The following is a 57,671-nucleotide window of genomic DNA, read 5'->3' as shown; positions in this document are numbered from 1 at the left end:
ATAAAACTGCCCACCTAATTCCAATTCATCTTCCACTTCCTCAGCAAACGAAATAGCATGCTCCAACATATGAAAGACTTCTTTAGGCAACGGATGATTCTTTTTCTCATTGAAGCCATACCACTTTTTCAACAGTAATTCAGCTTGAGGATTTTTCAGCAGGATAGAGTAATCTTGATTAAACGTTACCACTGCGTCTGTCATTGAGGTGAGAATGCTCGAAAGCTGTTCTTTCTCTTGCTTAATCAATTCGATATTATACTTCAATTGACGTCCCATCTGATTAAAAGCCGTAGCCAACTGACCAATTTCATCTTTTTGCGCAACCGGTAAATGCGTATCAAAATTGCCTTTAGACAATTCAAACGCCGCTTGCTTCATTTTACGTAATGGCAACGTGATTCGCGTAGATAGGAAAAATGCAAAAAATGTAGTCAAAAGAAAGGCAATAAATGCAGACAAGAATACGATATTCGTTGTACTTTTTGTTGTACGGTGCACAGCATCTAGACTTTGATACATCAGTACACTCGCTTCCTCACCACTTTCTTGTTTAAATGGATAGGATAAAATTAAAAATTGCTCCATGACATCTTTTTCTGTCAATGAAGGCAATATCATTTCTTTCATTTTTTGCTTACCTGATTCAGGTGACTCGAATAAAACGCTTTCAGAAAGAAGCTTTTCTTCAATTTCATCTTTACTTGAGGATGTATGGAATGAATATAAAATATCACCTTGTCGATCAACTACAATTGCGTTCGTCTCCAAGTCGAGGATATCTTCTATAATCTGGTGAATGGAATCATTCGTTTGTCCATTGCGATCGTTCACAATCTTGCTGATGGTGGCAGCTTCCCTCTGCAAGGACTCTTCTGCTTGTTTCGTATGGAAGTTATCCAGAAACTCAAGCAAGAACAGTGTGACAATAAACAGGACAAACGAAACGAGAAGCAATATGGTTGCCCATAGCTTCCCGACAATTGAATTCCATATTCGCATCACTCGTTCGGAACCTCGAACTTATAACCGACACCCCAAACAGTGACAATCATTTTTGCTGCCCGCTCTGAAACCCGGCTCAATTTTTCACGGAGCCTTTTGACGTGTGTATCCACTGTACGTAAATCTCCAAAGAATTCGTAATGCCATACTTCCTTCAGCAATTGTTCACGATCAAATACTTTGTCTGGTGATTTCGCTAGGAAATATAATAATTCATATTCTTTCGGCGTTAAATTTACTTCTTTCCCTTCAGCTGTCACACGATGCGCGTCATGGTCAATCGTTAGTTGTGGGTAAACCACTAAATCTTTAGACGTCGTGTTAGATGAAACGTTCGGGAATGCTACCGAACGTCGGAGCATAGCCTTGACGCGTAAAACTACTTCTCTTGGACTGAATGGCTTGACGATGTAATCATCTGCACCACTTTCAAACCCGCTTACACGATCTGCTTCTTCACCTTTTGCTGTCAATAAAATAACAGGTGTCATAATTTTATTTTCACGCAGTTCAGCTAATACTTCCATGCCATCTTTTTCAGGCATCATCACGTCAAGCAATATACAGTCATATTGTCCAGCAAACACTTTTTCTAGCGCATCTGCTCCATCGACCGCTTCTTCAATTTCATAACCTTCTCTAGATAAATACATATTCAATAGGCGACGAATGCGATCCTCATCATCCACCACTAAGAGCTTCACTGTTTCTTCCACAATTCATTACCCCTTTCGACAACCTTCTATCTCCATTGTACAATTACTAACCTATAAAAAGAAATAAAAAGACTGCATGACAATTATTGTCATACAGTCTGATTTTATGCATAGGAGTGTAAACCTGCAATAATTAAGTTTACGGCAATCAGGTTGAACATGATGATAACAAATCCGATGACAGCAAGCCATGCAGACTTTTTACCTTCCCAACCTTTTGATAAACGCAAGTGAAGGAATGCAGCGTAGAACAACCATGTAATGAGTGCCCACACTTCTTTCGGATCCCAACCCCAGAATCGTGACCAAGCTTCATGCGCCCAAATCATAGCGAAAATTAAAGCACCGAGCGTGAACACTGGGAAACCAATCAATACAGCACGATAGCCGATTTCATCCATCAGTTGAGAATTCGCCTTCCGCGCTAGCGGTTGGAAGACCGCAGCGAGTGGTTTGCGTGCAATTAAGCGTAATAGTACGTAAAGCACTGAACCTATGGCAATAGACCAAACTAGAGAAGACATTTTTTGAGCATTGATGATCGGAGGTAACTCCACCCAAGGTGTCATTTTATCCGGTGTCATGGCTTCATACTCATTCATTCCGAATAGCGGAGGAACGTGATATGTGATTTCAGCTGGCACTTGATCTTTATTGATGTATGTGAAATCAGCTTGATAATCCATTACCTTAAATGTTGTAGATGCCACAACAAATCCAAGTACTAAAACTAGCGTATACATAACTGCTTCAATCCAAAAACGCGATTTGGATTTCTTTGTCATGTCGATATTTTTCACCAAATACACAAGACCTGCTATCGCACTGATTGCAAGGATAGATTCACCAATAACCGTCGTGATTACGTGGATGAACAACCATTTACTCTGCAAAGCAGGGATTAGCGGAGTTACGTCCGTCGGGAACATAGTTGCATACGAGATAATAATAATCGCAATAGGTAATGCAAACAATCCGAGTGACGGTGTTCGGTATATTAGATACAACATGATGAATGCACCAACAAGCATCATACCGAACGCAGTCGTAAATTCAAACATATTACTTAATGGAGCGTGACCTGATGCAGCCCATCTAGTAAAGAAATAGCCTAGGTGAGTAAGGAAACCGATGATTGTAATGACAATACCGATTGTTCCCCACTTACTATTATGATAAGCCTTTTCAGATTTCGATTTTTTAATTGCCCCACCAAAGAACATTGTTGCCACTAAATACGCAACAAACGAAACTAATAATAAATTACTACTAATGGTAACTAAGTCCATATTTCCTCGTCCCCTTCCTGTTCTGGCTTGTCCAACTCAGGATCCTGACGATCTATATAAGCAGGCAAGTCTGCAGTTTCTCGTAATGTATCTAGCTCTTTACGTAAAGAGAACCAGTTTTTATTCGTATGTGCAGCAATCAATAGATGTCCTTCTGTATCTTCTTGAATCCATACTCTGCGGTGTTGCCAGTACATACCTTGAATAACACCAATCATAAATACTAAACCACCGAATAAGAGGATATATAATGTCTTATCTTTACGGATTGTTAAACCAGAAATATTTCGTGTCTCGGCAGCTGCGAACTTAATCGCGTAATCGTTCTCTTCTACTTCAAGTGTTTGACGAATAGCTACGAAACTCTTTTCACCTTCTGGCTTATCAGGTGTGTTCATTTGGAAAATGAACGCTGGGTTATTTGGAACAGGTGACTTCGAGAACGGTTCCCCATCTTTAATTCCATCATAGTCGGGATAAAAACCAAGCATATTTACGCTTGAGCCGTTTCCAAGATCATATTCCTTCTCGGGGTCACTTAAATCTACAGTGAATTCCCCTAGTGAATCTTCAGTAGATTTATTTACCAAATTAAATGTCATGCTTTTAAGCTCATCCAGTTTATAATCCATCTGGAATACATTATATCCATCAAATTTCAATGGCTTGTTAACATTGATAGAGTAATCCTCTACTTTTTCCAAACTTTCACTACCAGGTAATGCTCCCTCTTCTTGTTTATACAAAGCAACGTCGGTTGTATACGATTTAGCAATGGCGCCATTTTTCTCCAACGCCTTACCAAATACTTCTTCCGCTTCTTCTTTTGTATAATTCTCAAGAGTGAATTTTTTATTCTCAAGTACATAACCTGGTGCTCCAACGATATTACGTGTTTCTCCTTCTCGGAGCCACATCGCCTCGTCCACATAAAAACCAGGTATTCCTCTAAGCAGAACGCCTGAAATGAAAATAATTAATCCAACGTGATTGACATATGGGCCCCAGCGTGAAAATCGATACTTTTCAGCTAGAATGGCGCCGTCTTCTGTTTTCACATTGTAGCGCATAGCTTTTAGTTTCTCAGCTGCTTTTGCAAGTGACTCTTCGGTATTTTGGACATCACCTTCTCCGAAAATCCGCTGACGCTTCATAAAGGATGGGTGACGACGTGTACGTTGCTTTTTAAGTGATTTATAAAGCGGAATAACACGGTCGATACTTGCGATAATAATAGAAGTTGCGAGCATACCGACTAATACTTTAAACCACCAGCTATTATACATATCATAAAAACCAAGTTGGTAATACAGTTTTCCTACCGTACCATACAGACGCTCATAGTATTCCAAATAGCCTTCAGGCGTAGTGGCAGGTACATAGAACTTCTGCGGAAAGATGGTTCCAATTGCTGACGCGATTAATACCGCCGCAATAATACTAACGCCAATCTTGACACTGGAGAAGAAGTTCCAAATTTTATCGACAATGGAACTCTTATAGGTTTGAGATCTTCTAGAAGATCCTTCGTAGCGCATATCTACAATATCACTTTTCTTTGCTTTTTCAGATAAGGGACGACCACACTTCTCACAAAGCTCTGTACCATAAGGATTTTCATGCCCGCATTGGCATTTGATTTTGCTCATTGAGTAACAATCTCCTTACTTTGGTTGAATGCTTTCTAAATACCCGTAAATTTGTTGCTCTGTCATTCCCTGTTTAATGACTTTCGTAATCTTTCCTTCTGGATTGATGAGGAAAGTTGTAGGTAATGGTTTGATATTATACAAATCCATAACGGTTTTGTTCTTATCCCATAACATCGGGAATGAAAGGTCCATGTCATCTCTAAAAAGTTCTATTTTCACTTTTGGTTCTCCTACGTTGACAGTAAGGATATGTACACCTTTCGCTTCAAAGTCTTTATAGAGATCCTCCATGTGAGGCATTTCCTTTTTACAAGGTGGACACCATGTTCCCCAGAAATTCAGGAATACGCCTTGTCCTTTGTAATCCGATAACCGATGTTCATTTCCTTCTAAATCTACAAGCTCGAAATCAGGAGCTGTATCACCTTCCGCCAAGACTTTCACTTTATCTTTTGAAGTAATTGCGTAGATCAAAATTGCAGCTAAAATTAATAGAAGGGCTGCTCTGCTAATTAGCCTGATAGTCTTTTTGTTTTTCTTTTTGGCCAATCATGTAACCTCCTGTCTAATTTGCGTTCCAATTGCTATTATAGCAAAACGTAAAATCAGTTGGGACTGCACTAGTGATAGGTTTGTGAACATTCCACGCTTTCTTAGCCGATCTTACCTGTTTCTGCCAAGACGCGTAATTGTTTCAATTCGTGTCTAGTTAACTCACGTGCTTCTCCGGCATTTAATCCACGAGTAGTCAAGTTCGCAAACTCTTCACGCTTCAATTTTTGCACAGGGCAATTAATTGCGTCGAACATTCTTCGTACTTGACGGTTACGCCCTTCATGGATTGTGATCTCGACAATCGCTGAATTGGTTTTCTTATCCGAACTTGTCATTTTCACACGAGCAGGAGCAGTACTACCGTCATCTAATTCGATTCCTGTCTCCAGCTTTTTAAGATCATCGCGGGAAGGAATTCCTTTTACTTTTGCTACATATTTCTTTTTGATTTCAAACTTCGGATGAGTCATTAAGTAAGAGAAGTCCCCGTCGTTCGTCATCAACAATACGCCCGATGTATCATAATCCAATCTGCCAACCGGGAAAATACGCTGGCTGACTTCTGGCACTAAATCCATAACGGTTTTGCGACCCTTTTCGTCATCTACTGTTGAGATATAACCACGTGGTTTATAAAGCAGATAATAGACAGGAGTTTCTTTTGTTAATTGAACTCCTTCTACCTCAATTGTGTCCATTCTAGTAACTTTAGTGCCTAATTCTGTCACGACTTTACCATTTACTTTAACCAAGCCATCCAATATAAGTTTTTCTGACTTTCTTCTTGACGCTACGCCGGCTTGTGCCAATACCTTTTGTAATCTTTCCATGGGTTCCTCCTTGATGTTACATACTGAAAAAATTATGTCATACTTTCAGCTAAATGAAAAGAAGACTGACCTATGTAGGTCAATCTTCGAAATAGTATGTTTTCTATTCATTTTTCGGACTCGATCTCGACTGCTACTGTCTTAATTGGTTCTGTACCTAAATAAATAGACCAATAGCCTTTTTTCTGTAGTTCATCTGCTTGTGGAATCTGTAACACATTGGACAACATTTTCTTCTCTTCTTTCGTTACAAGCAACTTTACAGATTGATCTAGCTTTGCGACCATATGTGGAAATACTTGATACTTCCCTTTTTTCACTGCAGTATACGATTGATATTCAGAGAACACCCGCTCTGATAACTGTTTATGAACTTGCCAATCATCTCCGTTATTTAATGTAACGACAATGACGGACTTTCCATCCTTTTCGAAATAAGTAGCCAATGTACGTCCTGCTGCTTTTGTGAAGCCTGTTTTACCTGCGACAGCAGTTGGTTCAGATATCACTAGTCGATGTTTGTTTTGCCAACTATTTTTTCCATGTTCAGTTTCAAAAGGATAGTTTTTTGTAGAAGCTATTTTACGAAACTCTGGATTCTTCATGGCAAAATATAACATTCTCGCTGTATCATACGCAGAAGATAGGTGATGCTCGCCGTGCAAACCGGATGGATTCATAAAATGCGTTTGCTCCAAGCCATGACTTTGCGCTACTTCATTCATCAAGTAGACGAACCCTTCAAGTGAGCCACCCGCATGTTCCGCGAGCGCCTGGGCTGCATCATTACCTGAACGAAGCATTAAGCCATACAGTAAATCTTTCGTCTTCATTACTTGACCTGTTTCTAGATAAATGGATGACCCTTCTGCCGTCGCGGCTTGTGAGGAAATGACTGTTTCCTCTTCACTTGGATTTAACTCCAAAAACGTATAAGCCGTCCACATTTTAGTCAAACTTGCTATTGGTAGCGGTTCATGCTCATTTGACCCCATCAGCAATCTTCCGTTATTCCCGTCTATCACTGCATATGACGCGCCTGCCGCTTGACTACTTGCAGGATTCATCACTAATCCGACTACCAGTAGAACGATGAACGAAATCTTTCTCAAGCATCATGTCCTCCTTCTTCTGTATTGGAAAACGCTTCTTGGAATTTTGTCATGAATAAATCTGTCTCTTCGGATGTTTCTTGTTCTTCATCAATTGACAGTGGTGGCATATCTTCGAGTGAAGCCAGTCCAAAACGATCTAAGAAGAAAGCTGTCGTGCCATATAAAATCGGCCTACCAGGACCATCCATGCGCCCTACTTCCTCTACAAAGCCTTTAGCGGCTAACGAAGACAAGGCACGCTCAGACTTCACTCCACGCAAATCATCGATCTCTACGCGCGTCACAGGCTGCTTGTAGGCGATGATCGCCAACACTTCAAGTGCAGCTTGTGTAAATGTTGATGGCTTCGGATCTTCCAGCATTCTCTTAATATCGTTTGCCCATTCGCTCTTTGTCACTAAGCGGTAACTTCCACCATAACTTTTTAGCGTAATACCCCGTGTATCATCCTCGTCATATGCAGCTTGCAACGAAATCAGCACTTGTTCTGCTTTTTGCTCATCGCATTCCAATAATGTGGCTAACTGCGCAAGGGTTAATCCTTCTTCACCTGCTACGAATAAAAAGCTTTCCGTCATACCGATGAAACCTGTTTCAAAATCCATACCCCTCACCCCTTCACATCAACGAGATTCGTAATTCTTCAAAGTTATTGCTTTGTCGTACTTTAACTTCTTGTAATTTCATCAGTTCGAGCAACGATAAAAATGTCAAAACGAGTTCAGTCACTGTCGCCGTTTCAAAAAGAGCTTGAAAATCACATTCTCCGCCACATAGTTCAAGTTTACTCATAATCGAAGACATCTTATCCCCGACAGATTGCTCTGACTTTGTTATACTCGCTGTAAGAGGCAGTTTCAGCTTTTTTCTGTGTAACATTTTTTGAAACGCACCGATTAAATCAAAGACATTCAGTTGCTCTTCCGTTTCCGCTACAAGTGGGACACCGTAGACCGTTAAGTCTTCAGGCTCTTTTGTGAAGTGTTCATCACGATTCGCTGCGGATTCACGTAGCGAATGTGCCGCTTCCTTAAATTTCCGATACTCCATCAAACGGGCAATCAATTCTTCACGCGGATCCTCCTCATAACCGAATTCTTCGATGAACGCTTCTTCTTCATTGACTGGCAACAGCATTTTACTTTTCACTTCTAGAAGTGTCGCTGCCAGCACGAGGTATTCGCTTAATTCATCCAACCGAAGAACACGCATGGCGTGCAAATGTTCTATGTACTGCTGTGTCAGCTCCGCCATGGGAATGTCGTAAATATCAATTTCGAGCCGATTGATCAAATGTAGTAATAGATCAAGTGGACCTTCGAAAACTTCGAGTTTTACACTATAACTCATTTTACCAACCTACCTAACTAGAAAGGAATGATTTAGATGCACCCTTACTATCATCCTCTTTTTCTACAGTTTATTGTGTATTTCAATGACAATCAAGATTATTTCGAATGCCATGAAGTGCTAGAAGAATATTGGAAGGAACAAGAGAACTTTTCAAAAGACCATCCACTAACAGGCTATATTCTCATGGCTACAGGATTATACCACTGGCGCAGAGGCAATACAGCAGGCGCTTCCCGCACTTTGAACAAAGCCATCACACGTTTTAGACAAATGCCTGTACAATTTGGCGACTATCTGGAAGAAGTGGCCATTGATGATATCATTAGCAAGCTAGAGCACTGTTTGGAGAGTATTAAATCTAATGATGAATTCTGTGCATTCCAACTCCCCATCTCACCACGCTTGCAAGTTGCCGCGGATCAAACTAAGCCCTCGATTGCATTATTGCCAAAAAATAGCGCGTCAGTTATTCATAAGCATATGCAGCGGGACAGGTCGGATATTCTTTTACAACGTGAAGAAAAGAAGAAGGGCAGTCATTAAAGATCTGCGCCTTCTTCTTTTCGTAAGCAACTTTGTATAAAGGGTTTGGTAAAATCAGTGCCTTCACAGCTGTATCCCGGATAAATCTCCTGCAATTCCTTCATCATCTTGTACGCTATTCCTTCTCCACGAAACGATGGATTAACCGAAATATGCTGGACAGTATACGTCTTAGCCTCATCATTTATTTCTACACCTATTAAACCAATGTAATCCTCTGCTTCTTTATAAAGAAATAACTGCCACTGTTCTTCGCAAATATACTGCTGAACAGTTTCTTGTAATTTACATAACATTTTCTCACTAGGGATATATGATAAAAAACCCATAGCAATTTTCTCTTGTGCTTTCTTAAAGCGAATAAGATTCAATAGTAACCCCTTCTTTTCAGAAATCCTCTGTATAGTTTACACCAATACACCGTTTTCTTCAACTTACGCATTATTTATAGCTCGGATCGATCACCGGAACAACTAAATACCAATAGATGACACCCCAAACAATCGCCATTACAACAATGGAAAGGAAGAGAATGATGTTTTTCTTTTTCATCAGAAATTCTCCTTCTCATTTGATTGTAACGGAAGATCCAATTTAATAATGTCTTCGTAGGTTTCGCGTCTTACTACTAACTGATGCTGGCCATTTTCAGCAAACACAACAGCGGGTCGTGGTAAACGATTATAGTTGCTGGCCATGGAGTACGTGTAGGCTCCTGTACAAAAGACAGCTAGTAGATCGCCTGTTTCCACTTTCGGTAAAGCGGCTTGTTCTATTAATTTATCGCCTGACTCACAGCATTTACCTGCTACAGTCCATTGCTGATCATGTGGTTCGTTCATTCGATTGGCGATCGCACTAGAATAATGTGCATCATATAAAGCAGGACGTATATTATCAGACATTCCGCCATCTACTGCTACGTATGTACGGACACCCGGCACAACTTTTGTGCTGCCTGTGGAATAAATGGTCGTTCCTGCATCTCCAACAAGCGAGCGGCCGGGTTCTATCCAGATTTCAGGAATGGGATACTGACATTCCTCCGCCATCTTCTTCACTACATCTGCCATTTCTTCTACATATACGGCTGGTTCTAGCGGCGTATCTTCTTCTGTATAACGAATACCAAATCCACCGCCTAGATTTAAGACCGGACAGATAAACTGGTAGTTCTTCCGCCATTCCACCATTCTTTCCATCAGCACTTCTGCTGCAAACTTGAATGCATCGGTTTCAAAAATCTGCGACCCAATATGGCAATGCATACCGAGAAAATGAATATATTCATGATCATACAGCGAACGGAATGCTTCATCAGTTTGACCATTTTTCAAGTCAAAGCCAAATTTCGAATCTTCCTGTCCCGTCGTAATATAGTCATGTGTATGTGCTTCAACACCTGGTGTTACGCGAATCAGAACATTCATTATTTGCTTGCGCTCTTCCGCAACCTTTTTAATCATGTCGATTTCCAAGAAGTTATCGACTACGATACAGCCAATTCCCTCTTCAAATGCATACAAGATTTCTTCTCTACTTTTATTATTTCCGTGGAAATGAATACGTTCACGGGGAAAACCTGCCGCTACAGCTGTATACAATTCTCCACCAGAAACTACGTCAAGAGACAATCCTTCTTGTTCTGCCAACTGATAGATCGCAATGGATGAGAAAGCTTTACTCGCATAAGCAACCTGAGCGTTAATATTTTTGCGTTCAAACGTTTCTTTAAATGCTCGCGCACGCTTTTTGAATAACTCCGTGTCGTACACCATGACCGGCGTTCCATATTGTGAAGCTAATTCTGAAACGTCTACTCCACCGATTGTCAGATGACCACTTTCATTCACTGCCTGTGTTCCATAAAGATGCATGTCCCATACCCCTCCCGAATTCTCTCAGATAACTTTATCACAAGAAGACGGAAAGTAGCAACGAACGATAGAAGGTCTACTTATCTTTACGACATTCTGTCACGGTTTGGTGATTTTGTGATAAACGGCCGTGGGTCATCGATTGTCATAGGGAAGCGAATCAATACACGTAGCAAAGCTTTCGGGAAGAAAGGTGTGAACGGCCACAAATATGGCACATTCATCGGCTTCAATGAACATAAGTAATAATAAATGACAGCAAGCGCTATGAAGAAGCCTGGTGCGCCTAACAAGGCAACAGAGACCAATAAGAAAATCCGGAATACCTTAGTCGTAATACTTAATTCGAATGAAGGTATCGCAAATGTCAAGATGGCACTTACTGCCACATATAGCACAACTTCCGAAGAGAATAAGCCTACGTCAATCGCCACTTGTCCAATCACAATAGCAGCAACGAGCCCCATGGCGGTCGAAAGTGGCGTTGGAGTATGGATTGCGGCCATACGTAATACCTCAATACCTACATCCGCAATCATCAACTGAACAAATAGGGGCACTTCTCCCCATTCATTCGGACCGATGTACTTGATCGCTTCTGGAACGAATTGTTTTTCTACTGACATCAAATACCAGAATGGCAGGATCACTAAACTTAAAAACGTCCCAGCGAAGCGTACCATCCGGATGAATGTACCGATTAAAGGCGCTTGCCTGTATTCTTCGGCGTGTTGTAAGTGATGCACTAGCGTTACAGGAACTAAAATGACAGATGGAGACGTATCTACAATAATCGCGATATGTCCCTCAAGTAAATGCGCTGCACAAATATCAGCGCGTTCCGTATACCGAACGAACGGCATCGGATGAAACCCTTGTTTAAAAAGGAATTCCTCAAGAGATTTATCGGTCATCGTCAAGCCATCTGTTTCTAAAGCATCCAGTCGTTCCCTTACGAAATTTAAATGTCCCTCATTTGCGGCGCCCTTCAAAAAGGTGATCGCAATATCCGTCTTACCTTTTACTGACGTTTCATGCATTTCAAAACGTAGATCCGTTGTACGTAAACGTCTTCGGATTAACGCTGTATTTGTCAAAATGTTTTCTGTAAACCCGTCCCTTGAGCCACGTATGACTTTTTCAGTATCCGGTTCTTCGGGACTTCTGCCTGGATAGGATCGCACATCAAGTGCAAATGTGAAACCATCTTTCATGACGAATACAGCTAACCCACTTAAGATCACTTTCGCGAGTTGATCTTCATCCTTCACAACTTCCAGGGAATGATACGGAAAATAATCGACCATGGCGCGATCAATATTCTCAACAGATTCACTTGTAAATAATTCATTACGGTCCTGCATTTCGGTCATTAAGGTAGTTAAGACCTCACCATCCACTAACCCGTTCATATACAGAAGAAGTATTTCTTTATCCCATAGGTGGATCAACCGTTTAGTCGCATCGAATGTTTCATCTTCGCCAAACTGATTGATGAACCACCTTTCCCCTTCTCTTATGGACGTAAATAGTGTATCGGTCAAATTATGGTCTCCTCGCCTTTTCGAGCGCATCTTCGGCATCTGCGCCCATCCATGTTTTCATTTGTGTCAGAATCTTTTTCTCCAACCGTGATACTTGCACCTGTGATATGCCGATTCGTTTCGCAATATCACTTTGTGTGTAATCCAAATAATAGCGCATATAAATGATCGTCTGATCCCGCTTGTTCAAACGGGTAATGACATCTCGTAACGGAATATGATCGAATACCCTCTCTGACCTATCGTCGCGAAGCTGGTCCATCAGCGTCAAACTGTCACCTTCACTCTCATATAATTGTTCATGTAAGGAAGCCGGATCTCTAAGCGCATCAGAGGCCAGAATAATATCTTCCTGCTTCACTTCCAATATTTCTGCCATTTCTGAAATAGAAGGTGAACGTCCATGCTTCTTGAAAAAGTCATCGGTTGCGTGACGAATTTTATAACTCAATTCCCGAATCGTACGTCCGACTTTCACCATTCCATCGTCACGTAGATAGCGTTGGATTTCTCCCACGATCATCGGCACTGCATACGTTGAAAACTTTACCTCGTATGTTAGATCGAACTTATCTATAGATTTCATCAATCCAATACAGCCAATTTGAAATAAATCCTCTAAATCCGCACCACGCGAAGCGAAGCGTTGAACGATAGACCATACGAGTCTTGTATTGCCTTCTACCATCATTCGTCTAGCTTCTTTGTCACCCGCTTGTGATTCTTTGATGAGTTCTCGCATTTTTTCTTGTGACAATAGAGCGTGTTGCTTCTCAACAGATGCTTCCATACGTCACCTCATTCTACTTACTTCTGTGACCGGAGAAAAATTTTTCTCAAATGTCACGATTGTCCCATTTCCAAGGGTAGAATCTACACGGATACCGTCAGAGAAACTTTCCATGATAGTAAAGCCCATACCGGAGCGTTCCATTTGTGGTTTGGTCGTGAACATCGGCTCCATTGCTTGCTCTATGTCGAAGATCCCCATTCCTTCATCTGAAACCGTCATTTTTACCGAACGGTCATCTATCGTGGCGTGGATCTTCACCATACTTTTACCATCGCATTCGTAGCCGTGGATGATGGCATTGGTGACAGCTTCCGAAACAATTGTTTTAAATTCCGAAAGTTCTTCCAGTGTCGGATCTAGCGGTGCGATAAAACATGTCAGTGCCATTCTGGCAAGTGCTTCATTTTGTTCTATCGCCAGAAACGACAAGGTCAATTCATTTTTCATGTACAACCCCTCCGATTTCGTCGATTGCTTCTTCGACTGTACAAATTCTGACGACATCTCCGAGACCTGAAAATTGGAATAGCTTTTCCATTGTTGGAGATGGATTCAATATGAGTGTTTCTCCATTAACAGGGACTAGATCACGCATTCTTCCGAGTATAAGTCCAATCCCTGCGCTGTCCATGAATCCTAGATTGTAGAGATCCCAGATGATTGCGCGTGTTTTTCCTGTGAATATAGCAGTAGATACTTCTTCTCTAATTTGGTTGGCTTCATGGTTGTCAAGTTCTCCTGCTAGCGTGATCAGGACTATGCCGTTTTCCAGTTGTGTAATAGTTGCCATGTGTAGCTACGCCTCCTTCATGAAGGCATTGTCGCACATTTAGAACCGGTATCCTTTAGTTTTGACAAAACTAGTCAGCCATCCCCAAAACTTCTTACGTAGTGACAGAAATAAATAGAAATAGGAAAGCAACTTTGATCTGCTTTCTGGTCGAACGATTTCCTGCGAGAGTCACCGTTGTGTATTAAATGATGTCACTTCTTCACTCTTCACGAGCTACAACAGAGTCTGTACAGTTGGAAGCACTTTTACACATGAACGACAAAAAAACCATGTACTCTGAAGGAGTCCAATTTCTGGAGTACTTCAGGTACATGGTTTTTATGGATTATAATAAGTGAATGAGTGATGGTGCTTGAATTTTTTCTTTCGAAATATGCATATGAGATTGCAGCAGTTTGATTGAATCATCTACTTGTTCGGTGTTTGTATGCAGTATCGCGAGCGCTTCTCCTTTTTCTACAAAGTCACCTATTTTCTTGCGTAGCACAATTCCGACTGCGAGATCGATGACGTCTTCTTTTGTTGCACGGCCTGCGCCGAGAAGCATCGCAGCTACGCCTATTTCATCAGCGTCGATCATGGATACATAGCCGCTTTCGGTTGCAGGCACTTCTATTTGATACTGTGCTTGTGGCAATAGATTTGTATCCTCTATGACCTTTTCGTTGCCACCTTGCGCTTTGATTAACTGTCCAAATAAGCGTAGCGCATCGCCGTTCTCCATGACATTTTGTAATTGTTTGCGTGCGTCTTCTTGCGTTGTGGCTTGTTTCGCTGCGAGCAACATCTTGCTTCCAAGTACTAAACATAGCTCAGTTAAATCAGCTGGTCCTCTTCCTTGTAACGTGTCAATCGCTTCTTTTACTTCTAGCGCATTGCCAATTGCAAGTCCAAGCGGCTGACTCATGTCTGAAATAACGGCACTTGTGTTTCTCCCCACTTCATTTCCAATAGCTGTCATGGCATCCGCCAATTGCTTGGAATCTTCCAATGTCTTCATGAAAGCTCCTGCACCCGTCTTGACGTCCAATACGATGGCATCTGCACCCGCTGCCAGCTTCTTACTCATGATAGAACTTGCGATCAACGGAATGCTGTTAACGGTCGCTGTAACGTCTCGGAGCGCATAAAGCTTTTTATCAGCTGGGGTCAAATTCCCGCTTTGACCAATGACAGCGATCTTCAAGTCATTAACTTGCTGAATGAATTGATCCGTGGAGATTTCCACGTGGAAGCCATCAATCGCTTCAAGTTTATCTAGCGTACCTCCTGTATGACCTAGGCCACGACCGCTCATCTTCGCGACCGGCACACCGCATGCAGCAACCAATGGAGCTAGAATGAGTGTTGTCGTATCACCAACACCACCTGTTGAGTGTTTATCCACTTTTATACCTTCAATAGCCGATAAATCGATTTGATCACCAGAGTTTGCCATAGCCATTGTTAAATAGCCTTGCTCCTCCGTCGTCATACCTTGAAAGTAAATTGCCATAAGAAAAGCACTGGCTTGATAATCAGGGATCGAATCATTCGTGTAACCTGTCACAAAAAACTCAATTTCTTCTTTAGTCAGCTCTTCCCCGTCTCGCTTGCTTTCAATAATATCTACCATACGCAACATAAGCTTAATCCTCCTTTGTTAATGAAGACAAGAAACTTTCACCATGCTCAGGCATATCTACTTGGAAGTTCTCGGCAATTGTCGCACCGACATCAGAGAAAGTTTTACGGATTGGCAGTTGGCCAGCTCCTGTGTTTGAAGGTGAATAAACGAGTAACGGTACATATTCTCTAGTATGATCCGTCCCTTCATGAATCGGGTCATTGCCGTGATCTGCTGTGATAATCAATAAATCATCCGGTCGTAGCGCATCCATAATCTCAGGCATGCGTGCATCAAACTCTTCAAGTGCATTACCGTAGCCTATCGGATCGCGTCGGTGACCATATAACGCATCAAAATCTACTAAATTGACGAAGCTAAGTCCTTCAAACTCTTTTTGCATGACCGTAACGAGCTTATCCACGCCATCCATGTTACTTGTTGTGCGGACTGCTTCCGTTACACCTTCGCCATTATAGATATCAGCGATTTTGCCAATTGCAATGACGTCATAGCCTTTATCCTGTAACTCGTTCATGACGGTTTTACCAAATGGCTTAAGGGCATAATCATGACGATTTGTTGTGCGTGAAAACGCTCCCGGTTCTCCAACAAACGGACGTGCAATAACGCGTCCAACTAAAAATTCAGGTTGCAGCGTTAGTTCTCTTGCGATTTCACAAATACGATATTGCTCTTCAATTGGAATAATTTCCTCGTGCGCTGCAATTTGTAGCACTGGATCACCAGACGTGTAAACGATGAGAGCACCTGTCTTCATATGCTCTTCGCCAAGTTCTTCGATAATCTCCGTACCACTTGCCGGTTTGTTTCCGATAACTTTTCTGCCTGTTTTTAATTCTAGCTCATCAATTAATTCTTTTGGAAAGCCATTTGGGTACACTTTGAACGCATCATCGATTCGTAAGCCCATGATTTCCCAATGTCCTGTCATCGTATCTTTACCGACAGACGCTTCTTGCATTTTTGTATAATATCCTTGTGCTTCTTTTTGTGGCACTAGACCTTTGATCGGTGCAATGTTTGCAAGACCTAAGCGTTCCAAGTTCGGTAGTTTCAGCCCATCCATCTCTTCACCAATATGTCCAAGTGTATTGGAGCCAACGTCACCAAATGCTTTAGCATCCGGCGCTTCACCGATTCCTACAGAGTCGAGCACGATTAAATGAATGCGATTATAACGAAATTCTTTCATGTGAAAACCTCCAGTAATAGTAATTTACGCTCTCGGATGAAATTGACTATAGACATCTTTCAAGCGTTTTTTGCTGACATGCGTGTAAAGTTGCGTCGTGGAAATATCGGCATGACCAAGCATTTCCTGAACCGCACGCAAATCGGCTCCGTTTTCGATTAAATGTGTTGCAAATGAATGGCGTAGTAAATGAGGCGAAATAACTTTCTGAATTCCCGCCTTCACTCCAGTATCTTTCAGGATTTTCCAACATCCCTGCCTCGTCAGCCTTCTGCCGTGCATATTTAAAAACACAGCTTCCGTATCACGAATGAACTGCGGACGCCCTTCATTCAAATACTTTGTACAAGCATCGATTGCGGAACGTCCTAGCGGTACAATCCGTTCTTTACTGCCTTTTCCGAACACGCGCACAAAGCCCATTGTCAAATGAAGGTCAGCTAAATCGATCGCTATCAATTCACTTACCCTCATTCCGGTTCCATATAACAATTCAAGCAATGCAATATCACGCATTCCTTGTGAAGTGTTGCCATCCGCTGCATTAATCAGCCGCTCTATTTCAGGAATAGAGAGCACATCTGGCAATTTTTGTTCGATTTTAGGTAATTCAATATGTACCGTACAATCATGTGTCGTCACTTGCTCTCTTACTAAAAATTGATGAAATGAACGAATGGAGGAAATATGCCGGGAAAGCGTTCGACTGGATTTACCACTATCTTTTAACTTCTGCAAATATTGTAGAACGGTTGCACGTTCGATCGAATTAAGTGTTTCCAATGACAAGTTTTCAATGAAATGCAAATAGGCCACAAGATCTCGTTGGTAAGACTTGACCGTATTTTGCGATAGCTGCCTTTCAACTACTAAGAAATGCACATAATCTTCTAATGCAAACTGCGCATCTTTCATAGACCTTCCTCCTTTCTAACATGAAAGTAAAAAAGGATAGCGCTTAGGCCATCCCATTGTCTTCTTGCTCTTTCTCTTCGTCCTTCACTTTGCAACGTTTACAAATTCCATGAAACGTCAGCCAGTGATCTTTGACTGTAAAACCATAACGACCTTCTACGACTTTTTCAACTTCGCCAAGTAGGTCTTCTTGTATTTCATCAACCGTTCCACATTCTAAACAAATTAAGTGATGGTGGAATCGAGCAGCGCCTTCTTCTCGCAAATCATAACGTGCTACACCATCGCCAAAGTTAATTTTATCGACAACTTTAAGTTCAGTTAATAATTCTAATGTACGATATACAGTCGCTAGACCAATATCTGGTGCTTTTTCTTTTACTAGTAAAAATACATCTTCTGCACTTAAATGGTCTTCTTCATTTTCCAGAAGAACTGCTACAGTCGCTTCACGCTGAGGCGTCAACTTGTAGCTGGCCCCGTGCAATTGCTTCTTGATTCGTTCAATTCGGCTTTCCATACGACGCCCCCCTCAAATTGTTTCCATTATACCAAACTGTCGTTCCAGATGACAATAGAAAGGAAAGGTTCAGTTCATTATAGTGTGTAGTGGACATTACTTTATAAAATGAAAGATCGATAGTTCCAATATTTGCGTGATCAACAATAAAGCAATTAATGGTGGCACGGCAGTTAGTGGGCGATCTTTCTTATTTGCTGGTGCAGCGAAAAACGGCGGGTTCAACACCGAGCATAAAATCAAGAACAACAAACAGCTGATTAATTGAAATGGGAACCACCAAATCGTATAGGATACCAATTTTAAGCCTGTCGATAATAAGTAGGTAGATGACAAACCAAAAAGAGCACATTTAATTGCACCAAGAAACATAGTGATAAAACGGAGTCTTTTATACTTAGACAGAATGATGGCTACTAGAATAAAGCTCAATGTCACCACAACAGGCGACCACAAAGCTGCTTCAGATCCATTCACTACGCGCTGATCATATAAACCGATGATCTGCTCTAGCGACGTGACCGGCCACTCCCTGAATAATAAAGCCCCTCCTATATAACTGATTGCGAGTATAACGAATAAATACACAAAAGACAATGATCGAGCCATAAATAGGACACCTCCGCATCGTTTCTATAACATATGCTTGTCCGTCCAGAAATAGCTCAATCCTTTATAGGTTTTTTACATACCAGACAGCAGCAACCGTCTTGGCATCATAAATCCTTTCATTTGCAATGAATTCCTCTGCCTCTTCAACAGTTACTTCTAGTACTTCAATGAATTCATCTTCATCCCCTACAGCAGGCTGTTCCACTTTCTCGAGCTCTTTAGCTACATATAAGTGAATGATTTCATCCGCGAAGCCAGGTGAAGTGGAGAAAGTCTGCAAATATTCGAATGAATTCGCACGGTACCCGGTCTCTTCCTCAAGCTCACGAATTGCCGTCAATTTAGGTTCTTCACCAAGCTCAATCTTGCCAGCAGGTATTTCTAGCATCGTTCGTTCCAAAGGCTTTCTGTACTGTTCAACTAACACGATTTTTTTATCTTCAGTTAAGGCGATAACCGCCACGGCACCTGGATGTTTTACTAATTCTCTTTTCGCTAGTTTTCCATCAGGCAATTCTACTTCGTCTACTTGCACCGAAATGATTTTACCTGTAAAGATGTGCTCTGTTGAGAGGGTTCTTTCTTCAAACTTCATGCAGCATTCAACCCTTTCCATTGGTTTTATATCCCGCATTCATTGTACCATGAAACGAAAGGAGTGAGGCACATGAAGAAGCGTACAATTGGTTCTAGTAATTTATTAGTTTCTGAACTCGGATTGGGCTGTATGTCATTACCAACTGAACTCGAAGCGGCTCGTTCTGTACTCGATGAAGCAGTAAATCACGGCATCAACTACTTCGATACAGCAGATCTTTATGATAAAGGAACAAATGAAGAACTCGTAGGAAAAGTGTTGAAAGAAAAACGTCAAGATTTGATCATCGCGACGAAAGCCGGTAACAAGTGGGTTTCAGGAGAACAGTCTTGGACTTGGGATCCTTCAAAAGCACATATCATGGACGCTGTTAAACAAAGTTTACGACGTTTACAACTCGATTATATCGACTTGTATCAACTTCACGGCGGGACGATGGAAGATGATGCTGAAGAAACAATCGAGGCATTTGAAACATTAAAAAAAGAAGGCATCATACGTGAATACGGCATCTCAAGTATTCGACCTACTGTAATTGACCGTTTTCTGAGTACTAGCAACGCCGTTTCTGTCATGATGCAGTATAACTTGCTAGATCGACGTCCTGAAGAATACTTTTCTATGATTGTAGAAAAAGGGGCATCGGTTGTCACTAGAGGGACGCTAGCAAAAGGCTTGCTCACACATGAAAGTATGGTGCGCGTCAAGAAAGCAAATGGTTTCGTATCCTATCCACAATCCGAGCTGCAGCAGACAGTTCAAGCTCTTTCAAAGGAAACAAACGACTTACAGGCGTACGCTCTTGCTTTCGTCCTTAAAGAGCCTGCTGTCGCGTCGGCTTTGATAGGTTCCAGAACACAAGCACAACTTCGCGAATCATTAACAGCTTATGACACGCAAATAGATCCACATATACTAAAGAAATTAGTAAACATAACAAAACAACATCAATATGAACAGCATCGACTGTGAAATACAAAAAGAGCAACTGCATTTTAGCAGTCGCTCTTTTCTTATTTATGATCTGCTGTACTTACTAAGACCGAAGAAGGTCCTTCTTTTATGCTAAGCGGCATAGCTTTTGCTTCGTTCACCAGTTTAGCCATTTGTTTTTTCTTTGAAGGAATCATATTAAAAATGATATTCAAGAATATAGCCATGATACTTCCTAGCACAATTCCATTATTCGTTAAGATTTGCACGTTTTTAGGCAGTTGTTGGAATAGGTCAGGCACTGCTGCAACCCCTAGACCGAGTCCGACTGAACATGCAACGATCATTGCATTATCCTGAGTTTTTGAGATAACAGGAATTAACATTTTAATACCTTGTGAAACAACCATTCCGAACATTGCTACCATTGCTCCACCAAGAACGGCTGGTGGAATGATCGTTGCTAAAGCTGCTACTTTCGGCAAGAAGCCTAAGGAAATCAACATAATTGCAGTAACGAATACTACTCGACGTGATTTCACACCTGATAACTGCATTAAGCCAACATTTTGAGAAAATGTCGTGTATGGAAATGCGTTAAAGATACCGCCTATAACAGAAGCCAATCCTTCTGCACGATATCCTTTTTCTAACATCTTCTGATCGATTTCTTGCTCACAAATGTCACCAAGCGCGAAGTATACCCCCGTTGATTCTACAAGTGAAACCATCGCAACCAAAGTCATGATCACAATCGGCAACAAGTGGAAAGTAGGTGTCGCTAAAAAGAATGGTGTAACAATATGAACGTACGATGCTTCTTGGACATTTGAAAAGTCTACCATACCAAGCATTACAGCAGCCACTGTACCTACAACCAATCCCATTAGAATGGCTATAGATTGTAAGAATCCTGTAGTGAAGCGGAACATCAAAATAATGAACAATAATGTTCCAAATGATAAACCAATATTGATCATCGAGCCAAAATCTTCAGCCCCTTGTCCGCCACCCATATTCGTGATAGCGACCGGAATTAGCGTAAGGCCAATGATTGTCACAACAGAACCCGTGACGATTGGAGGGAAGAACTTCACAAGACTTCCAAAGAAACGACTGATGAAGAAAATAATTGCACCCGATGCAATGACTGCACCGTAAATAGCTGAAATACCGTAATCATTACCTATCAAAATCATCGGACCTACTGCTGTGAACGTACAACCAAGAACTACAGGTAGACCGATACCGAAATATTTATTACGTGAAATCTGTAATATTGTCGCGATCCCGCACATTAGAATGTCAATTGAAACTAGATACGTCAATTGTGTCGGAGTTAAACCAATCGCATTTCCGACAATGAGTGGAACCAATACTGCGCCTGCATACATAGCTAGTAAATGCTGAAAACCTAGCAGCGTAGTTTTCATCGTTCCGTTTCCTCCCCAACAAACTGGACTTGACCATTTTGTAATGACTGAAGCTCAGCCAACGACTCTAAACGCACGCCTTCTTTTCGGATTAAATCTCCACCCGGTTGGAAGCATTTTTCAATGACAATTCCAACACCTGCGATCGTTGCACCTGCCTGTTTTGCGATATCTATTAATCCAAGCGCGGCTTGTCCGTTTGCAAGGAAATCGTCAATTAGCAATACCGTATCTTCACTTGATATAAAATCTTTCGAAACTGAAATATCATTCGATTCCTTCTTCGTGAAAGAATACACTTCCGCGGAGTAGAGGTGATCCGTCAATGTAAGAGATTTACGTTTTCTGGCAAATACTACCGGAACGCCTAATATCATTCCTGCCATCGTCGCTGGAGCAATACCTGAAGATTCAATCGTGATGATTTTTGTGATGTTTTGATCGCTAAATCGGCTTACAAACTCTTTCCCGATTTCCTGCATCAATAATGGATCGATTTGATGATTCAAAAACGAATCCACTTTCAATACCTCTTCTGATAATACTTTACCTTCTTGTCGAATCTTGTTTTTTAGCAACTCCACGCTGTTATGCTCCCTTCATTTTTCCGAATAAAAAAAGCGTATATGCCATACTCCCATATAACAACTATGAGAGAGCGGCATGTACGCTTTTAAAAATGAAAAAGCAATTTCTTGTCGAACGACAAAGAAAGCTGCTTTTCATTCTCCCCATAGGCGGTCTATTTTCGGTAGACCGGTAGAAACTTACGGGCCATATTCCCGTGATTATATGAGTCTTATTTAACTGAATGCTAACAGTATAGCACGATTCGACATTTTTTCAATATGTATCTTCTACGATTAGTTCTCTAACTTTAACTTAGCAAGCATATAGACATATTCTTGACAAAAAGTTGGGCTGAATTGGAATGAGGTGTTGTTTTGAGAGAGAATTAATAGTGAGTGGTTCGGGATGGAAGCACCAATTGGGGGACGCTTTCCCATGGGCTCGCGGTGAGCCATCGGGAAGAGCCGTAACGAAGAACGGCTTTTGCGAGTAAAAGCGAAGCGTTAGGAGCACATCTTTGCACTTCGCCCCCAACTTCCGCTTCATCCTACGTTGAGAGTACGAGTACTTGGGTCACTCACTGTAGCTAGTATCTCAATCATTGTTTTGTCTTAACTTATTTTAAGTTCAAGTACTGAAGTTCAAAACCTTTTACAACACTTATTTCGATGAGCAACAACAAGTAACTTCTACTTACTTTGCTAGGGATTGTAGCGTAGGAGGGCTCCTGGAGGATCAGTGGGACGCCGGAGCGTACGCAGGGGTGTGGTTCACCGCCCATCCATAGGACACACGTCCCCTCCGAAGCGCAAATCCCTATACGACTACCCTCTCCTATTCGTTGATTAAAACAAAATAGATGAAAGATAAATTACTACGCCTACTGTGAAGCTGCTGGCTACGGTGTTGAATAGGACGATTTGGGCTGCTAGCTCGGACTCTACGTCGTATTCCAATGCTAGTGTTGAGCTATTTCTCGATGTTGGAAACGAACTGGCGATCCACAGTGACTGAGCCGTGACCCCGTCTATTTTTAACAGTAAGATCAACAGCAACGCAACGGCTGGGGAGATGATGAGTCGGCCGATAGCGCTAAGGTAGATCAAACGATTCCAAAGTGTCTTCACTTTAATCTGTGCTAATTGTGCGCCAAGTGTGATGAGTGCGATGGCGATAAAAGCATCCGATAAATGACCGATCGGTAGCTCGATAAACTGCGGCAACTGGATATCGGCCAAGTTAAGCAAAGCACCTAGCCACAAAGCATGGATAATCGGCATGCGAAGAAACTGTTTTGCAATGTCTTTTCCCGACTGCGTGGAAGATACGAGATTATACAATCCATATGAATACGTCAGTAAGTTCTGATAGACGATCAAAACGATCTGAATCGATACACCAAGCGGATTCGCATGAAAGACTAGCTGACTGACAGGTAATCCATAGTTTCCTGAGTTGATGAGCACAATACTGTTCTTCATTACGGCGGTCTGCTGGCGATTTAGACGCAAAAGTTTACTAAATAAATGGCCAGTAATTATTAAAGTGGTCGTGAATAATACAACAAATATTAATACGTCAAGTAAGATCTCTACATCAATAACGGTATGATATAAGTTCATGAACACGGCAGCGGGTATCAAACAATATGTCAGAATATTCCCCAACGCCTTAACATTAAAAGTAAACTTTATTTGTAAAACAACGCCAATTCCTAATAAAATCAGCATCGGTGTGATAACATTTACAAAGACTATGAGTAAGTACTCCACAAAGGAATCTCCTTTCTGCTGCTTCGGCTACATACTTCTCAGAACAATCTTCAAGGAATACAGGAGGCTTCACAATGGAAAAAGAACGACCAAGTAAACATTTACATTTCCCTAAGAGTCAGTGGGTATTATTAGCAGGTATTTTATTTTTAGCCGCTACTATCCGTTCCCCACTAACATCTGTAGGGCCTATTATCAGCAACATTCGTGATCAACTGCAAATTTCTAACTCGTTAGCAGGATTTCTAACAACCATACCGCTACTGGCATTTGCTATTGTATCACCTTTTACACCACGAATTGCAAAACGATTTGGCATGTCTAGAACGCTTTTCTATGCAATGATTATTTTATTAATAGGGATCATCATGCGTTCTGTCGGTACTAGCACATTGCTACTAATCGGTACATTTTTAATTGGAGTAGGAATCGCATTTGCAAACGTCCTATTGCCAAGTCTTCTTAAACTGAGCTTCCCTTTACATATCGGATTGATGACGGGATTGTACTCCGTGTCTATGAGTATATCTGCAACACTTGCTTCTGGTATCGCTTCTCCCATTGCCAATGAAACAGTGTATGGCTGGCAAGGCGCACTTGGCATTTGGGGAGTCATTACATTACTAGCGATTATAGTATGGATTCCACAAATTCGAAAAAAGAAAGAAGTCATCAAAACAGTTCAGAAAAACACAAAGTCGAAACCTGCTCTTCCTATTTGGCGCTCACCACTAGCTTGGAGCATCACGATTTTCATGGGACTGCAGTCGTTCTTATTTTATACGACTGCATCATGGATTCCCGTTGTGTTGCAAACGAATGGTATGACCGCTGATGCTGCTGGATGGATGTTAGCGCTTGTCCAGCTCGCACAATTGCCTATGATGTTTATCATACCGGTGGTTGCTGATAAAGTACGTGATCAACGTATCCTTGTCGTAGCTGTTTTCGCTTGTTATTTAATTGGCTACGGTGGTGTACAGTTCGGAAGCGAAAGCCTGACTGCACTTTGGATGATTTTCATTGGTCTTGGAGGCGGTTCGGCATTTGGACTCGCTATGATGTTCTTCACTTTACGTACCAACACACCAGACCAAGCGGCTTCGATCTCCGGAATGGCGCAGTCGATCGGATACTTACTCGCATCCGTAGGTCCTGTACTGTTTGGTATGCTTCATGACTTTACAGGTTCATGGACGGCACCACTTTATACATTCATAGTTGTTGCAACTATACTATTTATCAGTGGTATGTACGCAGGTAAGAAACGTTATATTTCGCTTGAACCAAAACAGAATGCATCATAAAAAAGTGAGAATACATTTGGGGTTACGCTCTTTAGTTCACTATTATAAAAACGCATTTCAATAATTAAACGAAGAACCCCAATTCATACGAATTGGGGTTCTTCGTTTAACCAGTGTATAAACCTAGAGTATAAAAAGCCTGCAGTTTTAAATAGCTTGTTAGCAATCCAAATAACAGGCAGTTGTTTGCTGTTTTTGCACTGCCAATGTATAACTAAAACTCATTAATAAATTATGTTAACTCATAAATAGATGATCCAATAATAATGTGCACTCTACAAGCTAGAGTGATATCTAACTTTTCGTGTATTTTATTATGGCAAATCCTACAGATTAACAAGGTACATATTGGAGCAGATTCATACTTTATCATGTTGAGTGCACGTGATACTTATGAAGCAATTCGTTAGCATGGAAAAGTGCTTATATCGATCAGGAATGGTGACTATGTCAATAGAACAGAACCACGAAATATGTACATGAAATTAGTGGAACTTCAGCTATTACACCGTTTTAGAAAGAATAACTGGAACGAGTTTACACGGTTAATTGAATTTTATTTCCTGATGGATCTTCTATGACAAACAATCCATCTTCAACTACATACGAAGCGCCTAGATACTGTAATTGTTCAATAACCTTTGCTATTGCTTCTTCATTTGGAAAAGTAAGAGTATACCAATTTATACCGACGCTATTTTCTCGTGGCTTCGAAGCACCTACTCCTTGCCATGTATTCAAGGCGATATGATGATGATAGTCACCGGTTGAAATGAAAACAGCTTGAGGATAATGACTCACAACTGTAAAACCAAGTCCCTTCGTGTAAAACTCCTCTGCTTTCTGAAGATCGGCCACATGCATATGAACATGCCCCATAACCGTGTCAGCAGGCAACCCATCCCAATCCATATCACTTACTGCTAATAGACTTTCTACATCTAATGGGTCAGAAACCATCTTGACTTCCCCATTAGACCAGGTCCATTCGATAGCTGGCCGATCTATATACACTTCAATGCCATTTCCGTCTGGATCTGTAATGTATAGAGCTTCACTTACAAGATGATCTGATGCTGCGAATCGAAAGCCTGTCTCAGATAAATGGCGTAAAAAGACAGATAAGTCAGCCCGTGTTGGTAATAAAAGTGCAAAGTGAAATAAACCGGTTTTCCCTTTTTCCTTTGGTAGTACATCAACCGGTTGTTCAATTGTTAATAATCCTATTTTACCATCCGCTGTTAAAACGGCTTTTCGATCTGTTTGCTCCAATATTTGAAATCCTATAACCTTTTGGTAAAATTCAAGCGATAAATTAAGATTTGTTACATTTATATTAACCTGTCCAACAAATATATTAGGACTTTGATGAAAGTTTTTCATTTTTGCAATCAGCCTCTCTTCTATCTAGTATTGTTTCTTACTGTTCGTGATATGAATTTTTCTTTTTTCTATTAAATATAGCTTGATCAACTGCCCAAATCTTACTTCCATTTATGGTTAAAAATATGGCGATTACTAAAAGCACAAGATCTAGTTCATAGCCAACCTTTTCCCCCGTGCCTAAGAATCCAGCGGTAAGTTTAACCTTTAGAATTGCACCAACCATGATTATAGCTAGCAATGCAGAAACAACTCTCGTCCCTACGCCTAAAATGAGTGCCATTCCACCTATTAGTTCCACAGCTCCTACAAAGTATGCTAAAAACCCTGGAATTCCTATACTATCAAACCATCCTGCCGTATTTCCTATTCCATCTTGAAATTTAACGAACCCATGTACAAAAAAACTAATCCCTAACATTATTCTTAATAAAAATATGCTTATCTCTAATTTCTTCATCTTCATTTCCTCCTAAATTTTATTACTTAATTCAGTTACATTATTTCACAACGTGTTCACATCAATATAATTCCCATTAGAAATGTGACCACCTGATAATCTTCAATTGAGCTTACTAATACCTTTGTAGCTCTGTCATCCATATCCCAATGAGGCTTAGCGTATCCTACGATCATAAATAAGCTGCTATTCTAATGATCTTCTTAGACTTATAACAAACAGATCGTTTCCTGTTAGTGGATAAGAAGAAAATATACTCTGTGTATTAAGAAAATCAATGCATTATTCATTCCAAAGTCATTGTGTTCCGGGCTTCGAAGCGCATAAAAATCCGTTATGTCATCATCCCAAATTTTATGTACCAAAAGATTATTATTTCTATATAGGTGAACACTGTTTGTAAAAATAATTAACCTTCGCTTTCAATTGATTTCCAGTAGAAATTACAGTTTACGGAACCTAAGAAACCAACACATAGCTAGAGTCCCAATGGAATGTTCAAATATTTTAACAGCTCTTTCAATCCGCATAGCTAAATATCTGACTAATAAACTTCTCCTCCTTTCTCAAATATTACTATACCCCTGGGATTATTTTACTTTTTAAAACTACATATATGTTCGTGAAAAACATCAATAGTTTTATTATTAGTATATAATTCAATAATAAGTATCACTAGGTGAATATTAATTCTCTATAGGATAACATCATGCGAAAGTTCGCGTCAATATATGTGTGTTATCATATAGTCAAACAACAATATTCTTGGAGGGATTAGAGTGAAAATCGGCTCGAAAATACGAGATATACGGAAGAGAAAGAAAATAACAATTGCCCAGATGAGCGAACAAATTGGACTCTCAAAAGGGTTCATAAGCAACATCGAAAACGATAACGCATCCCCCTCCCTAAATACGTTGCAAGAAATCGCCAGCTTCCTGGACGTTCCTCTACCCTATTTGCTGCTAGAAAAAAAGAAGCATATGAAAGTTATTAGGAAAGCCGATCGGGTATATACAACGTTTAACGGCATAAAAATTGAACATATTTCTACTCAAAGCGGCCTTCGCATGATGCACGTTGAATTACCCCCCGGTACATCGACTGGTCAAGCGATTACCCACGAAGGTGAAGAAAGCCATGTCGTACTTAAAGGCACGGTCCTTGCTGAACAAGGCGAAGATTCTGTCATTGCAAAAGAAGGCGATTCATTCAGTTGGAATGCTAGTGTGCCTCACTTTGTAAAAAACATCGGAGAAGATGTAGCTGTCTTACTTATCGCTGTCTACTCCGAGGATAAAATCATATGACACTCTTTTCATTTAATTTTTTCCAAGCAACTAGAATTGATTTAATCAAAAAATCGCAACACAAGTTTGACTTGTGTTGCGATTTTTATTTTACAGCTTCAGTATCCTCCAACTAAACAGGTTAATTTCAGATGCACTGGCTCTAATTAGTATATTTCTAACTCTGCAGAAATTGGACAATGATCACTGCCCAAGATTTCTGAATGAATGGCTGTCGCTTCTAAAGCTGACTGAAGGCGTTCTGAAATGATAATATAATCAATCCGCCAGCCGATATTTCGTGCACGTACGTCGCGCATATAAGACCACCACGTATAACTTCCTTCGAGATCCGGATTCATAAAGCGAAATGTATCAATGAATCCCGTATCTAATAGCCGTGTCATTTTTCCACGTTCTTCATTCGTGAACCCTGAATTACCAATGTTTGATTTCACGTTACGAATATCGATTTCTTCATGCGCTACGTTCAAATCTCCGCAATAGATGACGGGCTTGATGGCATCGAGCGACTGTAAATGCTTAAGTAATTCATCTTCCCATGCTAGTCGAAATGATAATCGTGCCAAGTCCCGTTGTGAATTGGGTGTATAGCAATTGACGAGAAAGAACTCTTCAAATTCTAGCGTCAACACCCGTCCCTCTGCTTCGCGATCTAGATCATTCAATCCATAGCGTACAGAAAGTGGTGTTTTCTTCGTAAACACCGCAGTACCTGAATATCCTTTTTTCTCTGCATAGTTCCAGTAAGATTCATAGCCTTCGAAAGAAAGATCGATTTGTCCTTCTTGGCATTTGATCTCCTGGACACAAAATATGTCTGCTTGTGCATGTTCAAAAAAGTCACTGAAGCCTTTTTTCACACATGCTCTAATACCATTCACGTTCCAAGATACTACTTTCAATGCTACACAACCTATCCTTATTAATTACCGTTAAAACTCACTGCCAATTTTGCAGCCAGTTCTGCGTTTGACTTCACCAACGCAATATTGGCTTCGAGGCTTTTACCACCTGTCATCTCCTGAACCCTTTTTAACATATGTGGTGTGAGATTTTTCCCGCTAATACCCAATTCTCCAGCTTCTTTAAGCGCATCTGAAACCAATCCATCCATATACTCTTGATCCATCGCATATTCTTCAGGTATCGGATTGGCGATAATTGCACTTCCTTCCAAGCCTAGATTCCATTTAACACGTAACATCTCTGCCATCATATCGATTTCATCCACTCGATAGTCTACATGATGTGCACTGCTTCTTGTATAGAATGCAGGGAAAATATCCGTTTGATACCCCATCACAGGTACACCTTTCGTTTCCAAGTATTCCAGTGTCTTGCCAAGATCCAAAATAGATTTTGCTCCGGAACAAACAACCGCAACACTGGTGCGTGCGAATTCTTCTAGATCTGCAGAAATATCCATCGTTTGTTCTACGTTTCTGTGCACGCCACCAATTGCTCCTGTCGTGAACACGCGGATTCGCGCCAAGTCCGCAAAAAACATTGATGCAGCAACCGTTGTTGCCCCCGGCTTTTTAGTCGCAATCAAATAACTAATATCGCGTCTGGAAGCTTTAACTACACCTTTGCTATCACCGAAACGTTCCAGTTCTTCATCGGTTAGCCCTATTTTTATTTTCCCATCCATAATAGCAATAGTTGCCGGAACCGCTCCGTGATCACGCACAATCTGCTGAACTTCGCGTGCAGCTTTTACATTTTCCGGATATGGCATACCATACGTAATTATTGTGGATTCCAATGCGACTAACGGCTTGCCGTATTTCATCGCTTCTTTTACTTCCTCCGAATATGAAACATATCTTCTCATAAGAATCTTCCCCCTGACCGATCAATCGCTATATATTCATAATAGTCATTATACGCACTTTATTCAATGATCTTCGGAAATTATTTGGTTGATGGAGTAGCTTTCTAAATCCCATCCTGTTTCTTGATTTAGTACTAGCTGGGATAAAAGCTTGCCAAGAAGTGGGCCGACTGTTAATCCAGATGATCCAAGACCATTAGCAATCCAAATTTGTGGGTGGTCTGGCAGTTGGCCAATCACCGGCATAAAATTCGGTGTATGCGGACGGATACCTACTCGGACTTCAGTTAATTCTGCTTCGCCTAGTGCAGGTGCAATGGGTAAAATATTCGTTAACACTTCAAGTATACCGCCAGCTGTCTGCTGTATATTAAAGTCGTCTGTATCTTCGTGTGTCGCACCTGCTATGAATTTTCCGTCTTGAAATGGTACAAGGTACTGAGTGTTTGGTGGCATAATGACTGGCCATTCGCCGGACGTATTTTGATTGGATTGTAAATGAAGGATTTGTGCTTTCTGTCCAGCTACTTGTAAATTCTTGCCTAAAGGTTTTATAAATTCACTTGCCCATGCACCTGCTGCCAAGATGATTTGATCGCCTTCTATAATTTCTCCATTCACTCTGACACCACAGACTTTCCCTTCTTTTATATAAGGTGTGGCGGAGCCTTTTATACTTTGCACACCATGTTTGACTGAAACACGTTCCAATGCATCGCGAAGTTTATCCCCTTCTACTTTGGCTGCGCCTGAAATACGAACTGCTGAATACTCTCTAAACAGAACGGGAAAATAATTTGCTATCTGCTCTGCGTCTAGCAATTCCACATCACCAATCTCGGGGGAGAGTTCTTTTCTTTTATTCAGTAATTCGATTTTCTTCTCTAAACGCTTTATATCTGTGTGAATCGCCAAAGCCCCTACTTTCTTATACCCTGTATCGGTCTCACCATGGTTTTCCAATGAACGAATGAATTCAGGATAATACGCAGCACCAGCTGATGCCAATGCATACCATGCTTTATTTCGCCGCTGGGATGCCCAAGGACAAATAATTCCTGCCGCGGCTTTCGTCGCCTGTCCTGGCTCTTGTCTATCGATCAATACAACTTCTGCTTGTTGCCCAGATAAGTGATACGCAGCAGAAATACCGACGATTCCAGAGCCGATAATCAATACTTTTTTCATAAGATCATGTTCCTTTCTTAAATTGTTTTACTATTCGTCAAACTTTTTACTTTATTTTTCTTGAAAAAGCAGTATAATTACATTATTCGGACTTAAATATTCGGAATATTCTACATCTTAAGGAGATTTGATGATTATGACAAGATTACCAATGCAAATTCAACTTGCACAAAATAAAAAAGAAAAGCCAGACCCTAGCACCTTAGTTTTCGGTAAGACATTTACGGACCACATGCTTATTATAGACTATGAGGAAGGCAAAGGTTGGCATAATCATCGCATTACTCCTTACGCTCCATTAGCACTTGATCCTGCTGCAATCGTGCTGCATTACGGACAAACGGTTTTTGAAGGAATGAAAGCATATCGTTCCAAGGAAGGAACTATTCGTTTATTCCGTCCCGATCAAAACTTTAAGCGCTTGAATTACTCACTTGACCGTTTATGCATGCCGCGGATCGATGAAGAAAACGCATTATACGCCCTTAATCAGTTATTGCAAATCGAGCAGGATTGGATTCCTACACTAGAAGGAACGTCTTTGTACATCCGTCCATTCGTCATTGCAACTGAAGCTTTCCTAGGCGTAGCACCAGCAAAGAAATATCAATTTTACATGATTTTGTCTCCTGTTGGTTCTTACTACAAAGAAGGAATTCACCCAGTCAAAATCCTTGTGGAAAATGAATTCGTGCGAGCTTCAAAAGGTGGAACTGGCAGCGCCAAAACAGCAGGTAATTATGCATCCGCTTTAAAGGCGCAGGAGACAGCAGATAAACAAGGTTACTCACAAGTTTTATGGCTCGATAGCACAGAGCGTAAATACGTTGAAGAAGTAGGAAGCATGAATATCTTCTTCAAAATAAATGGTGAAGTTGTAACACCCGCAATCAACGGCAGCATCCTCGAGGGCATTACACGAAAATCAATCTTGCAATTGCTACGACACTGGGATGTACCCGTAGCAGAGCGCAAAATCTCGATGGATGAAATCCGATCTGCTTACGAAAGCGGTGAACTAGAAGAAGTCTTCGGTACAGGTACAGCTGCTGTTATTTCCCCTGTCGGTGAACTGAATTGGGACGGTTATAAAATGATCATCGGTAACGGTGAAACGGGTGAACTTTCCACTCGACTATACAACACATTAACGAATATCCAAACCGGTAAAGAAAAAGATCCGTTCGATTGGGTATATGAAATCAAGAAACATATTGCACAGCTTGCCTAACACAAAAATGGCCCCTGTTTCCAAACCGGAAACAAGGGCTTTCTTTTATACAGAAAGTAGTGCGGCATCACTAGTAAGTTGTTCTCCACGTATGCGCTGGAATTCATCCATCAATTTTGCAATCGTTAAGTGCTTCTTCTGTTCTTCTTCCACTTCTAGGATGATCTGTCCCTTATCCATCATAATCAAACGATTTCCAAGGTCAAGCGCCTGCTGCATATTATGTGTTACCATCAAAGTCGTTAGTTGATCTTTCTCAACCAATCTCTTCGTTAAGTCCGTAATAAGCTCCGCACGCGATGGATCGAGTGCAGCCGTGTGCTCGTCGAGTAAGAGAATAGATGGTTGCGTGAAGGTCGCCATAAGCAAAGACAACGCTTGACGCTCACCGCCTGACAGCAATCCTACATTGGCCGTCATTCGATCTTCAAGATTCAAGTGTAACGTCTCGAGGGATGTCCGGAATAAATCCTTCCGTTTCTTATCCACTCCTCGATGCAAAGAACGCCGTCTATTACGTGAATAGGCCATTGCCAGATTTTCTTCGATCGTCATAGTAGGTGCTGTACCTGACATTGGATCTTGGAATACTCGTCCAATCATTTTGGAACGTTTATATTCTGCCAAACGTGTAACATCTTTATTATCGATATAAATAGAACCGAAATCCGGTGATAGTGCACCTGAGATCATATTCATCATCGTTGACTTGCCCGCACCGTTACTGCCTATTACTGTAACGAAATCACCAGGCTTTAGATGCAGATTAATCTGGTCCAGCGCTACTTTTTCATCGGGAGTCGACTCATTAAATACTTTATTGATGTGATCCAGTTTCAACAACGCTATGACCTCCTCGTAACGATTTCTTCGCTATCCGTTCAGCTTGCCTTTTCGCTTTACGCTTCTTTTCCCGTCTTTTCTCAAGAACTTGTGGAATAATCAATGCGGCAATTACGATAACGGCTGTGATCAATTTCATATCACCAGAATCTAGAATTTTCACACGCAGTGATAATCCTAATACAATACGGTAAATCACGGCACCGATCACTACCGCTAACGTTGTACGGAAGATGGTTTTTGTTCCGAAGATTGCCTCACCGATAATAACAGATGCCAATCCGATGATAATCATACCAATTCCCATTCCGTTATCGGCAAATTTCCCGTATTGTGCAATCAATGAACCCGAGAAAGCTACTAATGCGTTAGAAATTCCTAATCCGAGAATAACGAGTGTATCAGTATTTGCAGAGAAACTGCGAATCATCTTTTTGTTGTCGCCCGTCGCACGGATTGCCAAACCAACTTCGGTTTGCAAGAACCAGTCCGCAATAAACTTAATAATAATCACAACTAAAATCATCAAAATCAATGTTCCCCAAGTTGAAGGTAAATGTTCAATACCAAGTCCCGCCAAGAAGCCGTTGATTGCTTCATCAACTCCAAGACCACTCCAGAAAACTTGGAACTTGCTAAAAATCGTTTCTGAATTTAAAAGCGGAATATTTGGGCGGCCTACTGAATTTTCGGTAGTCAGTCCCATTATCCGAAGGTTTATCGAGTAAAGAGCTATCATCATGAGAATTCCGGATAAAAGTGGATTAATTTTTCCTTTGGTATGTAATAAACCGGTTATACATCCAGCAAAAAAGCCGACCACAATCGCGGTAAGTGTTGCAACAAGTGGATGATAGTCAAAAACGATCATCGTAGCTGCTACTGCTGCACCTGTTACAAAACTTCCGTCCACTGTTAAATCTGGAAAATCAAGCACCCGAAATGTTAGATACACTCCGAGTGCCATGATCGCATAGATGATACCCTGCTCAACTGAGCCAAATACAGCTGAAAACATGCAAGATCATCTCCTAGTTGAATTTATTCTACAACTTCTGCATTCCAATCTTCTTGAATCTTCAAGCCGATTGCATTTGCTGTTTCTTCATTCATTACCAATTTCAAATTTTGGGGTAACTGGACAGGCATTGAATCAGGAGTTTCTTCTCCCTTTAGAATCTTAACTGCCATTTCACCAGCTTCATAACCAATATCATAGTATTCAAAGCCGTACGCTCCAAGCCCGCCACGTTTCACTGAATCGAATTCACCAACCATCATTGGAATCTTATTGTCATTCGCAACAGAAATAACTGATTCAAGAGCTGATACCACGGTGTTATCCGTAATGATATAAAACGAGTCTACTGAACCAATCAAAGATTCAGCTGCTTGTTTTACGTCTGCTGAAGTTGCAACAGATGCTTCTACAACTTCCATATCCATATCTTTAAGAATTTCTTTCACGTGGTCCACTTGCAAACGAGAATTTTGTTCTCCTGAGTTGAAGATCATTCCTACTTTTTTCGCACTTAAGTTTTCTTTCAAGAATTTCATTGTGTTTGGAATTGCATCCGGATGATTATCCGTTGTACCCGTAACATTACCACCGGGTTCTTCATTAGATGCAACAAGTTCTGCAGCTACTGCATCTGTTACAGATGTGAAGATGATCGGAATATCTTGAGTCGCGCTAGCTGCTGCTTGAGCACTTGGTGTAGAGTTAGCAAAAATCAAGTCCACTCCTGCACCCGCTAAGTTATTTGCAATCGTTGAGTTGGAACTATTATCATTTTGTGCATTTTGTTTGTCATACTCGACATTCAATCCAGCATCTTCAATTGCTTTTTGAAACCCCTCAAATGCAGCATCTAAAGATGGGTGTTCTACAATTTGTGTAACACCAATTGTGTATTTTTCTTCAGTACTTGCTTTGTCATCATTTTTATCATCTGCTGCTGAATCAGATGACTCCTCTTTTCCACCACATGCAGCCAAAATGAGCACAATACTGAATAGTGCTGCTGCATAAGTCATCCAACGTTTCTTCATTTAAATCCCCCTCAACTATGATCTATCACTTTTTCGCTATATTCAGAAAAGGCAATAATTATACGTAATCGTACCCTTTACTAAGTTATTCGTCAATGGATTATTCAATATTTTGTGTGAATTCACGTAAGATTATGAACGATTCATCCAAATCTTTCATATACTACAATAATTCCATGTAAAATGATAAATTAGACATAAAAAAGTCATGCGATTATTTTTAACCACATGACTTTTTTGTTATTCACTTAATTCGTAATTCAAGAATCTTTTCGTACGAAGTTCTTTTGGGGATTTGATGACCTCATCGGGAGTACCTGATTCTATGATCCTTCCATCGTCCATGAAGATCACATGATTCGCGACATTGCTTGCAAATTCCATTTCATGGGTTACCACAATCATGGTCATATGTTCTTCCGCTAGATTTTTCATGACTTCTAGTACTTCTTTCGTCAATTGAGGATCCAGTGCGGATGTCGGTTCATCGAATAATAAAATATCAGGATCCATCATTAACGCTCTCGCAATTGCAACGCGCTGTTTCTGGCCACCTGAAAGTCTAGAAGGTAATTCGTTAGCTTTTGAAGCCAATCCTACTTTTTCAAGTAACTCGATACTTCTATCACTAAAATCTTTGACTTTCTCTTTCTTCACAAGTTTAGGTGCTAGCTCCAAGTTCTGTTTAACTGTTAAATGCGGAAAAAGGTTGAACTGTTGAAAAACCATACCCATTTTCGAGTTGATTATCTTACTATCAGAAGGGTTTGCATAAACGCCATCTTTAACTAAGTAATTCCCGTCAACAGCAATACTGCCGCCACCTACTTGCTCTAACTGAATCAAACTTCTTAGCATCGTACTTTTTCCAGATCCCGACGGTCCGATAATGGCCATTACATCATTCTTTTGAACATCAAACGATATATCTTTCAATACTTCCAATGGCCCGAATGATTTCTGTAAGTTGCGTACTTCAATGAAAGACATAGTTTTCTCTCCTCATTCGTATTGCAGCTTTCTCTCTAAATACTTGAATACTACAGTTAACCCAAAAGCAATCAACAGGTAAATACCCGCCGCAATAAAGAACGGAATGATGGTGAAATCTCTGTTGACGACTGTTTGAGCATAGTGGAGCAGTTCAGGAACGGCTACCGCGTATAAAAGGGCTGTATCCTTTACTAAAGACACCGATTCATTCGCAATGGGTGGCAATGTTACACGGAACATCTGTGGTAAAATCACACGCACCGTCGTCTGCCATTTCGATAATCCTAGTACTTGTGAAGCTTCATATTGTCCTTTATCGATGGAGAGTAATCCACCACGGAATATTTCAGCAAAGTACGCTGAATAGTTCAAAATAAACGCAAGTGTAGCCGCCACAAAACGGTCAAACACTAAATACTCACCAATTACCGGCAGAAGTGGTAAACCAAAAACAAAGAACAATAGCTGTAATAACAAAGGGGTCCCACGCATGACGTATATAAAAGTCTGCGCCAAATAAGAAATTGGTTTAATACTACTTCTTACGGCAAGTGTCAGCAGGAATCCGAGTGGAATAGATAGGACAATCGCTATTACGAATAATAAGACAGTCGCTTTAGCTCCTTCCAGCATAGGAATCAGCATGGACATAAAATATTCATAGCTCATTAATTAATTCCTCCAAAAAACCATTCAAGGTTTTATGTACTTCTCTTACTATATTAATACTAACGGAAGTCACTGCTGCGACTTCCGTCAATATTCCTTATTCTACATCTCAACGAAGAACTTTGTCTTCTCCGAACCATTCTGTGGAGATTTCAGCTGCAGTACCATCTTCATTCATAGTGTCTAACGCTTTTTGAAGATTTTCAAGCAATTCTTCATTGCCTTTTTTCACACCCACACCGTATTCTTCCACGGCTAATGATCCCTCTACTTTTGCAAAGACGCCTTCTTCTGTTGTCATATAATAATCAATAACGACTTCATCAATTACAACCGCATCGAGACGGCCGGTTTTTAAATCTGTCAATGCCAGAACATTGTCCGAGAACTCCGTGACATTCTTCACTTTTTCATGGATTGGATGACTCTCGAGCGCTGGACCAGCAGAAGATAATGCCTGCACGCCTACAATTTTACCATCCAAGTCTTCAATCGCATTTACTTCAGAATCAGCTAATGTGACTACGACTTGGTTATTATCTAAATAAGGCTTCGTAAATAATACTTTTTCTTCTCTTTCTTTAGTGATCGTATAACCATTCCAAATCAAATCGATACGTCCACTACTAAGTTCAGTTTCTTTAGTTTTCCAGTCAATAGGTTGGAACTTCGCCGTAGCTCCCATATGTTCAGCCGCTGCCGTTGCCATGTCAATATCGAAACCGACTAAATTATTTTTGTCATCACGGAACCCCATTGGTGCAAATTTATCATCAACACCGATGATGATTTCTTTTGTTCCTTCTTTACCTGTGTCCGATGTCGATTTATCTTCTTCAGAAGACTTGCCCGAACAGCCCGCCAGCACTAAGAATAATGCAGCAAATAATAAAGCAAGAGTGGTCTTTTTCATGTATTTTCCTCTTTTCTCAACTCTTTAGTACGTTAATGAGTTAGTATACTATAAAAATAACATTAGATGCACAAAATGAAAAGTAGCAAAATAAAAAACTGAAGGCAATCTCCATATTACTGGAGTTGTCTTCAGCCTTAAAATAAGCTATTGGCCTTACTCTTTCCGTTATTTACTTCTTCTAAACACTTTGTGACCATCGTATGAAAAAACAAGAGGTTTATTTTCAAGTATAGTCTCAATGTGCACGATGCGCCCCCAGAGTTGATGGATATGTGGCAGGACGTGCTCTAAATAAGGTAGATCCAGTTCTGTTTCTTCGTATCGATGAACTAGGTAGAGCTCGCCATTCCTCATGTAATCACCGTCTTCAACTACTATATAGGGGAATCCGCCATTCACCCGTTGTCCAATTAGTTGATTCCGGACAGCTTCAGTCTGTTTATCAGAGACTTTGTATTGATTATCCTCCTTTTGGAAAACGTATAAATCTTCTTGTTTGATTAGGTCATCGGTCAAGTAATTACGAATGAATGATGTGTCATTTTCTATTTCACGTGCTTCAAATATTTTTTCGCGTCCTGACATGGCCTCCTCACCACGTGCATTAGCTTCTTTAGCCAATAGATCGTAGCGCTTTTCAATGTCTTCATACATTTTAACACCCAGATAGTATGGATTGATCGAGGTCTTAGAAGGTTGCAGTACACTTGCGTTCAGTTTTGCAAATTCGATGGTCTCGGATGGTGTTAAATCCATTTGGCGCAGGATTGTTTGATGCCAATAAGATGCCCAGCCTTCATTCATGATTTTCGTTTCTAATTGTGGCCAGAAATAGAGCATTTCTTCTCTTAACATGGTTAGGATATCTGCTTGCCATTCTGTAAGATTGCGACTATTTTCAAGTATAAATAATAAAATATCTTTTTGTTGTTCTTTCGGATTCTTTTTATGCATCTCAATTGCTTGCTGACCAGGAATAGTTCGTTGATCCAGACCCCATAAATCTTCATAAACAGACCTTCGGGGCGGTTTCACAATTGAAGGAGACGGAATAATGTCGCGCATAATACTAGGGTCAACATGTTCTTGAATGGCTAATACCGCATCAAGAAATGTCTCCACACGTTTCTTACCATAGCGTACCTCGTAGTCTGCAATCCGTTCCGCTGTAGCTGACATACTTTCGACCATGTCTTTACGCGTCTTTGAGAAATAGATATTATTCTTAAAAAAATCACAATGTGCTAATACGTGCGCGATGATCAATTTATTTTGAATTAAACTATTCGTATTTAATAAGAATGCATAACATGGATTTGAATTAATAACTAACTCATAGATCTTGCTCAAACCAATGTCATACTGCAATTTCATCTTATGGAATTGCTTACCGAAACTCCAATGTGTGAAACGTGTTGGCATTCCGTAAGCGCCAAATGTATATAGTATATCTGCCGGGCAGATTTCGTAGCGCATCGGGTAAAAGTCAAGTCCAAAACCACTGGCAATCTCCGTGATTTCATCAATTGCATAATATAGTGCCTGTTGATCGGTCAGCGTAATCCCTCCGTTCGCTTTTCGAAAAACTTCTTAAGTGCATAGTAGACGTCACGGTTTTTCTGTAAAATATAGTAATTAAATTTAGGATGTTCAATGGATTTATACGCAGACATTAACGTGGACATTCTTCGATGTTCATTGACCTCTGCGTAGCCGAACATATTGGATATTGCTAATAATTCATCCACGTGTTCCAGACACTTCTTATTATCACTCGTCATATTCTCCCCATCTGAAAAATGCACGGAGTATATATTATAACTTGCAGGGGGATAAGACTCCCTGATGACTTCCAGTGCTTTACTATAGGCAGATGAACATCTCGTACCGCCACTTTCTCCTTTATTAAAGAAGTTTTCTTCTGTTACTACTTTTGCTTCTGTATGATGCGCAATGAATTCGATTTCTACAGTTTCATACTTTGTCCGTAAAAACTTCGTCATCCAAAAAAAGAAACTACGTGCCATATATTTCTCAAACTTCCCCATTGAACCACTAGTATCCATCATGGCAATTACTACCGCTTTAGATTGTGGTTTTTCCACAGGATTCCATGTTTTGAATCGTAGATCATCTTCCAAAATCGGTGCAACTTCTGCTTTTCCATTCATTGCATTACGTTTAATAGCCGATAATAATGTTCTTTTTTTATCAATATTTCCGATTAAACCTTTTTTACGAATATCCGTGAAATCGATATCTTCAATGGTTGTGACAGACTGTTCTTTTTGTTCCAAGTCTGGTAATTCTAGCTCTTTAAAGAACATCTCTTCTAATTCTTCAATCGAAACTTCGGTTTCATAAATATCCTCGCCTGGCTGATCACCAGCTTCTTTCCCATCGCCAGGTTGTGCTTGTTTTTCTCCTTGTGCTACGACATCTCCTACTGCACTATCCCCTTTACCTTGGCCAACGTGCTTGGACTTATCATGGTTGTATCTAATTTTAAATTCATCCAATGAGCGAATCGGTATTTTCACCATGTCATTTCCGTTTGAAAGGATAATGTTCTCTTCACTGATTAAGTCAGGTAGGTTACTTTTTAATACTTCGTTTATTTTATCCAGATGGCGTTGCTGATCCTGGTGACCTTTGCGATGGAGAGACCAATTTTCTTCAGTGACAACGAATCGACTTTTCTGATTTTCTTCCACTCGTATCCCCGCCTATCTCTCGAACAATTTGTTTCCTTATCATATGCGGTGGCCATTTGAATATTGACAAAATAAAAGAGACCTCTTGAATTGAGGTCTCTCGTTTCACATTACATAGGCTGACAATATCGTATAGGTAGGAATTACAAACGTACTTATCTATTCAATAAACTTCCCACGTACCGCAACAGTTCATTTGCCGAGACGGAGTTGTAGCCGTGTTCATCTACTAAACGCGCTACTACTTCATTCATTTTCTTCAGCTGCGTTTCATCTGGTGTGGCAGAAGTCGTAGTGATCTTCACAACGTCCTTTAGATCAGCGAAAAGCTTTTTCTGAATTGCTTCACGCAAGCGATCGTGGGAGCGATAATCAAAGCGCTGGTGTTTCCTCGCGTATGCGGAGATACGGATTAAAATCTCTTCTCTGAATGCTTTTTTTGCATTCTCCGAAATACCTATTTGCTCTTCTAGGGAACGCATCAACTTTTCATCGGGATTAATTTCTTCACCTGTAAGTGGATCGCGTAATTTGTTTTTATTGCAATATGCTTCGACGTTATCCAAATAATTATCCATCAATGTTTTAGCGGACTCTTCATAGGAATACACGAAAGCTTTCTGGACTTCTTTTTTCGCAATTTCATCATACTCTTTACGCGCCATAGAAATATAGTTCATATAGGTGTCACGATCCTCGGACGAAATAGAGGCATGCTGATCAAAGCCGTCTTTTAATGAACGCAATACATCCAGCGCGTTAATGCTAGGGACTTCTTTTCGAATGATAGCAGAAGAAATACGGTTGATGACGTAGCGTGGATCAATTCCGTCCATACCTTCATCGATAAATTCGTTCTTTAGTTCTTCTGCGTCTGCATCGTTGAAGCCTTCGACATTCTGACCATCATACAAACGAAGCTTTTTCAAACGATCAATACCTTGTTTCTTCGATGCTTTTAAACGCGTAAGAACAGAAAAAATAGCAGCTACGCGCAGCGCATGTGGTGCGATGTGCACGTGAGCTATATCACTATCACGTATCATTTTTTCATAGATTTTTTCTTCAGCACTCACTTTCAGATTGTACGGAACTGGAATGACAATCATTCTGGAGTGAAGCGCTTCGTTCTTTTTATTGCTGATGAATGAACGATATTCCGTCTCATTCGTATGTGCGACAATTAGTTCATCTGCACTAATCAGCGCAAAGCGGCCTGCCTTGAAATTCCCTTCCTGGGTTAAGGACAATAAATGCCAAAGAAACTTTTCATCAAGCTTCAGCATTTCTTGGAATTCCATCATGCCACGATTTGCTATATTCAATTCCCCATCAAATCGATATGCACGCGGATCCGATTCGGAACCAAATTCAGCAATAGTCGAGAAGTCTATGCTCCCAGTCAAATCGGCAATATCCTGTGACTTTGGATCGGAAGGTGTGAATGTTCCAATTCCTACTCGACGATCCTCTGAAAATAAGATACGTTCTACTATCACATTTTCAATCTTACCTCCAAATTCTTCGTCAACACGCAATTGATTCAGAGGCGATAAACTACCTTCAATTCGTATGCCATATTCTTCAAAGAATGACTTCCTTAAAGATTCGGGAATCAAATGCAATGGATCCTCATGCATTGGACATCCTTTGATAGCATATACCGCCCCTTCGTCTGTACGTGAAAAGGCTTCGAGTCCGCGTTTTAACATCGAAACGATAGTAGATTTACCACCACTGACAGGTCCCATTAGTAACAATACGCGTTTTTTAACATCTAAACGCTTTGCTGCCGGATGAAAATACTCTTCTACTAATCGTTCGATGGACTCTTCTAAACCATATAACTCTTGATCAAAGAAATTATAGACTTTCTTGCCGTCCTTCTTTTCAATACCTGCACTTTTTATCATTTCATAAATTCGAGAATGAGCAGTTTGCGCCACTTCTTTACGCTCTTTTATTAAATTTAAATACTCCAGGAATGTACCTTCCCATTTTAACTGATTTTCTTCTTTGCGATAATTATGCAACTGACGAATAATATCCAACATATCTCCTCCAATTAGGCTATGATGTATTATCTTATGTCCACGAAGTGTAAAACATTCATTACGTACTTTGGAGAAAAGTATAAAACCTAATATTTACACTACTTTCTTTCTTTATATTCCGTTAAGATAGAAAGTAACAGTTTTGGAAAAGAGGCATTTCATGAGAAAACAACATAAAAAAGAAACAGTAGGTCATTTACTCAGACGCTATTTATTCATTTCGATTGGTGTTGTGGTCACGGCAATAGCACTAGACTTATTTTTAATTCCTAACTCTGTAATAGATGGGGGAATTATTGGAATTGCTCTTATATTAAACTTCATTACCGGTATTCCATTCGGGATTTTAATATTAATTCTGAATTTACCGTTCTTGTTTTTTGGCTATAAACATATCGGGAAAAACTTCTTTATCTCTTCATCTTATGCGATCGCTTTACTGGCAATTGTAGAGTTTCCACTTAAAAATGTAGGTCCTTTCGTTACCGATTCTTTACTTGCAACAGTTTTTGGAGGTTTATTACTAGGCGCGGGTGTCGGAACCATTATACGTAATGGCGGTGCGTTGGATGGAACGGAGATTCTTGGAATTCTACTGACTAAAAAGATTCCATACAGTGTCGGAGAATTCGTCATGTTCTTCAACCTCTTCATCTTCGGTTGGGCTGGCTTTGTTCTTGGACCAGAAAAAGCTATGTATTCAATCATTACATATTATATCGCTTCTAAAGCGATCGACATTGTCATACAAGGGCTGGATGAGACGAAAGCGGTCTTTATTATCTCGGATGAATATGAAGAACTTGGGGAAGCGATTCGACTCCGACTTGGTCGTAGCATCACGAAGTTGCACGGTCGTGGTGGCTATACAGATAATGAAAAAGATGTCATCTATGTCGTAGTGACTAGGCTAGAGATATCAAAGCTGAAGCAAATCACTACCGATATAGACCCTTCCGCATTCCTGACCATTATGAATACACAGGAAACGCATGGAGCGACTTTCAAGTCACCCATACATTAAAAAAACCGCCACTCATTTGAGTGGCGGTTTCGTGTCTTTTATTGGAAGACAATGGTTTTATTATTCTCTACTATCACTCGATCTTCAAGATGCCACTTCACTGCACGCGCCAGCACACGTCTCTCAATCGTACGGCCAATCTTCTTCAATTGCACGATATCATCACGGTGATCTACACGCTCGATGTCTTGCTCAATGATTGGACCTTCATCCAAATCATTCGTCACATAGTGGGACGTTGCACCGATTAATTTCACACCACGTCCAAAGGCTCTCTCGTAAGGACGCGCGCCGATAAATGCCGGTAAGAATGAATGGTGAATATTGATGATTTGATTCGGGAAGTGACTGACAAACTCCGGAGTTAGAATTTGCATATATCGTGCTAGTACCAAAACATCTACTTTGTATTCTTCCATCAGCTGTACTTGCTGCCGCTCAACATCTTTGCGAATATCTTTATTCGCTGGAATGTAGTGGAACGGAATTCCATATGACTCGACCATAGCGCGTGCATCTTCATGATTACTAATGACAACAACGATGTCCGTATTCAAATCGCCATTGTACCATTCCCACAGCAACTCCATTAAGCAGTAAGGTTCTTTTGATACGAAAATAGCGGTGCGCTTTAGTTCCACTGCATAGGAAAAGCTGTAGTCGAGCTCGTGCTGATTTGCGATTTTCTTAAAATCTGCTTCAAATTCTTCTTTTTTATCCAATAAATTATCTAAGTGGAATTCGATACGCAGATAGAACATGCCGCCTTCAGGATCGGTTGAATATTGGCTAGACTCTACGATATTTGCTTTATGTTTCAACAAAAATGTTGAAACAGCAGATACGATTCCTGGTTTATCGGAGCATTTCACTAACAGTCTGCCGATATTTTTTAATGCTGCGGATTGTTCTACTAAATGTGTTGTAATTTTACTTTGGGTTGACATTTTTTCATCTCCTACATATAAAGTTGCTTAATGAATAAGTTCCCCAGCCAGAATGGCTAGGGAACGCATGAACTCTTCTATTACAGTATGAAGCAACTTAGCCTATTTCGCAAAAATCTTACTCTGATTTATTTTCTAAACCTTTACCCATTCCTTTTAGGAAGTTCATACCGTATGTTAACGCACGGTTAATATCTGGATCATTGATGGATTTCATCAATTGAAGAACACCTGTTTTCTGTCCTTCTTCATTTCCTTGCTCAGCTTCAGATACTCCCTTTTGTATACTTTTAGAAAGTTGCTGAATAGTTACTGGATCTAATGCGGTTAATACTCCAGCTCCCGCCATCAGATTATTTAACATATTCGTAACTGGCTCCCTTGAAACTTGCCCTAAAGCGATACCCGTGATTTTTTCTTTCGAATGAAGCATGGCTTGCAATGCGTCTAACGCGCCAATCTTATGCAGTTCTCCTGTAATTTCCATGATTTTCTGCAAAGACTCTTCCTGTTCTGCAATCTGTTTCTGCAGTTCGGCCAATTTTTCCTGCTGAATTTCTAGTTCAGATCGTTCTTCTCTTTTAATAGAAGTAATTAGTGCCGCCATTGACATTCACCTCACTGTTTATTGATCTGTTAATTGGACGTATCCTGGTCGATTCCATTTACGCTGTACTTCCACGCCATTTTGCGGATGACGCTTCTTATCGCGGTGATTACTCTTTGGCAGAGGATTCTCGCCTTGTTTTTCAAGCACTTCCATGCGAACTTTCGTCTGCTTGTACGCCGGAGTATTTGTGCGTTCATCTGTAGCCGGTCCTGTTAAGAAGTTAATCGCTGATTCCTTATCAACTGAGTTCATCGGTAAGAACAATTCATTTTTCCGCACCCTATCTGTAACGACTGCTGGCAATTTTACAGCTCCATATGGTGAGATCAGCCTTACATAAGTACCTGTTACTACCCCGCGTTCTTTTGCCAGTTCAGGAGAAACTTCCACAAATATATTAGGAACCTTCTCTTGGATTCCTTCAGATTTATTCGTCATATTCCCTTCATGGAAATGTTCCAACATTCGCCCATTGTTAATATGAAGATCAAATTCTTCAGGGAATTTAACTGGTTCGATCCAATCGGATAATGCAAAGCGCGCTTTCTTATCTGCGAAATTAAATCCATCCGTATAAAGAAGTGGTGTACTTTCGCCTTGTAGACTGCCCCAGAGGAAACTACCCCAATCTTCCAACATGTCGTAAGAAGCGCCTGAGAACATAGGACTTAAACTAGTCATCTCAGCAAAAATGTCGCCTGGATGCGTATAATTCCAGTTTGCCCCTAAACGATTCGCAACTTCTTGGATGATCCACCAATCCTGACGGGAGTCTCCTTTATTCGGCAATGCTTTATACAGTCGTTGGACACGACGTTCCGTATTGGTGAACGTACCATCTTTTTCAAGGGACGGCACTGCAGGCAAAATGACGTTTGCATACTGTGCTGTACGTGAGAAGAAAATGTCTTGTACAACTAGGAAGTCGAGTTTGGATAATACATCGTGAACATAGTTCGCATTGGAATCTACGAGGGCCATATCTTCTCCTACAATGTACATACCTTTCATAACGCCCTCATCAATCGAATGAAGCATTTGAATATTGTCTAGACCAGGTTTGTTATCTATTTCTACACCATAAGCATGTTCAAATTTCTGTCGTGCTGCATCGTCTGTAATATGCTGATAGCCAGGCAACCAACCAGGTAAGCTTCCCATATCACATGCACCTTGTACGTTATTGTGTCCACGTAAAGGATATGCGCCTGCACCTGAACGACGGTAATTTCCTGTTGCCAGCAATAAATTCGAAATTGCGGCGGATGTATCAGAACCACCTGTATTTTGTGTAACACCCATTCCCCATAAGATACATGTACCATCAGCATCGCGAATCATTTCTGCAGTATGAATCAAAACTTCTTTTGAAATACCTGTTACTTTTTCTGCATATTCGAGTGTATAGCGATTCAAGACATCAGTAAATTCATCGAAATGATGCACATTCTCTTCAATGAATTGCTGATCATGCCAACCTTGATCAATTAAATATTTCGTGACCGCCATCAGCCATACTTGATCCGTACCTTGTTGAGGTGTCATGAAGATATCAGCACGCTCCGCCATTTCATGCTTTCTAAGATCGGCTACGATTAACTTTTGGCCGTGTAGCTTATGCGCACGCTTTACACGTGTCGCAAGAACGGGATGTCCTTCTGCAGGGTTTGCTCCCACAATAATAACTAAGCCTGCTTCAGCAATATCTTTAATAGTTCCAGCGTCGCCACCCATTCCTACTGTACGGAACAATCCGTCTGTTGCAGGTGATTGGCAATAACGCGAACAGTTATCTACGTTATTAGTACCGAATACTTGGCGCGCGAACTTTTGAATGACATAATTCTCTTCGTTAGTAATTTTAGATGAAGATATGACACCAATTCCGTCACTTCCATGCTCGTCACGGATTTCGCCAAGGTTTTTCGCGACTAAATCCAATGCTTCTTCCCATGAGGCTTCTACAAATTCATCCCCTTTACGAATAAGAGGTGTGGTAATGCGTTCTTCACTATTTACAAAATCCCAGCCGAATTTTCCTTTGACACACGTAGAAATCTGGTTGACCGGTGCATCGGAAACAGGTTGTATTTTTAATATTGTACGATCTTTCGTCCATACTTCAAATGAACAGCCAACTCCACAGAATGTACATACTGTTTTCGTCTTATCAATTTTTGATTCACGCATCGCTGCTTCAACATCGGAAATGGCCATAATACTGCTGTACCCAGGCTCTACATCCTTTATTAGATCCACCATAGGCTCCATCAAATCGTCGCCCATCTTCGTCATAAACCCTGCTTCTCCAAGCATAGTTTTTTCCATCAGAGCATTACACGGACAAACCGTAATACAATGGCCGCACCCTACGCAAGACGAATCATTGATCTTGGCGCCGCCATCCCATAGAACAATCGGTCGGTCGCGTTCCCAGTCGATAGAAAGTGTCTCGTTCACTTGCAAGTTTTGACAGACTTCCACGCACTGACCACAAGCAATACATTGATTCGGGTCGTAGCGATAAAAAGGATGAGTTAAATCCACTTCGTCTTTTGAACATTTTGGTTCGTACGGATATTTTTGTTCTTCCACTTCCATAAGTGCCACAGTATTATGTACTTTACAGTTCCCATTATTGTTGTCACAAACAGTACAATAGAGTAAATGGTTTTCTAAAATCCGATCCATTGCTTCCGTTTGTGCTTCTTTTGCACGTGGAGACGCTAATTTAACATCCATGCCATCGACTGCTTGTGTCGAGCAAGCACGTGTTAATTCACCATTCACTTCGACTATGCACGTATCACATGTCTGGATCGGGTCAACTTCAGGCAAATAACAGATTTGAGGGTGCTCTATTTTATTTGCATTGATGATCTGAATGAGTGTTGCCCCTGGTTGGAAGTCAAAAATTTTATCATTGATTGAAATAGACATACAGGCATCCTCCTCTTTCTAAAATAAAAAATCCACCATAAAAAAACCGTCATCGCGGAAATTTTTATGGTGGAATAGTTTCTTAACAGGTCTTGCTAAAGAACCAATCCATACTTACTATTACATGTAGTTGATGAACTTCTAGCAATCACATACTAGATTTACATCTGTTGTGTATTTAGTATAAAGTAATAAAGCGTATAACACAATGACAATTCTCAAATAGTTAGATTATTCTGTGATATAGAAAGGTGGACATTCCATGAAAAAAGTTCATGAATTTAACGATATTATCCGCAAACTACGGAAAGATTTATTTGGCAAAGGCCCAGAACGTATTCATACTATATTTATTGATAATATGGCAGTTTCTACGCTTTACGGTAATTTGACTCCGACGGAAAAGTTCATCGCTGGAACACAAGACGGGAAAGAAATGGTGCACCGCGCACGGACTAGCATGATTCAAGAAGTCTATAAAAAAGAACCACCTGCTGGATTGGAAGAATTGGTTGAAGCAAAATTTGTACATTTATTTAGCGATTTTAAAATTGATGATGATATTGCCGTATCAGTTTTTTTATTTGATCGTTCGATTGATTGAAAGGAGGCCGGACTATGGAGCAGCAACAACAACGATCCGTTATTCGATTCCAAAATGGAAATGTATTTGAAAAAGAAGATCAAGTAGCCGTAGAATATGCTGTTACAATAAAACTAAATAACCAAGAATTCGCTACGATTGTTTGTACACCGGAATATATCGAGGATATGACAGTAGGTTTTCTAGCTTCAGAAGGTGTCGTTCCAAAATGGGAGCAAATTAAAGACATACGCTTGGATGTAGAAAACGGATTTATTCATGTCGATACGGATAAAGTGTATCCATTCTTTGAGCAGTTACAAAATAAGCGTTATATTACTTCCTGTTGTGGAATGAGTAGACAAGGATTTATTTTCGCAAGTGATGCGCTAACGGCAAAAAAGATGGATAGAATTTCTGTCCAACTTACACCGGTGCAAATATTTTCCTTGATGAATGACATGGAAGAACAAGCTGATATGTTCCGTCATACTGGCGGCGTACACAATGCTGCTTTGTGCGCACCTGATCAATTACTGCTATCACGAATGGATATCGGAAGGCATAATGCACTGGATAAAATTTATGGACACTGTCTGAAGAACGATATTACTGTTCGCGATAAGATTATTGTCTTCAGTGGACGAATCTCCTCTGAAATTTTACTGAAAGTAGCTAAGATTGGATGTGAAATTGTATTATCCAAGTCTGCACCTACCGAATTAGCCTTGACTTTGGCAGAAGATTTAGGAATAACGACAGTAGGATTCATACGTGGGGAATCATTTAACGTATACACACACGCCGAACGAATTTGTATGGATATCTCTTAAAAAATTTCCAGCCTCAGGAAAAAGTAATATTGACAATCCTGTGAATTGATAATATTATACTCCTTAATCCTTTCTCGCATTCCAGTTTATGTTTATTTAGCTCCATTTCTTGTCATCTTTCAACTGGGTAACATGTCAAATATTCTTTTATACAAGCAGTTAGGGAACTTTGTAGACTAATAATATTTTCACTGGAATACAGATTGTGAAAAAATGAATGTAAAGGAGGACTACGAATGAAAAAAACGAAGAACAGATGGCTTATTGCGTTATCTGCTGTAGGTATCCATATTTCCATCGGATCTGTTTATGCCTGGAGCAACTTCACCAACCCGCTTATTGAGGAGTTTGGTTGGACTACAAGTCAAGTTCAGTTAACGTTCAGTATCGCTATTTTATTTCTTGGTTTATCTGCCGCATTTTTAGGCCATTTTGTAGAGAAATACGGTCCTAGAAAAGCGGGGCTACTTGCTGCCTTATTCTTTGGTGTGGGAGTAACTGGTTCAGGATTGGCGGTAGGTATGTCTTCATTACCATTGCTCTATGTCTTTTACGGAATGCTAGGCGGAATTGGATTAGGTGTAGGATATATTGCACCTGTTTCAACACTCGTCAAATGGTTCCCAGATCGTAGAGGACTCGCCACAGGGCTCGCTATTATGGGCTTTGGATTTGCGGCAGCTGTCAGTAGTCCGATTATGGAGTATTTGATTGTTAACGTTGGAATTCAAAACACTTTCTACATTCTCGGGATTTCGTATTTCCTGATCATGCTTCTTTCTTCTTTATATCTTGAGAAGCCTGAAGAAGGATGGGCACCACCAGGATTCATTGAAAAAGTACGTTCAGGTAAAACAGAAATCAGAGAAGATCTTGCCCAATTAACAGCAAATCAAGCAGTTAAAACTAAACGTTTTTATTACTTATGGCTAATGCTTTTCATTAACGTTACTTGTGGTATTGCAATTCTTTCTGCTGCAAAACCTATGGCGATTGACAGTATCGGCATGACGACTGTTCAAGCAGCCGCATTAGTTGGTGTCCTTGGTATCTTTAACGGTGCTGGAAGACTTGGTTGGGCTACGATATCAGATTATATTGGTCGGCCAAACACGTATACCACGTTCTTCGTCATTCAGTTAGTTCTGTTCGCTATTTTACCATTCACAACGAATGCGATTATTTTCCAAGTCATTCTAGCCGTGATCTATACATGCTACGGTGGAGGTTTCGCTTCGATTCCTGCATATATTGGTGATATTTTTGGAACGAGACAACTTGGTGCTATCCACGGATACATACTAACAGCTTGGTCAGCGGCTGGCGTGGCCGGACCGATGTTTGCTGCGTGGATGAAAGATACTACCGGAAGTTATGAAAGCAGTCTGCTATTCTTTGCTGGCTTATTCGTAGTCGCGCTTATTATTTCTTTACTCATTCGGGTCGATATTAAAAGACTACGCAATGAAAAAGAAGGTATTGTAGCGGTTGAGCCTGCTATTGCAGCAACAAAATAAAAAACACGAACGTCATTCTATTAACAGAATGATGTTCGTGTTTTTTATTTTTCAGTTTGTTTAAATGTATCTCCACCATTAATCGTTCCTAGTTCAAAACCGTGTTCGAACCAATAAGTTCGTTGCTTAGCTGTGCCGTGCGTGAAACTTTCAGGTACGACATATCCTCTTGCACGCTTTTGAATCGTATCATCACCGACTGCACCAGCTGCTGTAATCGCCTCTTGCAAATCTCCTTGTTCCAAATATCCTTGACCTTGTGCATGATGTGCCCAGACACCCGCAAAATAGTCTGCTTGTAATTCAAATCGCACTAAATACTTATTAAATTCTTCTTCGCTCATTTTTTGTCGCAACGGCATGACTTGATCAGAAATACCAAGCAATGTCTGCACGTGATGCCCTACTTCATGTGCCACTACATAAGCCATGGCGAAGTCTCCAGGTGCTTTAAATGACCCTTGCAATTCATCGTAAAACGATAAATCAATATACAATTTTTGATCACCAGGACAGTAAAAAGGACCTGCAGCTGCACTTCCGAAACCACATGCCGTATCTACTTTTCCAGAATACAGTACAAGGGTAGGATTTTCATATTGAATGCCCTCTTGAGCGAATAATTCTGTCCAAACATCTTCTGTATCTGCGAGTACTACCGAAACAAAATCGGCCAACTCTTTATCTTGTTCCGTCTCTACGTACTGCTGATTTGGCACGGCTGAACTGCTATCCAATAAATCACCTGGGTTACCACCTAGAATAAGAAATAATATAATTCCAACGATACCAAGACCGCCACCGCCTAATGCGATAGCACCTCCGCCTCCACCGCTTCGCCCTCTTCGATCTTCAACATTCGAACTTTTTCTTCGTCCATCTGTTTTCACACTAACTCCCCCATTTCCTCTTCAGATAAGTTGAATTTTAATTATGTATATAGGTGCTACTTGATTACAATTTACCCATCTTTGCGAAGAAGCAAACAAGACAGCCATGCTAATTGAGTGAGCTATTTATTGTGAATTAGCAGAAAGCTATTCCACCTATTCGTTTTTTCATATATACTTTACTTTAGAGTTGTAAACTACTGAAGGAGTGATATTGTTGAGTGATCAAAAGTCTGTCTATAATTTTAATGCGGGTCCATCTGCTCTTCCAAGCGAAGTTCTTGAAAAAGCACAAGCTGAATTGGTGAATTTCAAAGCTTCAGGAATGTCTATTATGGAAATGAGTCACCGCAGTGCAACTTATGAAGAAGTACATAATCAAGCCATTTCTCGTCTGCGTTCTTTATTCCAAATACCTGAAAACTATGAAGTGCTATTCCTGCAAGGTGGAGCAAGTCTCCAATTCGCAATGGTTCCAATGAACTTTTTGCCTGAAGGAAAAAAGGCGAGTTATATCATGTCCGGTGCTTGGTCTGACAAGGCGTTAAAAGAAGGAAAAACTATCGGAGAAGTCTACGAAGCAGCTTCTACAAAGGATTCAAATTATAATCATGTCCCTTCAACAGAAGAAATTAGATTTGAGGAATCTGATGCGTATGTTCACATCACATCAAACAACACGATCTTCGGTACACAATTCCACGATTTTCCTTCAACTGGAAATGTTCCGTTGATTGCTGATATGTCCAGTGACATTCTATCAAGACCAATTGACGTTAGTAAATTTGGTATGATTTATGCTGGCGCACAGAAAAACCTCGGTCCTTCAGGCGTTACAGTTGCCATCATTCGAAAAGACTTGTTGGAAAATGCTAATAGCGAAATTCCAAGTATTTTAAAGTACAGCACGCATGCTTCAAGTAACTCTTTATATAACACACCCCCATCTTTCGGTATTTATATGTTGGGTGAAGTTTTGGGCTGGATGCAAGAACAAGGCGGCTTGGAACAAATCTCAAAACGCAACGAAGAGAAAGCTAATTTAATCTATGATGTGATTGATAACAGCAATGGTTTCTATACAGGTCATGCTGAAAAAGATAGTCGTTCATTGATGAATATTACATTCCGTGTAGCGGATGAAGAATTAGAAAAGCAATTTTTACAAGAAGCTAAAGAAGCAGGATTTGTTGGATTGAATGGTCACCGTTCGGTAGGTGGTTGCAGAGCCTCTGCATACAATGCTGTACCATACGCAGCATGTGAAGCATTGCAACAATTCATGCTTGATTTTCAAGAAAGTCATAAATAATCAAAAAAACCAGTACACTTTACATCAAAGTGTACTGGTTTTTCAATGTTTTCTAATTGAAAATTCTTTTGAAAAAGCCAATTGCAATGAACTGAACGTTTGGATATTCGAAAAATCCAATCCGAGCTCTGTTGATGCATGCGCAATTTCTGGACGGATTCCCGTAATCGTGCATTTCGTTCCTAATAGAGACAGCACTTTTGTAATTTGATAAATCTGCTGCGCTACCAATGTATCAATTACAGTAACTCCTGATAAATCGATAAATAAATGTTCGATATCAGATTCTAAGCTCTTCTCTGGGATGCTCTCCAACATAATACGAGCGCGTAGTTCATCCAAATCGCCAATCAAGGGAACAACACCAATCGTTTCGGTTATTTTGATGACTGGCGAACTTAACTCATTGATTAAACTTTGTTGAATATCGAACCTGCTATTGATGTATTCATTATACGTTTCTGCAAACTCAATATAAATTTGATCAAATGCATTATTAAGTGTTTCACTCCAGCGCACATAATCTTCAATCGTGATCTCATTTTCGTTTACGAAGTGAAATTCTTTTATGAAACGCCAATACGTTAAACGCACCTTACTTAATGCCTCAATTACATCTTCTATTGGAGTATTGCTGTTTACTCTACTAAGAGCTACGACAGAAGCCCATTTCTTTTTGTTTTTCTCAAAAATTTCCTGATCATCAAGTAAACTACTAGTGATAGTTAGATTCGTTAATTTGTTTTGTTCCCGAAGAGTTTCTTCCATTTTCGGACAAGCATTGAGTGAATAAATAGAGTCCTCTTCTACCTTCCTCATAGACAGCCAAGAAGTCGTAATTTCAGGTAACTTTGCCAATAAATATTCATATAGCTTAATATCAAGCTGTTTCATCTAACATCCTCCTGGATACGTTCATCGTTCTTATTGAATGTATAAAATTAATTGATTAGTATCAAAATCAAATATATTTAATATGATCCCAATTGCGGTTATGTATTTGTATATTGACTCATAATAAGTCGTACCATACTCTTTTTCATACTGAGCCATTGGATAAATATAAGATTCTTCGGAAGGATTAGGTAAGAACTTCCACGGTCTTGGAGATTCATTAGATTTTTCGGCATGGGCCTCTACTAAAAGATTATAAAAATCTTTTACCTTTTCTTTAGGAAAATCATAATATAGAACAGATTCATTTTTCTTTATAGGCTTCAAATTTTCTTGTATCCAATGGACAATCGGATGCTCAATAGGTGCCGAATGAACACGTCTTAAGTATTGTTCGGATTTCAATCCGTTTTGAATATATTCTTTCTCACAAAACGTCATATACAAAAATTTCATACATGCCTCTCCTTTGTAAAAGGTCTTATTCATAACAATTCATTTTACTAGTATACCTTATACAACACCTATTTATATAATTTCTTAATATTTTGTCCCACCGTCTCCATATTCTTCAAGTAGTTCCTCAAAACTTTTATTCTTTTCACGTTCTTTACGCTCTTGAATACGTTTTTCCTTTTCATTTTCTAGTTTCGTTTCTTCTACAACCTTCATTTCTTGCTTCATCTCTTTTAACTTAGCTAATACATCCTCATCCATTAAATCTGAAAGTAAAGGAGCAGAATGTTCTACAGTATTTCCCTTTTGGTTACTAGATGCTTTTCGTTGTTTCTTTGACATATTAATCACTACTTTCTGTATGATGATAGAATGGCCCTCTTTACTTTATCCAGTTAAATTTTAGGGGTTTTACATTGCTCTTCCCCACTTTAATTACGTACAATAGAATGAGGGAGGGATGTTTATGTCTAGCTTACCAAAAAACGTAACATTAATCGAGGTTGGTCCACGTGATGGCTTACAAAATGAAAAAAACAGTATTCCTACTGATCAAAAATTAGCTTTTATCCACGCTTTACAGCAGGCGGGGCTCCATGAAATGGAAGTCACTTCATTTGTATCGCCTAAGTGGGTTCCACAAATGTCCGATTCCATGGAAATTATGGCTAATATAAGAAAACAAGGCAGACAACTTGTTCTTACACCGAATGCACGTGGTGTCCAGAATGCTCTCAGAGCTGGTGCAGATAGCATGGCGGTCTTTGTGGGTGTCAGCGATACATTTAATCAACACAACATCAATCGCACCACTGAAGAGAGTGTTGAGACACTAAGACCAATTATAGATCAGCTGAAAAAAGATCATCATTTTGTCAGAGCTTGTATTTCAACCGCATTTCACTGTCCATATGAAGGCTTCATTCCACAAGAACAAACACTCTCTCTTTGCAGGCAATTTGTTGATATGGGCGTGGATGAATTAAGTGTGGCAGATACAGACGGCATGGCAAATCCTTTGGCAAGTTTCACCCTATTTCAGGAACTGAAGCAACAGTTTCCAAACATTTTACTTACTGCGCATTTTCACGACACGCGCAAATTAGGTTTAGCCAATATTTATGCCTCTTTACAGGCGGGCGTTGATCGATTCGATACATCTGCTGGTGGTCTAGGTGGCTGTCCTTTCGCTCCTGGTGCTACAGGTAATGTTGCTACGGAAGATGTTTTATATTTATTGGAGTCTCTGAATATAGAAACAGGTGTTGATATGGACAAAGTATGCTTAGCTGTTGATGAAGTCGCACCCTATCTGTCACGTCCAATCGAAACAGCTATGTACAATTTATATAAAAGAAGAAAGTAAGAGGAAAGGAGAATTCTGTTGAAACGTAGAGTAGTGTATATTTTAGGAATCGTCTCCAGTATCATGACAGCGCTTCTTACTATTTTCGGTATTCTTGTCACCAATCGATTAATGTATTTAAAAACGAAAGACTCCGAATTCATTTTACAGCGTGAAATGATTGCGAAACGATTTGATCGCCAATGGTTTGAAACCGTTAGAAAAGATGATATTTGGATTCCTTCTCCTAATGGCTATAATTTACGTGCTATATTTTTGAGACCTTTAGATACAACAAGAACGGTTGTCATTTGTCATGGTGTAACAGAAAATAAAGTGAACTCGATTAAATACGCTCGTCTATTTGAACGGCTAGGATTTAATTCGGTAATTTTTGACCATCGTCGTCATGGTGATTCTGGCGGCAAAACAACAAGTTTTGGGTTTTATGAAAAGATGGACTTAAAAGAAGTTGTGAGGGCTATTCGTGAACGGGTAGGTAAGCGCGCTTTAATTGGCATCCACGGCGAATCTATGGGAGCCGCCACTACGCTGTTGTACGCAGGTACGTACGAAGATGAAGCCGATTTTTATATATCCGATTGTCCGTTTTCGGATTTCTCCGAGCAACTATTGCACATTATCCGGACAGAAATGCCTTTCAAGACTTCCATGAGCTTGCGAGTCGCCAATTTGTTTCTAAAAATTCGTGATGGCTATACATCTGCAGCCGTTTCGCCACGTGAAGTGATGAAGTTTATCGATAAACCTGTATTATTCATCCACAGTATGGAAGACACGTTCATTTTGCCCCATATGACAGAAGAGTTGTATGATTTAAAGGAAGGCGATAAAATGATGAAACTTTTCGCCAAAGGGGCACATGCCAAATCGTATAATGATAACCCAGATGAATATTTACAAACCGTACAACGATTTTTAAATCGATTTCGTTTGTATTAAAAATCAAACAATTTTCTATAAAAAAAGCTCCGTGTTAGCAATTTTGCTGATCACGGAGTTTTGCTTATTTTTTTTTAGCTGGCTTGTCTTGCACCTTGTTCATCTGAGCCATCATTTGGTTAATTTTCTTTTGTGAAGGTTTCTGTCCCATTTGCATCAT

The 57,671-nt window shown here is 40.3% G+C and carries 58 protein-coding genes and 1 riboswitch (2 of these 59 only partly in view); of the genes, 12 read left to right on the top strand and 46 right to left on the bottom strand.

What is annotated here, in order from left to right:
* The 9 genes from CSV69_RS03635 to CSV69_RS03595 form a co-directional block, all read right to left on the bottom strand.
* Window positions 1-1,005: the 5' portion of an ATP-binding protein gene (locus tag CSV69_RS03635; protein WP_099624567.1), read on the bottom strand. 786 nt of this gene lie to the left of the window's left edge; the window shows 1,005 of its 1,791 coding nt (coding positions 1-1,005); it begins with the start codon at window positions 1,003-1,005; its stop codon lies beyond the left edge, outside the window.
* Window positions 1,002-1,721, bottom strand: a complete 720-nt coding sequence (locus CSV69_RS03630) for a response regulator transcription factor (protein ID WP_085428778.1) — start codon at window positions 1,719-1,721, stop codon at window positions 1,002-1,004. The genes CSV69_RS03635 and CSV69_RS03630 overlap by 4 nt, the downstream gene beginning before the upstream one ends.
* A 104-nt stretch (window positions 1,722-1,825) precedes the next feature.
* The gene (ccsB, locus tag CSV69_RS03625) at window positions 1,826-3,010 is read right to left on the bottom strand and encodes a c-type cytochrome biogenesis protein CcsB (RefSeq protein WP_085428777.1); all 1,185 of its coding nucleotides are present in this window, start codon (window positions 3,008-3,010) and stop codon (window positions 1,826-1,828) included.
* Window positions 3,001-4,659, bottom strand: coding sequence for a cytochrome c biogenesis protein ResB (gene resB / locus CSV69_RS03620; protein ID WP_099692719.1), 1,659 nt, complete (start codon window positions 4,657-4,659; stop codon window positions 3,001-3,003). The genes ccsB and resB overlap by 10 nt, the downstream gene beginning before the upstream one ends.
* A 15-nt stretch (window positions 4,660-4,674) precedes the next feature.
* The gene (resA, locus tag CSV69_RS03615; protein ID WP_099692718.1) at window positions 4,675-5,211 is read right to left on the bottom strand and encodes a thiol-disulfide oxidoreductase ResA; all 537 of its coding nucleotides are present in this window, start codon (window positions 5,209-5,211) and stop codon (window positions 4,675-4,677) included.
* Window positions 5,212-5,315: 104 nt separating this feature from the next.
* Window positions 5,316-6,047, bottom strand: a complete 732-nt coding sequence (locus CSV69_RS03610; RefSeq protein WP_085428774.1) for a pseudouridine synthase — start codon at window positions 6,045-6,047, stop codon at window positions 5,316-5,318.
* A gap of 107 nt (window positions 6,048-6,154) precedes the next feature.
* Window positions 6,155-7,159 (bottom strand): D-alanyl-D-alanine carboxypeptidase family protein, encoded by a 1,005-nt coding sequence (locus CSV69_RS03605; RefSeq protein WP_233192317.1) that lies wholly within the window; start codon window positions 7,157-7,159, stop codon window positions 6,155-6,157.
* Entirely contained in the window at window positions 7,156-7,767 is a 612-nt protein-coding gene (scpB, locus tag CSV69_RS03600; RefSeq protein WP_099624563.1) for an SMC-Scp complex subunit ScpB, read from the bottom strand. Before scpB ends, CSV69_RS03605 begins: the two co-directional genes overlap by 4 nt.
* Window positions 7,768-7,780: 13 nt before the next feature.
* Complete coding sequence (locus tag CSV69_RS03595) at window positions 7,781-8,512, bottom strand: segregation/condensation protein A (protein WP_085428772.1); 732 nt, start codon at window positions 8,510-8,512, stop codon at window positions 7,781-7,783.
* A 36-nt stretch (window positions 8,513-8,548) separates the two neighbouring features.
* Here CSV69_RS03595 and CSV69_RS03590 point away from each other — a divergent pair, with 36 nt between their 5' ends.
* Window positions 8,549-9,058, top strand: a complete 510-nt coding sequence (locus CSV69_RS03590) for a DUF309 domain-containing protein (RefSeq protein WP_085428771.1) — start codon at window positions 8,549-8,551, stop codon at window positions 9,056-9,058.
* On the opposite strand, the gene CSV69_RS03585 is transcribed toward CSV69_RS03590, so the two are convergent.
* The 12 genes from CSV69_RS03585 to CSV69_RS03530 all read right to left on the bottom strand — a co-directional run bounded on the left by CSV69_RS03585 (window position 9,055) and on the right by CSV69_RS03530 (window position 19,529).
* A complete protein-coding gene (locus CSV69_RS03585) occupies window positions 9,055-9,429 on the bottom strand; it encodes a GNAT family N-acetyltransferase (protein ID WP_085428770.1) in 375 nt (124 codons plus the stop codon). The genes CSV69_RS03590 and CSV69_RS03585 overlap by 4 nt on opposite strands.
* A gap of 180 nt (window positions 9,430-9,609) precedes the next feature.
* Window positions 9,610-10,935 carry a diaminopimelate decarboxylase gene (gene lysA / locus CSV69_RS03580; RefSeq protein WP_099624562.1) on the bottom strand — a complete coding sequence of 442 codons (1,326 nt, stop codon included), beginning with the start codon at window positions 10,933-10,935 and terminating at the stop codon, window positions 9,610-9,612.
* Between the two features lie 86 nt (window positions 10,936-11,021).
* The gene (locus CSV69_RS03575; RefSeq protein WP_099692717.1) at window positions 11,022-12,479 is read right to left on the bottom strand and encodes a spore germination protein; all 1,458 of its coding nucleotides are present in this window, start codon (window positions 12,477-12,479) and stop codon (window positions 11,022-11,024) included.
* A 1-nt stretch (window position 12,480) separates the two neighbouring features.
* Entirely contained in the window at window positions 12,481-13,269 is a 789-nt protein-coding gene (locus tag CSV69_RS03570; RefSeq protein ID WP_085428767.1) for a SigF/SigG family RNA polymerase sporulation sigma factor, read from the bottom strand.
* Between the two features lie 3 nt (window positions 13,270-13,272).
* Window positions 13,273-13,719 (bottom strand): anti-sigma F factor, encoded by a 447-nt coding sequence (gene spoIIAB, locus CSV69_RS03565; RefSeq protein ID WP_099692716.1) that lies wholly within the window; start codon window positions 13,717-13,719, stop codon window positions 13,273-13,275.
* Window positions 13,709-14,062, bottom strand: a complete 354-nt coding sequence (locus CSV69_RS03560; protein ID WP_099692715.1) for an STAS domain-containing protein — start codon at window positions 14,060-14,062, stop codon at window positions 13,709-13,711. The genes spoIIAB and CSV69_RS03560 overlap by 11 nt, the downstream gene beginning before the upstream one ends.
* A 328-nt stretch (window positions 14,063-14,390) precedes the next feature.
* Window positions 14,391-15,686, bottom strand: a complete 1,296-nt coding sequence (locus tag CSV69_RS03555) for a pyrimidine-nucleoside phosphorylase (RefSeq protein WP_099692734.1) — start codon at window positions 15,684-15,686, stop codon at window positions 14,391-14,393.
* 7 nt (window positions 15,687-15,693) lie between these two features.
* Entirely contained in the window at window positions 15,694-16,887 is a 1,194-nt protein-coding gene (gene deoB, locus CSV69_RS03550) for a phosphopentomutase (RefSeq protein WP_099624560.1), read from the bottom strand.
* A 24-nt stretch (window positions 16,888-16,911) separates the two neighbouring features.
* Window positions 16,912-17,802: a site-specific tyrosine recombinase XerD gene (gene xerD, locus CSV69_RS03545; protein ID WP_099624559.1), complete on the bottom strand. Its 891-nt coding sequence runs from the start codon at window positions 17,800-17,802 to the stop codon at window positions 16,912-16,914.
* Between the two features lie 43 nt (window positions 17,803-17,845).
* A complete protein-coding gene (fur, locus tag CSV69_RS03540) occupies window positions 17,846-18,322 on the bottom strand; it encodes a ferric iron uptake transcriptional regulator (RefSeq protein ID WP_085428762.1) in 477 nt (158 codons plus the stop codon).
* Between the two features lie 96 nt (window positions 18,323-18,418).
* A complete protein-coding gene (locus CSV69_RS03535; RefSeq protein WP_099624558.1) occupies window positions 18,419-18,931 on the bottom strand; it encodes a hypothetical protein in 513 nt (170 codons plus the stop codon).
* 64 nt (window positions 18,932-18,995) lie between these two features.
* Window positions 18,996-19,529 carry an NUDIX hydrolase gene (locus tag CSV69_RS03530; protein WP_099692714.1) on the bottom strand — a complete coding sequence of 178 codons (534 nt, stop codon included), beginning with the start codon at window positions 19,527-19,529 and terminating at the stop codon, window positions 18,996-18,998.
* A 72-nt stretch (window positions 19,530-19,601) separates the two neighbouring features.
* On the opposite strand from CSV69_RS03530, the gene CSV69_RS03525 reads away from it, so the two are divergent.
* On the top strand, window positions 19,602-20,504 hold the full coding sequence (locus CSV69_RS03525) for an aldo/keto reductase (protein WP_099692713.1): 903 nt from the start codon (window positions 19,602-19,604) through the stop codon (window positions 20,502-20,504).
* Between the two features lie 41 nt (window positions 20,505-20,545).
* On the opposite strand, the gene CSV69_RS03520 is transcribed toward CSV69_RS03525, so the two are convergent.
* The 3 genes from CSV69_RS03520 to CSV69_RS03510 form a co-directional block, all read right to left on the bottom strand.
* Entirely contained in the window at window positions 20,546-21,898 is a 1,353-nt protein-coding gene (locus tag CSV69_RS03520) for a nucleobase:cation symporter-2 family protein (RefSeq protein ID WP_085428758.1), read from the bottom strand.
* Window positions 21,895-22,482: a xanthine phosphoribosyltransferase gene (locus CSV69_RS03515; protein WP_085428757.1), complete on the bottom strand. Its 588-nt coding sequence runs from the start codon at window positions 22,480-22,482 to the stop codon at window positions 21,895-21,897. The genes CSV69_RS03520 and CSV69_RS03515 overlap by 4 nt, the downstream gene beginning before the upstream one ends.
* 130 nt (window positions 22,483-22,612) lie before the next feature.
* A riboswitch (purine riboswitch) is annotated at window positions 22,613-22,714 on the bottom strand.
* A 599-nt stretch (window positions 22,715-23,313) separates the two neighbouring features.
* Window positions 23,314-24,240, bottom strand: coding sequence for an AEC family transporter (locus CSV69_RS03510; RefSeq protein WP_099692712.1), 927 nt, complete (start codon window positions 24,238-24,240; stop codon window positions 23,314-23,316).
* 74 nt (window positions 24,241-24,314) lie between these two features.
* On the opposite strand from CSV69_RS03510, the gene CSV69_RS03505 reads away from it, so the two are divergent.
* Entirely contained in the window at window positions 24,315-25,547 is a 1,233-nt protein-coding gene (locus CSV69_RS03505) for a CynX/NimT family MFS transporter (RefSeq protein WP_099692711.1), read from the top strand.
* Between the two features lie 537 nt (window positions 25,548-26,084).
* On the opposite strand, the gene CSV69_RS03500 is transcribed toward CSV69_RS03505, so the two are convergent.
* A complete protein-coding gene (locus CSV69_RS03500; protein WP_099692710.1) occupies window positions 26,085-26,930 on the bottom strand; it encodes a VOC family protein in 846 nt (281 codons plus the stop codon).
* Between the two features lie 37 nt (window positions 26,931-26,967).
* A complete protein-coding gene (locus CSV69_RS03495; protein WP_099692709.1) occupies window positions 26,968-27,390 on the bottom strand; it encodes a DoxX family protein in 423 nt (140 codons plus the stop codon).
* A gap of 779 nt (window positions 27,391-28,169) precedes the next feature.
* On the opposite strand from CSV69_RS03495, the gene CSV69_RS03490 reads away from it, so the two are divergent.
* Entirely contained in the window at window positions 28,170-28,700 is a 531-nt protein-coding gene (locus tag CSV69_RS03490) for a helix-turn-helix domain-containing protein (protein WP_099692708.1), read from the top strand.
* A gap of 146 nt (window positions 28,701-28,846) precedes the next feature.
* Here CSV69_RS03490 and CSV69_RS03485 read toward each other — a convergent pair whose 3' ends face one another.
* From CSV69_RS03485 to CSV69_RS03475, 3 genes are all read right to left on the bottom strand, one after another.
* Window positions 28,847-29,605, bottom strand: coding sequence for an exodeoxyribonuclease III (locus CSV69_RS03485; protein ID WP_099692707.1), 759 nt, complete (start codon window positions 29,603-29,605; stop codon window positions 28,847-28,849).
* 20 nt (window positions 29,606-29,625) lie between these two features.
* Window positions 29,626-30,537 carry a pseudouridine-5'-phosphate glycosidase gene (locus tag CSV69_RS03480; protein WP_085428750.1) on the bottom strand — a complete coding sequence of 304 codons (912 nt, stop codon included), beginning with the start codon at window positions 30,535-30,537 and terminating at the stop codon, window positions 29,626-29,628.
* A gap of 63 nt (window positions 30,538-30,600) precedes the next feature.
* On the bottom strand, window positions 30,601-31,725 hold the full coding sequence (locus CSV69_RS03475; RefSeq protein ID WP_099692706.1) for an NAD(P)/FAD-dependent oxidoreductase: 1,125 nt from the start codon (window positions 31,723-31,725) through the stop codon (window positions 30,601-30,603).
* 130 nt (window positions 31,726-31,855) lie between these two features.
* Between CSV69_RS03475 and CSV69_RS03470 the strand changes: the two genes are divergently transcribed.
* Window positions 31,856-32,956 (top strand): branched-chain amino acid aminotransferase, encoded by a 1,101-nt coding sequence (locus CSV69_RS03470; protein ID WP_369823266.1) that lies wholly within the window; start codon window positions 31,856-31,858, stop codon window positions 32,954-32,956.
* Between the two features lie 45 nt (window positions 32,957-33,001).
* Here the strand turns inward: CSV69_RS03470 and CSV69_RS03465 are convergent, their stop codons facing one another.
* From CSV69_RS03465 to CSV69_RS03425, 9 genes are all read right to left on the bottom strand, one after another.
* A complete protein-coding gene (locus CSV69_RS03465) occupies window positions 33,002-33,799 on the bottom strand; it encodes an ABC transporter ATP-binding protein (RefSeq protein WP_085428747.1) in 798 nt (265 codons plus the stop codon).
* Window positions 33,774-34,817: an ABC transporter permease gene (locus CSV69_RS03460; protein WP_085428746.1), complete on the bottom strand. Its 1,044-nt coding sequence runs from the start codon at window positions 34,815-34,817 to the stop codon at window positions 33,774-33,776. Before CSV69_RS03460 ends, CSV69_RS03465 begins: the two co-directional genes overlap by 26 nt.
* Before the next feature lie 23 nt (window positions 34,818-34,840).
* Window positions 34,841-35,851 carry an ABC transporter substrate-binding protein gene (locus tag CSV69_RS03455; protein WP_085428745.1) on the bottom strand — a complete coding sequence of 337 codons (1,011 nt, stop codon included), beginning with the start codon at window positions 35,849-35,851 and terminating at the stop codon, window positions 34,841-34,843.
* 240 nt (window positions 35,852-36,091) lie between these two features.
* Entirely contained in the window at window positions 36,092-36,841 is a 750-nt protein-coding gene (locus CSV69_RS03450) for an amino acid ABC transporter ATP-binding protein (protein ID WP_099692705.1), read from the bottom strand.
* A gap of 12 nt (window positions 36,842-36,853) precedes the next feature.
* Window positions 36,854-37,513: an amino acid ABC transporter permease gene (locus tag CSV69_RS03445; RefSeq protein WP_085428743.1), complete on the bottom strand. Its 660-nt coding sequence runs from the start codon at window positions 37,511-37,513 to the stop codon at window positions 36,854-36,856.
* 109 nt (window positions 37,514-37,622) lie between these two features.
* Window positions 37,623-38,426 (bottom strand): amino acid ABC transporter substrate-binding protein, encoded by an 804-nt coding sequence (locus CSV69_RS03440; protein WP_085428742.1) that lies wholly within the window; start codon window positions 38,424-38,426, stop codon window positions 37,623-37,625.
* A 168-nt stretch (window positions 38,427-38,594) separates the two neighbouring features.
* Window positions 38,595-39,986: a SpoVR family protein gene (locus CSV69_RS03435; RefSeq protein WP_369823271.1), complete on the bottom strand. Its 1,392-nt coding sequence runs from the start codon at window positions 39,984-39,986 to the stop codon at window positions 38,595-38,597.
* Window positions 39,983-41,143 (bottom strand): sporulation protein YhbH, encoded by a 1,161-nt coding sequence (gene yhbH / locus CSV69_RS03430; protein WP_085428740.1) that lies wholly within the window; start codon window positions 41,141-41,143, stop codon window positions 39,983-39,985. The genes CSV69_RS03435 and yhbH overlap by 4 nt, the downstream gene beginning before the upstream one ends.
* A 155-nt stretch (window positions 41,144-41,298) precedes the next feature.
* Window positions 41,299-43,197, bottom strand: coding sequence for a PrkA family serine protein kinase (locus CSV69_RS03425; protein ID WP_369823264.1), 1,899 nt, complete (start codon window positions 43,195-43,197; stop codon window positions 41,299-41,301).
* Between the two features lie 160 nt (window positions 43,198-43,357).
* On the opposite strand from CSV69_RS03425, the gene CSV69_RS03420 reads away from it, so the two are divergent.
* Window positions 43,358-44,221, top strand: coding sequence for a YitT family protein (locus CSV69_RS03420; protein WP_099624548.1), 864 nt, complete (start codon window positions 43,358-43,360; stop codon window positions 44,219-44,221).
* A 38-nt stretch (window positions 44,222-44,259) separates the two neighbouring features.
* Here the strand turns inward: CSV69_RS03420 and purU are convergent, their stop codons facing one another.
* The 3 genes from purU to fdhF all read right to left on the bottom strand — a co-directional run bounded on the left by purU (window position 44,260) and on the right by fdhF (window position 48,718).
* Window positions 44,260-45,168 carry a formyltetrahydrofolate deformylase gene (gene purU / locus CSV69_RS03415; RefSeq protein ID WP_099624547.1) on the bottom strand — a complete coding sequence of 303 codons (909 nt, stop codon included), beginning with the start codon at window positions 45,166-45,168 and terminating at the stop codon, window positions 44,260-44,262.
* Between the two features lie 118 nt (window positions 45,169-45,286).
* Window positions 45,287-45,775, bottom strand: coding sequence for a helical membrane plugin domain-containing protein (locus CSV69_RS03410; RefSeq protein ID WP_233192316.1), 489 nt, complete (start codon window positions 45,773-45,775; stop codon window positions 45,287-45,289).
* 18 nt (window positions 45,776-45,793) lie between these two features.
* Window positions 45,794-48,718 carry a formate dehydrogenase subunit alpha gene (gene fdhF / locus CSV69_RS03405; RefSeq protein ID WP_099692703.1) on the bottom strand — a complete coding sequence of 975 codons (2,925 nt, stop codon included), beginning with the start codon at window positions 48,716-48,718 and terminating at the stop codon, window positions 45,794-45,796.
* A gap of 262 nt (window positions 48,719-48,980) precedes the next feature.
* On the opposite strand from fdhF, the gene CSV69_RS03400 reads away from it, so the two are divergent.
* From CSV69_RS03400 to CSV69_RS03390, 3 genes are all read left to right on the top strand, one after another.
* A complete protein-coding gene (locus CSV69_RS03400; protein ID WP_085428734.1) occupies window positions 48,981-49,322 on the top strand; it encodes a Na-translocating system protein MpsC family protein in 342 nt (113 codons plus the stop codon).
* A 14-nt stretch (window positions 49,323-49,336) separates the two neighbouring features.
* Window positions 49,337-50,134 (top strand): formate dehydrogenase accessory sulfurtransferase FdhD, encoded by a 798-nt coding sequence (gene fdhD, locus CSV69_RS03395; protein ID WP_085428733.1) that lies wholly within the window; start codon window positions 49,337-49,339, stop codon window positions 50,132-50,134.
* A 236-nt stretch (window positions 50,135-50,370) separates the two neighbouring features.
* Entirely contained in the window at window positions 50,371-51,651 is a 1,281-nt protein-coding gene (locus CSV69_RS03390; protein WP_099692702.1) for an L-lactate MFS transporter, read from the top strand.
* A gap of 44 nt (window positions 51,652-51,695) precedes the next feature.
* Here the strand turns inward: CSV69_RS03390 and ypfJ are convergent, their stop codons facing one another.
* A complete protein-coding gene (gene ypfJ, locus CSV69_RS03385) occupies window positions 51,696-52,541 on the bottom strand; it encodes a KPN_02809 family neutral zinc metallopeptidase (protein WP_099692701.1) in 846 nt (281 codons plus the stop codon).
* A 214-nt stretch (window positions 52,542-52,755) separates the two neighbouring features.
* Here ypfJ and serC point away from each other — a divergent pair, with 214 nt between their 5' ends.
* Entirely contained in the window at window positions 52,756-53,853 is a 1,098-nt protein-coding gene (gene serC, locus CSV69_RS03380) for a 3-phosphoserine/phosphohydroxythreonine transaminase (RefSeq protein WP_099692700.1), read from the top strand.
* Between the two features lie 42 nt (window positions 53,854-53,895).
* On the opposite strand, the gene CSV69_RS03375 is transcribed toward serC, so the two are convergent.
* The 3 genes from CSV69_RS03375 to CSV69_RS03365 all read right to left on the bottom strand — a co-directional run bounded on the left by CSV69_RS03375 (window position 53,896) and on the right by CSV69_RS03365 (window position 55,545).
* Window positions 53,896-54,747 carry an STAS domain-containing protein gene (locus CSV69_RS03375; RefSeq protein ID WP_099624540.1) on the bottom strand — a complete coding sequence of 284 codons (852 nt, stop codon included), beginning with the start codon at window positions 54,745-54,747 and terminating at the stop codon, window positions 53,896-53,898.
* A 30-nt stretch (window positions 54,748-54,777) separates the two neighbouring features.
* A complete protein-coding gene (locus CSV69_RS03370; protein ID WP_099692699.1) occupies window positions 54,778-55,203 on the bottom strand; it encodes a hypothetical protein in 426 nt (141 codons plus the stop codon).
* A gap of 84 nt (window positions 55,204-55,287) precedes the next feature.
* Window positions 55,288-55,545: a YqkE family protein gene (locus CSV69_RS03365; protein WP_099692698.1), complete on the bottom strand. Its 258-nt coding sequence runs from the start codon at window positions 55,543-55,545 to the stop codon at window positions 55,288-55,290.
* A gap of 124 nt (window positions 55,546-55,669) precedes the next feature.
* On the opposite strand from CSV69_RS03365, the gene CSV69_RS03360 reads away from it, so the two are divergent.
* Window positions 55,670-56,569: a hydroxymethylglutaryl-CoA lyase gene (locus CSV69_RS03360; protein ID WP_099692697.1), complete on the top strand. Its 900-nt coding sequence runs from the start codon at window positions 55,670-55,672 to the stop codon at window positions 56,567-56,569.
* 18 nt (window positions 56,570-56,587) lie between these two features.
* Window positions 56,588-57,511: an alpha/beta hydrolase gene (locus tag CSV69_RS03355; RefSeq protein WP_099692696.1), complete on the top strand. Its 924-nt coding sequence runs from the start codon at window positions 56,588-56,590 to the stop codon at window positions 57,509-57,511.
* Window positions 57,512-57,575: 64 nt separating this feature from the next.
* On the opposite strand, the gene CSV69_RS03350 is transcribed toward CSV69_RS03355, so the two are convergent.
* A protein-coding gene (locus tag CSV69_RS03350) for a YneF family protein (protein WP_083035511.1) crosses the window boundary here: on the bottom strand, window positions 57,576-57,671 show its final stretch. 141 nt of this gene lie beyond the right edge of the window; the window shows 96 of its 237 coding nt (coding positions 142-237); its start codon lies off the right edge, out of view — the gene reads right to left on this strand; it ends in the stop codon at window positions 57,576-57,578.

The organism is Sporosarcina sp. P26b, from assembly GCF_002743245.1.
In the GTDB taxonomy this organism is placed as follows: Bacteria; Bacillota; Bacilli; order Bacillales_A; family Planococcaceae; genus Sporosarcina; species Sporosarcina ureae_C.
Note: the sequence above shows the minus strand (reverse complement) of the source record. Positions and strands in the feature narration are given on the sequence as shown.

What these genes read in the sequence shown, in the direction of transcription:
- ccsB (WP_085428777.1), bottom strand. Translation starts at nt 3,010, where the DNA reads ATGGACTTAGTTACCATTAGTAGTAATTTATTATTAGTTTCGTTTGTT.
- resB (WP_099692719.1), bottom strand. Translation starts at nt 4,659, where the DNA reads ATGAGCAAAATCAAATGCCAATGCGGGCATGAAAATCCTTATGGTACA.
- CSV69_RS03610 (WP_085428774.1), bottom strand. Translation starts at nt 6,047, where the DNA reads ATGGAAAGATTACAAAAGGTATTGGCACAAGCCGGCGTAGCGTCAAGA.
- scpB (WP_099624563.1), bottom strand. Translation starts at nt 7,767, where the DNA reads ATGGATTTTGAAACAGGTTTCATCGGTATGACGGAAAGCTTTTTATTC.
- CSV69_RS03595 (WP_085428772.1), bottom strand. Translation starts at nt 8,512, where the DNA reads ATGAGTTATAGTGTAAAACTCGAAGTTTTCGAAGGTCCACTTGATCTA.
- CSV69_RS03590 (WP_085428771.1), top strand. Translation starts at nt 8,549, where the DNA reads ATGCACCCTTACTATCATCCTCTTTTTCTACAGTTTATTGTGTATTTC.
- lysA (WP_099624562.1), bottom strand. Translation starts at nt 10,935, where the DNA reads ATGCATCTTTATGGAACACAGGCAGTGAATGAAAGTGGTCATCTGACA.
- CSV69_RS03570 (WP_085428767.1), bottom strand. Translation starts at nt 13,269, where the DNA reads ATGGAAGCATCTGTTGAGAAGCAACACGCTCTATTGTCACAAGAAAAA.
- spoIIAB (WP_099692716.1), bottom strand. Translation starts at nt 13,719, where the DNA reads ATGAAAAATGAATTGACCTTGTCGTTTCTGGCGATAGAACAAAATGAA.
- CSV69_RS03560 (WP_099692715.1), bottom strand. Translation starts at nt 14,062, where the DNA reads ATGGCAACTATTACACAACTGGAAAACGGCATAGTCCTGATCACGCTA.
- deoB (WP_099624560.1), bottom strand. Translation starts at nt 16,887, where the DNA reads ATGAAAGAATTTCGTTATAATCGCATTCATTTAATCGTGCTCGACTCT.
- xerD (WP_099624559.1), bottom strand. Translation starts at nt 17,802, where the DNA reads ATGAAAGATGCGCAGTTTGCATTAGAAGATTATGTGCATTTCTTAGTA.
- fur (WP_085428762.1), bottom strand. Translation starts at nt 18,322, where the DNA reads ATGGAAAGCCGAATTGAACGAATCAAGAAGCAATTGCACGGGGCCAGC.
- CSV69_RS03535 (WP_099624558.1), bottom strand. Translation starts at nt 18,931, where the DNA reads ATGGCTCGATCATTGTCTTTTGTGTATTTATTCGTTATACTCGCAATC.
- CSV69_RS03530 (WP_099692714.1), bottom strand. Translation starts at nt 19,529, where the DNA reads ATGAAGTTTGAAGAAAGAACCCTCTCAACAGAGCACATCTTTACAGGT.
- CSV69_RS03525 (WP_099692713.1), top strand. Translation starts at nt 19,602, where the DNA reads ATGAAGAAGCGTACAATTGGTTCTAGTAATTTATTAGTTTCTGAACTC.
- CSV69_RS03520 (WP_085428758.1), bottom strand. Translation starts at nt 21,898, where the DNA reads ATGAAAACTACGCTGCTAGGTTTTCAGCATTTACTAGCTATGTATGCA.
- CSV69_RS03505 (WP_099692711.1), top strand. Translation starts at nt 24,315, where the DNA reads ATGGAAAAAGAACGACCAAGTAAACATTTACATTTCCCTAAGAGTCAG.
- CSV69_RS03500 (WP_099692710.1), bottom strand. Translation starts at nt 26,930, where the DNA reads ATGAAAAACTTTCATCAAAGTCCTAATATATTTGTTGGACAGGTTAAT.
- CSV69_RS03495 (WP_099692709.1), bottom strand. Translation starts at nt 27,390, where the DNA reads ATGAAGAAATTAGAGATAAGCATATTTTTATTAAGAATAATGTTAGGG.
- CSV69_RS03480 (WP_085428750.1), bottom strand. Translation starts at nt 30,537, where the DNA reads ATGAGAAGATATGTTTCATATTCGGAGGAAGTAAAAGAAGCGATGAAA.
- CSV69_RS03475 (WP_099692706.1), bottom strand. Translation starts at nt 31,725, where the DNA reads ATGAAAAAAGTATTGATTATCGGCTCTGGAATCGTCGGTATTTCTGCT.
- CSV69_RS03470 (WP_369823266.1), top strand. Translation starts at nt 31,856, where the DNA reads ATGATTATGACAAGATTACCAATGCAAATTCAACTTGCACAAAATAAA.
- CSV69_RS03460 (WP_085428746.1), bottom strand. Translation starts at nt 34,817, where the DNA reads ATGTTTTCAGCTGTATTTGGCTCAGTTGAGCAGGGTATCATCTATGCG.
- CSV69_RS03455 (WP_085428745.1), bottom strand. Translation starts at nt 35,851, where the DNA reads ATGAAGAAACGTTGGATGACTTATGCAGCAGCACTATTCAGTATTGTG.
- CSV69_RS03450 (WP_099692705.1), bottom strand. Translation starts at nt 36,841, where the DNA reads ATGTCTTTCATTGAAGTACGCAACTTACAGAAATCATTCGGGCCATTG.
- CSV69_RS03445 (WP_085428743.1), bottom strand. Translation starts at nt 37,513, where the DNA reads ATGAGCTATGAATATTTTATGTCCATGCTGATTCCTATGCTGGAAGGA.
- CSV69_RS03440 (WP_085428742.1), bottom strand. Translation starts at nt 38,426, where the DNA reads ATGAAAAAGACCACTCTTGCTTTATTATTTGCTGCATTATTCTTAGTG.
- CSV69_RS03425 (WP_369823264.1), bottom strand. Translation starts at nt 43,197, where the DNA reads ATGTTGGATATTATTCGTCAGTTGCATAATTATCGCAAAGAAGAAAAT.
- CSV69_RS03420 (WP_099624548.1), top strand. Translation starts at nt 43,358, where the DNA reads ATGAGAAAACAACATAAAAAAGAAACAGTAGGTCATTTACTCAGACGC.
- purU (WP_099624547.1), bottom strand. Translation starts at nt 45,168, where the DNA reads ATGTCAACCCAAAGTAAAATTACAACACATTTAGTAGAACAATCCGCA.
- CSV69_RS03410 (WP_233192316.1), bottom strand. Translation starts at nt 45,775, where the DNA reads ATGGCGGCACTAATTACTTCTATTAAAAGAGAAGAACGATCTGAACTA.
- fdhF (WP_099692703.1), bottom strand. Translation starts at nt 48,718, where the DNA reads ATGTCTATTTCAATCAATGATAAAATTTTTGACTTCCAACCAGGGGCA.
- CSV69_RS03400 (WP_085428734.1), top strand. Translation starts at nt 48,981, where the DNA reads ATGAAAAAAGTTCATGAATTTAACGATATTATCCGCAAACTACGGAAA.
- fdhD (WP_085428733.1), top strand. Translation starts at nt 49,337, where the DNA reads ATGGAGCAGCAACAACAACGATCCGTTATTCGATTCCAAAATGGAAAT.
- CSV69_RS03390 (WP_099692702.1), top strand. Translation starts at nt 50,371, where the DNA reads ATGAAAAAAACGAAGAACAGATGGCTTATTGCGTTATCTGCTGTAGGT.
- CSV69_RS03375 (WP_099624540.1), bottom strand. Translation starts at nt 54,747, where the DNA reads ATGAAACAGCTTGATATTAAGCTATATGAATATTTATTGGCAAAGTTA.
- CSV69_RS03370 (WP_099692699.1), bottom strand. Translation starts at nt 55,203, where the DNA reads ATGAAATTTTTGTATATGACGTTTTGTGAGAAAGAATATATTCAAAAC.
- CSV69_RS03365 (WP_099692698.1), bottom strand. Translation starts at nt 55,545, where the DNA reads ATGTCAAAGAAACAACGAAAAGCATCTAGTAACCAAAAGGGAAATACT.
- CSV69_RS03360 (WP_099692697.1), top strand. Translation starts at nt 55,670, where the DNA reads ATGTCTAGCTTACCAAAAAACGTAACATTAATCGAGGTTGGTCCACGT.